Annotated in this window: 54 protein-coding genes, 2 tRNA genes, 2 rRNA genes, 1 pseudogene and 3 riboswitches (1 of these 62 cut by a window edge); of the genes and pseudogenes, 45 read left to right on the top strand and 14 right to left on the bottom strand. The window is 37.9% G+C overall.

The features are described from left to right. The 9 genes from RGU12_RS11895 to tsaD form a co-directional block, all read left to right on the top strand. A 23S ribosomal RNA gene (locus RGU12_RS11895) occupies positions 1 to 1,445 on the top strand (it extends 1,487 nt beyond the left edge of the window). 60 nt (positions 1,446 to 1,505) lie between these two features. After that, positions 1,506 to 1,621, top strand: a 5S ribosomal RNA gene (rrf, locus tag RGU12_RS11890). 16 nt (positions 1,622 to 1,637) lie between these two features. Next, a tRNA-Met gene (locus tag RGU12_RS11885) sits at positions 1,638 to 1,714 on the top strand. A gap of 3 nt (positions 1,715 to 1,717) precedes the next feature. Then, positions 1,718 to 1,793 (top strand) — tRNA-Asp (locus RGU12_RS11880). Positions 1,794 to 2,685: 892 nt separating this feature from the next. Next, the gene (gene thiL, locus RGU12_RS11875) at positions 2,686 to 3,675 is read left to right on the top strand and encodes a thiamine-phosphate kinase (RefSeq protein WP_309536356.1); all 990 of its coding nucleotides are present in this window, start codon (positions 2,686 to 2,688) and stop codon (positions 3,673 to 3,675) included. A gap of 10 nt (positions 3,676 to 3,685) precedes the next feature. Continuing rightward, positions 3,686 to 4,144: a tRNA (adenosine(37)-N6)-threonylcarbamoyltransferase complex ATPase subunit type 1 TsaE gene (gene tsaE, locus RGU12_RS11870; protein ID WP_309536355.1), complete on the top strand. Its 459-nt coding sequence runs from the start codon at positions 3,686 to 3,688 to the stop codon at positions 4,142 to 4,144. Next, entirely contained in the window at positions 4,141 to 4,833 is a 693-nt protein-coding gene (tsaB, locus tag RGU12_RS11865) for a tRNA (adenosine(37)-N6)-threonylcarbamoyltransferase complex dimerization subunit type 1 TsaB (protein WP_309536354.1), read from the top strand. Before tsaE ends, tsaB begins: the two co-directional genes overlap by 4 nt. A 2-nt stretch (positions 4,834 to 4,835) precedes the next feature. Continuing rightward, positions 4,836 to 5,303 (top strand): ribosomal protein S18-alanine N-acetyltransferase, encoded by a 468-nt coding sequence (gene rimI, locus RGU12_RS11860; RefSeq protein WP_396232345.1) that lies wholly within the window; start codon positions 4,836 to 4,838, stop codon positions 5,301 to 5,303. Then, the gene (tsaD, locus tag RGU12_RS11855; protein ID WP_309536353.1) at positions 5,296 to 6,312 is read left to right on the top strand and encodes a tRNA (adenosine(37)-N6)-threonylcarbamoyltransferase complex transferase subunit TsaD; all 1,017 of its coding nucleotides are present in this window, start codon (positions 5,296 to 5,298) and stop codon (positions 6,310 to 6,312) included. The genes rimI and tsaD overlap by 8 nt, the downstream gene beginning before the upstream one ends. Before the next feature lie 381 nt (positions 6,313 to 6,693). On the opposite strand, the gene RGU12_RS11850 is transcribed toward tsaD, so the two are convergent. Continuing rightward, positions 6,694 to 8,628 carry an ABC transporter ATP-binding protein gene (locus RGU12_RS11850; protein WP_309536352.1) on the bottom strand — a complete coding sequence of 645 codons (1,935 nt, stop codon included), beginning with the start codon at positions 8,626 to 8,628 and terminating at the stop codon, positions 6,694 to 6,696. Positions 8,629 to 8,762: 134 nt separating this feature from the next. On the opposite strand from RGU12_RS11850, the gene moaC reads away from it, so the two are divergent. The 4 genes from moaC to tatC are packed head-to-tail and all read left to right on the top strand — an operon-like array spanning position 8,763 to position 10,891. Continuing rightward, positions 8,763 to 9,254 carry a cyclic pyranopterin monophosphate synthase MoaC gene (gene moaC / locus RGU12_RS11845; RefSeq protein WP_116354378.1) on the top strand — a complete coding sequence of 164 codons (492 nt, stop codon included), beginning with the start codon at positions 8,763 to 8,765 and terminating at the stop codon, positions 9,252 to 9,254. Positions 9,255 to 9,256: 2 nt separating this feature from the next. Next, positions 9,257 to 9,898: a redox-sensing transcriptional repressor Rex gene (locus RGU12_RS11840; RefSeq protein ID WP_309536351.1), complete on the top strand. Its 642-nt coding sequence runs from the start codon at positions 9,257 to 9,259 to the stop codon at positions 9,896 to 9,898. Positions 9,899 to 9,933: 35 nt separating this feature from the next. Further along, positions 9,934 to 10,125, top strand: a complete 192-nt coding sequence (locus tag RGU12_RS11835) for a twin-arginine translocase TatA/TatE family subunit (protein WP_116354376.1) — start codon at positions 9,934 to 9,936, stop codon at positions 10,123 to 10,125. A 16-nt stretch (positions 10,126 to 10,141) separates the two neighbouring features. Next, a complete protein-coding gene (gene tatC, locus RGU12_RS11830; RefSeq protein WP_309536350.1) occupies positions 10,142 to 10,891 on the top strand; it encodes a twin-arginine translocase subunit TatC in 750 nt (249 codons plus the stop codon). Positions 10,892 to 11,041: 150 nt separating this feature from the next. On the opposite strand, the gene RGU12_RS11825 is transcribed toward tatC, so the two are convergent. Continuing rightward, on the bottom strand, positions 11,042 to 11,251 hold the full coding sequence (locus tag RGU12_RS11825) for a YdiK family protein (protein WP_116354374.1): 210 nt from the start codon (positions 11,249 to 11,251) through the stop codon (positions 11,042 to 11,044). A gap of 3 nt (positions 11,252 to 11,254) precedes the next feature. Further along, positions 11,255 to 11,992, bottom strand: coding sequence for a CPBP family intramembrane glutamic endopeptidase (locus tag RGU12_RS11820; RefSeq protein WP_309536349.1), 738 nt, complete (start codon positions 11,990 to 11,992; stop codon positions 11,255 to 11,257). A 332-nt stretch (positions 11,993 to 12,324) separates the two neighbouring features. On the opposite strand from RGU12_RS11820, the gene groES reads away from it, so the two are divergent. Both groES and groL read left to right on the top strand, forming a co-directional pair. Continuing rightward, on the top strand, positions 12,325 to 12,609 hold the full coding sequence (groES, locus tag RGU12_RS11815; protein WP_010285540.1) for a co-chaperone GroES: 285 nt from the start codon (positions 12,325 to 12,327) through the stop codon (positions 12,607 to 12,609). Positions 12,610 to 12,666: 57 nt separating this feature from the next. Then, positions 12,667 to 14,295, top strand: a complete 1,629-nt coding sequence (groL, locus tag RGU12_RS11810) for a chaperonin GroEL (RefSeq protein WP_309536348.1) — start codon at positions 12,667 to 12,669, stop codon at positions 14,293 to 14,295. 84 nt (positions 14,296 to 14,379) lie between these two features. Here groL and RGU12_RS11805 read toward each other — a convergent pair whose 3' ends face one another. The 6 genes from RGU12_RS11805 to RGU12_RS11780 all read right to left on the bottom strand — a co-directional run bounded on the left by RGU12_RS11805 (position 14,380) and on the right by RGU12_RS11780 (position 19,408). Then, positions 14,380 to 15,588 (bottom strand): site-specific integrase, encoded by a 1,209-nt coding sequence (locus tag RGU12_RS11805; protein ID WP_309536347.1) that lies wholly within the window; start codon positions 15,586 to 15,588, stop codon positions 14,380 to 14,382. A gap of 119 nt (positions 15,589 to 15,707) precedes the next feature. Continuing rightward, positions 15,708 to 15,947: a helix-turn-helix domain-containing protein gene (locus tag RGU12_RS11800; RefSeq protein WP_309536346.1), complete on the bottom strand. Its 240-nt coding sequence runs from the start codon at positions 15,945 to 15,947 to the stop codon at positions 15,708 to 15,710. Positions 15,948 to 16,165: 218 nt separating this feature from the next. Further along, positions 16,166 to 17,635 (bottom strand): recombinase family protein, encoded by a 1,470-nt coding sequence (locus RGU12_RS11795; protein ID WP_309536345.1) that lies wholly within the window; start codon positions 17,633 to 17,635, stop codon positions 16,166 to 16,168. After that, entirely contained in the window at positions 17,632 to 19,047 is a 1,416-nt protein-coding gene (locus tag RGU12_RS11790) for a recombinase family protein (RefSeq protein WP_309536344.1), read from the bottom strand. The genes RGU12_RS11795 and RGU12_RS11790 overlap by 4 nt, the downstream gene beginning before the upstream one ends. Continuing rightward, the gene (locus RGU12_RS11785) at positions 19,048 to 19,215 is read right to left on the bottom strand and encodes a hypothetical protein (protein ID WP_309536343.1); all 168 of its coding nucleotides are present in this window, start codon (positions 19,213 to 19,215) and stop codon (positions 19,048 to 19,050) included. Positions 19,216 to 19,267: 52 nt separating this feature from the next. Next, the gene (locus RGU12_RS11780) at positions 19,268 to 19,408 is read right to left on the bottom strand and encodes a hypothetical protein (protein WP_309536342.1); all 141 of its coding nucleotides are present in this window, start codon (positions 19,406 to 19,408) and stop codon (positions 19,268 to 19,270) included. A gap of 552 nt (positions 19,409 to 19,960) precedes the next feature. On the opposite strand from RGU12_RS11780, the gene RGU12_RS11775 reads away from it, so the two are divergent. The 9 genes and pseudogenes from RGU12_RS11775 to RGU12_RS11735 all read left to right on the top strand — a co-directional run. After that, a complete protein-coding gene (locus RGU12_RS11775) occupies positions 19,961 to 20,428 on the top strand; it encodes a hypothetical protein (protein WP_309536341.1) in 468 nt (155 codons plus the stop codon). Next, positions 20,418 to 21,041, top strand: coding sequence for a hypothetical protein (locus tag RGU12_RS11770; protein ID WP_309536340.1), 624 nt, complete (start codon positions 20,418 to 20,420; stop codon positions 21,039 to 21,041). The genes RGU12_RS11775 and RGU12_RS11770 overlap by 11 nt, the downstream gene beginning before the upstream one ends. Positions 21,042 to 21,050: 9 nt before the next feature. After that, on the top strand, positions 21,051 to 21,989 hold the full coding sequence (locus tag RGU12_RS11765) for a hypothetical protein (protein WP_309536339.1): 939 nt from the start codon (positions 21,051 to 21,053) through the stop codon (positions 21,987 to 21,989). A 238-nt stretch (positions 21,990 to 22,227) separates the two neighbouring features. Then, complete coding sequence (locus RGU12_RS11760) at positions 22,228 to 22,650, top strand: hypothetical protein (protein ID WP_309536338.1); 423 nt, start codon at positions 22,228 to 22,230, stop codon at positions 22,648 to 22,650. Between the two features lie 952 nt (positions 22,651 to 23,602). Beyond that, entirely contained in the window at positions 23,603 to 23,770 is a 168-nt protein-coding gene (locus RGU12_RS11755; protein WP_309536337.1) for a hypothetical protein, read from the top strand. A gap of 90 nt (positions 23,771 to 23,860) precedes the next feature. Further along, entirely contained in the window at positions 23,861 to 24,748 is an 888-nt protein-coding gene (locus tag RGU12_RS11750) for a helix-turn-helix domain-containing protein (protein WP_309536336.1), read from the top strand. Positions 24,749 to 24,844: 96 nt separating this feature from the next. Next, positions 24,845 to 25,288, top strand: a complete 444-nt coding sequence (locus RGU12_RS11745) for a hypothetical protein (protein ID WP_309536335.1) — start codon at positions 24,845 to 24,847, stop codon at positions 25,286 to 25,288. 15 nt (positions 25,289 to 25,303) lie between these two features. Then, positions 25,304 to 25,588, top strand: coding sequence for a hypothetical protein (locus RGU12_RS11740; protein WP_309536334.1), 285 nt, complete (start codon positions 25,304 to 25,306; stop codon positions 25,586 to 25,588). 668 nt (positions 25,589 to 26,256) lie between these two features. Then, positions 26,257 to 26,451: pseudogene (locus RGU12_RS11735) on the top strand (IS3 family transposase); the annotation flags it as partial. Between the two features lie 140 nt (positions 26,452 to 26,591). Here the strand turns inward: RGU12_RS11735 and RGU12_RS11730 are convergent. Both RGU12_RS11730 and shc read right to left on the bottom strand, forming a co-directional pair. Further along, positions 26,592 to 27,137, bottom strand: a complete 546-nt coding sequence (locus tag RGU12_RS11730) for an HXXEE domain-containing protein (RefSeq protein ID WP_309536333.1) — start codon at positions 27,135 to 27,137, stop codon at positions 26,592 to 26,594. Positions 27,138 to 27,273: 136 nt separating this feature from the next. Beyond that, entirely contained in the window at positions 27,274 to 29,178 is a 1,905-nt protein-coding gene (gene shc, locus RGU12_RS11725) for a squalene--hopene cyclase (protein WP_309536332.1), read from the bottom strand. A gap of 113 nt (positions 29,179 to 29,291) precedes the next feature. On the opposite strand from shc, the gene RGU12_RS11720 reads away from it, so the two are divergent. Both RGU12_RS11720 and RGU12_RS11715 read left to right on the top strand, forming a co-directional pair. Further along, on the top strand, positions 29,292 to 30,428 hold the full coding sequence (locus RGU12_RS11720) for a DUF2515 family protein (protein WP_309536331.1): 1,137 nt from the start codon (positions 29,292 to 29,294) through the stop codon (positions 30,426 to 30,428). Between the two features lie 555 nt (positions 30,429 to 30,983). Then, positions 30,984 to 31,370: a hypothetical protein gene (locus RGU12_RS11715; RefSeq protein WP_309536330.1), complete on the top strand. Its 387-nt coding sequence runs from the start codon at positions 30,984 to 30,986 to the stop codon at positions 31,368 to 31,370. A 28-nt stretch (positions 31,371 to 31,398) separates the two neighbouring features. On the opposite strand, the gene RGU12_RS11710 is transcribed toward RGU12_RS11715, so the two are convergent. Further along, entirely contained in the window at positions 31,399 to 31,914 is a 516-nt protein-coding gene (locus RGU12_RS11710; protein WP_309536329.1) for a hypothetical protein, read from the bottom strand. Positions 31,915 to 32,134: 220 nt separating this feature from the next. Here RGU12_RS11710 and RGU12_RS11705 point away from each other — a divergent pair, with 220 nt between their 5' ends. Continuing rightward, on the top strand, positions 32,135 to 32,335 hold the full coding sequence (locus tag RGU12_RS11705; protein ID WP_309536328.1) for a hypothetical protein: 201 nt from the start codon (positions 32,135 to 32,137) through the stop codon (positions 32,333 to 32,335). A gap of 4 nt (positions 32,336 to 32,339) precedes the next feature. Next, on the top strand, positions 32,340 to 32,627 hold the full coding sequence (locus RGU12_RS11700; RefSeq protein ID WP_309536327.1) for a hypothetical protein: 288 nt from the start codon (positions 32,340 to 32,342) through the stop codon (positions 32,625 to 32,627). Positions 32,628 to 32,681: 54 nt separating this feature from the next. On the opposite strand, the gene RGU12_RS11695 is transcribed toward RGU12_RS11700, so the two are convergent. Then, entirely contained in the window at positions 32,682 to 32,930 is a 249-nt protein-coding gene (locus RGU12_RS11695) for a hypothetical protein (RefSeq protein ID WP_309536326.1), read from the bottom strand. Positions 32,931 to 33,224: 294 nt separating this feature from the next. Between RGU12_RS11695 and RGU12_RS11690 the strand changes: the two genes are divergently transcribed. Next, complete coding sequence (locus RGU12_RS11690; RefSeq protein ID WP_309536325.1) at positions 33,225 to 33,899, top strand: metal-dependent hydrolase; 675 nt, start codon at positions 33,225 to 33,227, stop codon at positions 33,897 to 33,899. A gap of 108 nt (positions 33,900 to 34,007) precedes the next feature. On the opposite strand, the gene RGU12_RS11685 is transcribed toward RGU12_RS11690, so the two are convergent. Further along, positions 34,008 to 34,763: a SurA N-terminal domain-containing protein gene (locus RGU12_RS11685; RefSeq protein ID WP_309536324.1), complete on the bottom strand. Its 756-nt coding sequence runs from the start codon at positions 34,761 to 34,763 to the stop codon at positions 34,008 to 34,010. A gap of 325 nt (positions 34,764 to 35,088) precedes the next feature. Beyond that, a riboswitch (purine riboswitch) is annotated at positions 35,089 to 35,190 on the top strand. A gap of 124 nt (positions 35,191 to 35,314) precedes the next feature. Between RGU12_RS11685 and RGU12_RS11680 the strand changes: the two genes are divergently transcribed. The 16 genes from RGU12_RS11680 to RGU12_RS11605 all read left to right on the top strand — a co-directional run bounded on the left by RGU12_RS11680 (position 35,315) and on the right by RGU12_RS11605 (position 54,727). Next, positions 35,315 to 36,463, top strand: a complete 1,149-nt coding sequence (locus RGU12_RS11680; RefSeq protein WP_309536323.1) for a BMP family lipoprotein — start codon at positions 35,315 to 35,317, stop codon at positions 36,461 to 36,463. 111 nt (positions 36,464 to 36,574) lie between these two features. Beyond that, positions 36,575 to 38,107, top strand: a complete 1,533-nt coding sequence (locus RGU12_RS11675; protein WP_309536322.1) for an ABC transporter ATP-binding protein — start codon at positions 36,575 to 36,577, stop codon at positions 38,105 to 38,107. After that, positions 38,100 to 39,251, top strand: a complete 1,152-nt coding sequence (locus tag RGU12_RS11670) for an ABC transporter permease (RefSeq protein WP_309536321.1) — start codon at positions 38,100 to 38,102, stop codon at positions 39,249 to 39,251. The genes RGU12_RS11675 and RGU12_RS11670 overlap by 8 nt, the downstream gene beginning before the upstream one ends. Further along, a complete protein-coding gene (locus RGU12_RS11665; RefSeq protein ID WP_116354351.1) occupies positions 39,251 to 40,210 on the top strand; it encodes an ABC transporter permease in 960 nt (319 codons plus the stop codon). The genes RGU12_RS11670 and RGU12_RS11665 overlap by 1 nt, the downstream gene beginning before the upstream one ends. Positions 40,211 to 40,459: 249 nt before the next feature. Next, positions 40,460 to 41,059 carry a 50S ribosomal protein L25 gene (locus tag RGU12_RS11660; RefSeq protein ID WP_309536320.1) on the top strand — a complete coding sequence of 200 codons (600 nt, stop codon included), beginning with the start codon at positions 40,460 to 40,462 and terminating at the stop codon, positions 41,057 to 41,059. Between the two features lie 393 nt (positions 41,060 to 41,452). Then, positions 41,453 to 42,097, top strand: coding sequence for a TetR/AcrR family transcriptional regulator (locus RGU12_RS11655; protein WP_309536319.1), 645 nt, complete (start codon positions 41,453 to 41,455; stop codon positions 42,095 to 42,097). A gap of 14 nt (positions 42,098 to 42,111) precedes the next feature. Then, on the top strand, positions 42,112 to 42,243 hold the full coding sequence (locus RGU12_RS11650; RefSeq protein WP_309536318.1) for an anti-repressor SinI family protein: 132 nt from the start codon (positions 42,112 to 42,114) through the stop codon (positions 42,241 to 42,243). 276 nt (positions 42,244 to 42,519) lie between these two features. After that, positions 42,520 to 42,888, top strand: a complete 369-nt coding sequence (locus RGU12_RS11645) for a hypothetical protein (RefSeq protein WP_309536317.1) — start codon at positions 42,520 to 42,522, stop codon at positions 42,886 to 42,888. Positions 42,889 to 43,594: 706 nt separating this feature from the next. Beyond that, on the top strand, positions 43,595 to 44,605 hold the full coding sequence (locus RGU12_RS11640; RefSeq protein WP_309536316.1) for an ABC transporter substrate-binding protein: 1,011 nt from the start codon (positions 43,595 to 43,597) through the stop codon (positions 44,603 to 44,605). A 104-nt stretch (positions 44,606 to 44,709) separates the two neighbouring features. Beyond that, positions 44,710 to 45,570 (top strand): ABC transporter permease, encoded by an 861-nt coding sequence (locus RGU12_RS11635; protein WP_116354345.1) that lies wholly within the window; start codon positions 44,710 to 44,712, stop codon positions 45,568 to 45,570. Next, a complete protein-coding gene (locus RGU12_RS11630; protein WP_309536315.1) occupies positions 45,570 to 46,742 on the top strand; it encodes a quaternary amine ABC transporter ATP-binding protein in 1,173 nt (390 codons plus the stop codon). Before RGU12_RS11635 ends, RGU12_RS11630 begins: the two co-directional genes overlap by 1 nt. Positions 46,743 to 46,936: 194 nt before the next feature. Next, complete coding sequence (locus tag RGU12_RS11625; RefSeq protein ID WP_309536314.1) at positions 46,937 to 47,899, top strand: AAA family ATPase; 963 nt, start codon at positions 46,937 to 46,939, stop codon at positions 47,897 to 47,899. After that, positions 47,899 to 49,122: a DUF58 domain-containing protein gene (locus tag RGU12_RS11620; RefSeq protein WP_309536313.1), complete on the top strand. Its 1,224-nt coding sequence runs from the start codon at positions 47,899 to 47,901 to the stop codon at positions 49,120 to 49,122. The genes RGU12_RS11625 and RGU12_RS11620 overlap by 1 nt, the downstream gene beginning before the upstream one ends. Continuing rightward, entirely contained in the window at positions 49,119 to 51,296 is a 2,178-nt protein-coding gene (locus RGU12_RS11615; RefSeq protein ID WP_309536312.1) for a transglutaminaseTgpA domain-containing protein, read from the top strand. Before RGU12_RS11620 ends, RGU12_RS11615 begins: the two co-directional genes overlap by 4 nt. A 30-nt stretch (positions 51,297 to 51,326) precedes the next feature. Continuing rightward, positions 51,327 to 51,428, top strand: a riboswitch (purine riboswitch). A gap of 117 nt (positions 51,429 to 51,545) precedes the next feature. Then, positions 51,546 to 53,066: a glutamine-hydrolyzing GMP synthase gene (gene guaA / locus RGU12_RS11610; protein ID WP_309536527.1), complete on the top strand. Its 1,521-nt coding sequence runs from the start codon at positions 51,546 to 51,548 to the stop codon at positions 53,064 to 53,066. An 87-nt stretch (positions 53,067 to 53,153) separates the two neighbouring features. Continuing rightward, positions 53,154 to 53,256, top strand: a riboswitch (purine riboswitch). Positions 53,257 to 53,404: 148 nt separating this feature from the next. Then, complete coding sequence (locus RGU12_RS11605; RefSeq protein ID WP_309536311.1) at positions 53,405 to 54,727, top strand: NCS2 family permease; 1,323 nt, start codon at positions 53,405 to 53,407, stop codon at positions 54,725 to 54,727. Positions 54,728 to 55,000: the final 273 nt, after the last annotated feature.

Raw genomic sequence — 55,000 nt, 5'->3', positions numbered from 1 at the left:
AGGGTAAGCGCGCTGTTGGATATGCGCGTCCAAGCAGTTAGACTGGTAAGTAGGCAAATCCGCTTACCGTAAGGTTGAGCTGTGATGGCGAGGGAAATATAGTACCGAAGTTCCTGATTCCACACTGCCAAGAAAAGCTTCTAGCGAGGTAGAAGGTGCCCGTACCGCAAACCGACACAGGTAGGCGAGGAGAGAATCCTAAGGTGATCGAGAGAACTCTCGTTAAGGAACTCGGCAAAATGACCCCGTAACTTCGGGAGAAGGGGTGCTTTTTAGGGTGAATAGCCCTGAAAAGCCGCAGTGAATAGGCCCAGGCGACTGTTTAGCAAAAACACAGGTCTCTGCGAAGCCGCAAGGCGAAGTATAGGGGCTGACACCTGCCCGGTGCTGGAAGGTTAAGAGGAGGGGTTAGCGCAAGCGAAGCTCTGAATCGAAGCCCCAGTAAACGGCGGCCGTAACTATAACGGTCCTAAGGTAGCGAAATTCCTTGTCAGGTAAGTTCTGACCCGCACGAAAGGTGTAACGATCTGGGCACTGTCTCAACGAGAGACTCGGTGAAATTATAGTACCTGTGAAGATGCAGGTTACCCGCGACAGGACGGAAAGACCCCGTGGAGCTTTACTGCAACCTGATATTGAATTTTGGTACAGCTTGTACAGGATAGGTAGGAGCCTTGGAAGCCGGAGCGCCAGCTTCGGTGGAGGCGTCGGTGGGATACTACCCTGGCTGTATTGAAATTCTAACCCGAAGGCCTTATCGGCCTTGGAGACAGTGTCAGGTGGGCAGTTTGACTGGGGCGGTCGCCTCCTAAAGAGTAACGGAGGCGCCCAAAGGTTCCCTCAGAATGGTTGGAAATCATTCGTAGAGTGTAAAGGCACAAGGGAGCTTGACTGCGAGACCTACAAGTCGAGCAGGGACGAAAGTCGGGCTTAGTGATCCGGTGGTTCCGCATGGAAGGGCCATCGCTCAACGGATAAAAGCTACCCCGGGGATAACAGGCTTATCTCCCCCAAGAGTCCACATCGACGGGGAGGTTTGGCACCTCGATGTCGGCTCATCGCATCCTGGGGCTGTAGTCGGTCCCAAGGGTTGGGCTGTTCGCCCATTAAAGCGGTACGCGAGCTGGGTTCAGAACGTCGTGAGACAGTTCGGTCCCTATCCGTCGTGGGCGTAGGAAATTTGAGAGGAGCTGTCCTTAGTACGAGAGGACCGGGATGGACACACCGCTGGTGTACCAGTTGTCCTGCCAAGGGCATAGCTGGGTAGCTATGTGTGGAAGGGATAAGTGCTGAAAGCATCTAAGCATGAAGCCCCCCTCAAGATGAGATTTCCCATAGTGTTAAACTAGTAAGATCCCTCGAAGATGACGAGGTTGATAGGTCAGAGGTGGAAGCATGGTGACATGTGCAGCTGACTGATACTAATCGATCGAGGACTTAACCAAAATCACTTCTAATGAATGTTTTAGTTATCTAGTTTTGAGGGAATGAATCCTTCAACATAGTCTAGTGGCGATAGCGAAGAGGTCACACCCGTTCCCATACCGAACACGGAAGTTAAGCTCTTCAGCGCCGATGGTAGTTGGGACTTTGTCCCTGTGAGAGTAGGACGTCGCTAGGCTATAAATTAATATTATCGCGGGGTGGAGCAGTCTGGTAGCTCGTCGGGCTCATAACCCGAAGGTCGTAGGTTCAAATCCTGCCCCCGCAACCAAATGGTCCCGTGGTGTAGCGGTTAACATGCCTGCCTGTCACGCAGGAGATCGCCGGTTCGATCCCGGTCGGGACCGCCATATTTTACTAACACACGAAACTTTAGGTTTCGTTTTTTATTTTGTTGAAATAGATTAAAATTTAGTATTTACCACAACATTTAATGTTGTGGTTTTTTCTATTTATGGGAAAAATATTTTTTAGTAAGAGTCAACAAGAAGATACCATAAATATTAGAGGGAGATTCAAAGAGTACATTTTAAAATTAAATGAAGATGAAATTGGGAGAAGTGCTCTACCCAAATCCTCTTCATCGGAGTTATGAAGGGGAAAAGAAGTGAAGAGTTTCATCCAAATCCTCTTCATCGAGCTTATAAGTCACAAACGCATCGATCACACCACCGAAAAGGTCATCATCAAGCTAATGAAGACCCAAACGCACCGAGCCCGACATCGAAAAGGTCATCATCAAGCTAATGAAGACCCAAACGCATCGAACCTGACATCGAAAAGGTCATCATCAAGCTAATGAAGACCCAAACGCATCGAACCTGACATCGAAAAGGTCATCATCAAGCTAATGAAGACCCAAACGCATCGCGCCCGACATCGAAAAGGTCATCATCAAGCTAATGAAGACCCAAACGCATCGAACCTGACATCGAAAAGGTCATCATCAAGCTAATGAAGACCCGAACGCAGTCAGCCCCACTGAAAAGTCCTTCATCAACACAATGAAGTCCCGAACGCAGCCACCACCACTTCCAAAGTTTCTTCGTCCACCTTATATGAATCCACCACATCCATCCCATCGCCTTCAAAAACTCATTTATTTTGCATCTTTTTTTGCTGATTTGATTGAAATACGGTAAACTTATAATATTGTATAAAGGTCCTTAGGCGATGTCCTAAGGCTTTTTTTCACTACCGCATGAACATCTTTTTTGACATACATATTGGGAGTGACCTTAGATGGCTTTGCAGGATGAATTTTACTTTATTGATCAAATCAAACCGAAACGTACATCTCAATCTGGCTTAATAGCAGGGATTGGTGATGATGCTGCACTTTTTCGACCAACTTCAAATATGGAACAAATCATATGCATGGATACAATGGTTGAGGGGGTTCATTTCAATTCTCACACAATGAATCCTACCCAAATTGGATATAAAGCATTGGCTGTTAATATTAGTGATATTGCAGCAATGGGTGGAATGCCTACCTATTATTTAGTGTCTATTGCGATTCCAAAGGATTGGAATGAAGCCGATTTGTTATCGATTTACGAAGGGATGGCAATGCTAGCAGATAAGTATGAGATGGATTTAATTGGTGGTGACACTGTTTCGATTGCTGAAAACTTAGTGATAACTGTTACGGTTCTTGGTGAGGTAGAGAAAGGAAAGCACTTTTTACGAAGCCAAGCAAAGCCAGGAGATCTCGTTTTTGTGACTGGAACGGCTGGTGACTCAGCTGCAGGTTTGGATGTATTATTACATAAAGGGAACGACCATTCTTTTTCTAAAGTTGAGGAAACTTTAATCCGTAAACATCAATATCCGTCACCGCGAGTCGAGATTGGAAGACTCTTATCAACCTTTGAACGAGTCTCTTTAAATGATATAAGTGATGGTTTGGCTAGTGAAGCAAATGAGATTGCAAAGGCCAGCGGTGTTATTTTACAAATAGATGAAGATAAGATCCCATTTAGTGAAGCCATATTGATGCAGTATAAGGATCGTGCTTTAGAATATGCATTATACGGTGGAGAGGACTTTGAACTAGTTGGAACAATTGCTCCTTCTGATTGGGACATACTACAGAAAAAGGCAAGTGAAAATGGTTATATTCTATCGAAAATAGGAATTGTTTCGGAAGGTGGTCCAGCTGTATTTTTAAACCGAGAAGGGGAATTACAAAAGCTTGAGATGAAGGGGTATAATCATTTTACTAAATAAGGTGGAGTATATGGAGAAATTTGAGTTTATATCAAATACAGCCGAAGCGACGGAAAATTTTTCAGATAACCTAGCTGAGAAGCTTGAACCAGGTGATGTTATAACGCTTGAAGGTGATTTAGGTGCAGGGAAGACTACTTTTACAAAAGGCTTAGCAAAAGGACTTGGAATTACGAGAACGGTGAATAGTCCGACGTTTACAATTATAAAGGAATACCACGGGCGAATTCCTTTGTATCATATGGATGTGTATCGTTTGGAACATAGTGATGAGGATCTCGGATTCGATGAATATTTTGAGGGCGATGGTGTGACTGTTGTTGAGTGGGCACATCTTATCGAAGATCGGCTCCCAAAAGATCGGCTCACCATCAAAATTGAACATCAAGGAGATACAAAGCGTAAGATTACGGTGATACCAATCGGGGAAAGGTATCAACTTTTATGTGAGGAGTTATTTGGCGAATGAAGGTTTTAGCTATAGATACGTCCAATTATGTATTAGGGGTCGCGATTGTTGATGAAGAGAAAGTGATTGGTGAGGTCATTACAAACCTACCAAAAAACCACTCTGTTAGGGTGATGCCTACTATTGAACAGCTAATGAAGGAATGTGGCATAAAGCCTAAGGAGCTCGATAAAATTGTAGTAGCGATGGGACCTGGTTCATACACAGGGGTAAGAATTGGAGTCACAATTGCAAAAACATTGGCATGGTCTTTACAAATTCCGTTGGTAGGAGTATCAAGTTTAGAAGTGGTAGCAGCCAACGGCAGATATTTTAATGGCTTTATCTCTCCTTTATTTGATGCTAGAAGGGGTCAAGTATATACTGGTCTTTATCAATATGAAGGCAAGGCGTTAACTTGTGTGGAAGAAGATAAAATTATTTTATTATCGGATTGGCTTGAGGAGCTTAAAAAGAAAGAAACACCGGTTCTTTTTATTGGCAATGATTTAGTTATCCACAAGGAACAGATAGAAACAGATTTAGATCAACTTGCATATGTTGCACCATATACAGATTGGAACCCAAGACCAAGTGAGTTAGCAGAGTTAGGGTTGAAGAAAGAGCCAGTGGATGTTCATACATTTGTGCCAAATTATATTCGCTTGGCAGAAGCTGAGGCGAATTGGTTAGGGAAGAGGCAGGGGTAAGCATGGAAGATACCATTAATCAACAGATTTTGTTTCGCTTCATGACGTTAAATGATATTGATGATGTCATGAAGGTCGAGACATTAGCATTTACCGTCCCTTGGAAGAGAGAAGCATTCTATAATGAATTAGTCCATAATCAGTTTGCAAAGTATATTGTGATGACTGATAACGGCAAAGTTATTGGGTACTGTGGGATGTGGCTTATTTTAGATGAATGTCATATTACGAATATCGCAGTACTGCCAGAATATCGAGGGAAAAAGCTTGGGGAAGCTTTGTTGATGCAGGCAAAGCTTTTAGCGATGCAGCATCAGGCAGTTACGATGACGCTTGAGGTAAGAGTGTCCAATCACATTGCCCAAAACCTCTACAAAAAATTAGGCTTTAAACCTGGTGGAATTCGAAAAAATTACTATACAGACAATAATGAAGATGCACTAGTAATGTGGGTGAATTTAAATGAGTGATAATCAATTAATTATGGGAATTGAAACAAGCTGTGATGAAACGGCTGTTTCGATTGTACGAAATGGGCGGGAAATTTTATCAAATGTCGTAGCATCTCAAATTGAAAGCCATAAACGCTTCGGTGGGGTCGTGCCTGAAATTGCGTCAAGACATCATGTTGAGGCAATAACACTTGTAATTGAAGAGGCATTAAAGCAGGCTGATGTTCACTTTGAGGATATTGATGGAATTGCCGTAACAGAAGGACCAGGCTTAGTAGGGGCTTTACTAATTGGGGTGAATGCGGCAAAAGCAGTAGCATTTGCCCACGATATTCCCCTTTTAGGAGTTCATCATATTGCAGGTCATATTTATGCAAATCGCTTAGTGGAGGAGCTCGAGTTTCCATTATTAGCGTTAGTTGTGTCAGGTGGCCATACGGAGCTTGTATACATGGAAGAGCATGCATCCTTTAAGGTCATCGGGGAAACAAGGGATGATGCTGCTGGAGAGGCGTATGACAAGGTGGCAAGAACACTAAGTCTTCCATATCCAGGTGGGCCTCATATTGATCGGCTTGCTCATGAGGGAACCGCGACGATTGATTTACCAAGAGCATGGTTAGAAGAGGATTCATATGATTTTAGTTTTAGTGGGTTAAAATCAGCTGTCATAAATACTCTCCACAATGCGGAGCAGCGTGGGGAAACCATTGAACCAAAGAATTTAGCAGCTAGCTTTCAGGAAAGTGTCATTGATGTGTTAGTGACAAAAACAGTTAAGGCAGCGAAAGAGTATCAAGTTAAACAAGTCCTATTGGCTGGGGGAGTTGCGGCAAATAAAGGATTGCGAGCAGCTTTAGAGGATGCATTTTCGGAAGTGCCGGAAGTGAAGCTTATTATTCCGCCACTTTCGCTTTGTACAGACAATGCGGCAATGATTGCGGCTGTTGGAAGTGTCTTATATGAAAAAGGGAAACGTTCATCATATGCATTAAATGCAAATCCTGGGTTAGACATTGAAATTTAACTTTATTCTACTGAATAAAGTTAAGCCTCTGGCGGATGCCTCAGATTTTAAGAGGAACTTTATCGAACAAGTTCGATGAAAATCTGGGCGGCAAATACGCCAAGGCGTATTTGGTAGGAATAAAGTCCTCTTTAGATAAGAGGCTTTTTTGTTGATAAATAATCCACAGATTCACAGGTGTTGTGGAAAACTAGTATCAAATACTGAAATAACTAATGTGCATTTGTGGACACTTTATGTGGATAACCCTGTTGATGAGTGTGGACAATGTGGATAAGTCAGTGTATAACTCCATAATTGTGGAAAAAGAATTAAAAAATCCCCATCTAAAATCTTAGTTTAGATGGGGATAACCTTTTTATAGATGATAGGTGAAAAGTTCTATCCACTTATTTCGTGTAGAGATTCCCATTCCTCCATTAGGGCTTCAAGCTTAGCTGACAATTTCTTGTTCTCTTCATTAATGCGTTGAACTTCCTCATGGTTTTGATAAACTTCAGGATCACAAAGAAGCTGTTCATTTTCTTCCGTTTTTTCTTCAAGAGAGGATATCTCAAGCTCAATCTCTTCAATTCTCCGTTTACGTTGACGCTCTAGCTTCTTTAATTCCTTTTCTTGTTCATAGGATGTTTTTTCTTGGACTACCACTTTTTTATCAGCTTGTTTCTCTTGCGTTTCAAGCTTTGCTAATTCTTCCATTTCGAATTTCTTTTCAAGGTAATAGTCATAATCACCAAGGTATTCTGTCAGTCCTTGTGGGGATAATTCAAATACCTTCGTTGCAATCCGGTTAATAAAGTATCGGTCATGAGAGACAAAAAGGATGGTCCCAGGATAATCAATTAGCGCATTTTCAAGTACTTCCTTACTATCAAGGTCAAGGTGGTTTGTTGGCTCGTCAAGAATGAGGAAATTTGACTTTTCCATCATCAGCTTTGCAAGAGCAAGTCTCGCTTTTTCGCCACCACTTAGGGTAGAAACGGTTTTTAACACATCATCCCCTGAAAATAGGAAATTTCCAAGAACTGTACGGATTTCTTTTTCAGGTTTAAGTGGATATTCATCCCATAATTCATTTAACACCCGTTTATTTGAAGTGAGGTCTGCTTGTTGTTGGTCATAGTAGCCAATCGTTACATGTGAACCGAAACGAATCGTACCTTTGACATGCTCGAGCTTATCGATAACCGCTTTTAATAGAGTCGATTTCCCGATTCCATTAGGACCTACTAACGCAATACTATCTTCACGATAAATATTGAAATTGATATTTTTGATAATAGGCTTGTCTTTTTCATAGGAAACAGAGATGTCTTTTGCACTTAACACATCATTTCCACTTTGTCTTTCAATTTCGAAACGGAAGGAAGCAGATTTTTCATCACCTGATGGCCTGTCCATCAGCTCCATTCGATCAAGCTGTTTTCGTCTACTTTGAGCGCGTTTCGTTGTTGAAGCTCTGACTAGGTTTTTCGCGATGAAGTCCTTTAGTTTTTCGACTTCTTCCTGTTGTTTTTCATATCTTTTCAAATCAAGCTCATAGTTTTCAGCCTTTAATTTTAAATAGTTGCTGTAGTTTCCAACGTATTTAGTACTTGTGTGTCTTGAAATTTCATAGACCTGGTTAACGACTTTATCCAGGAAGTAACGGTCATGGGACACGATTAAGAGCGCACCAGGATAGCCTTGGAGATATTGCTCAAGCCAGGTGAGCGTGCTAATATCGAGGTGGTTTGTCGGCTCGTCCAGAATTAATAAATCAGGCTTCGAAAGTAATAGTTTACAAAGGGCAAGGCGTGTCTTTTGACCACCGCTCAAGCTAGAAATTTTTGTTTCGTAGTCTTCTTCTGTAAAATGAAAGCCGTGTAGAATGGAACGAATGTCGGCTTCATATTGATAGCCACCCCGTTCTTTAAAATCGACCTGGAGTTGATCGTATTCTTCAAGGAGTTTTTGATAATCAGCTGGATTTTCAAAAACAGAGGGGTCTCCCATTTTTACTTCAAGGTTTCGTAAGTCCTTTTCTAGTTTCTGTAAGGGTGCAAAGACGGTAAGCATCTCTTGCCAAATGGTAAGGGTTGAATCAAGTCCAGTGTCCTGTGCGAGATAATCGATTGTGACACTTTTTGGCTTAATAATTTCACCGCCATCATGGGACATCTGTCCTGCAATGATCTTTAGTAGAGTAGATTTTCCAGCACCATTTCGACCAACAATGGCAATGCGGTCGCGAGTTTGTACTTCTAATTTTATATTCGATAAAATAAGATCAGCAGCAAAATATTTTTTGAGCTGATTTACTTGTAGTAAAATCATACTATTTCACCTCTTGTTTCTAACAACAGTGTATCTTATATTATCTTAATAGAGCAACTGCAATGATAATGTTCACACACGTTTCAAAGACAGATGTGGTAAAATAGTGTATAGTTTATGGGAGGGTTCGATATATGACATCATTTACCCATTTTAATGAGCAGGGGCGAGCGAGAATGGTCGACATTACAGAGAAATCTGATACTGTTCGTACAGCGATTGCAAAATCAAGTATTACTGTAAATAAATTGATTTATGAGCAAATCATAAATAATGAGGTTCGCAAGGGGGACGTACTTGCGGTATCTCAGGTTGCCGGTATTATGGCAGCTAAAAAAACATCCGAGCTAATTCCGATGTGCCATCCGTTGGCATTGAAGGGCGTCGATATCAGTTTTAGTTGGACGACCCAAGATGAATATACTTTACATATTACCGTATCAGTTAAAACAAAGGGTAGTACCGGCGTAGAGATGGAAGCCCTTACGGCTGCATCAGTTTGTGCGTTAACTGTATATGATATGTGTAAAGCAGTTGATAAAGGCATGGTGATTGGACCAACCTATTTAGCTGAAAAAACAGGTGGAAAGAACGGAGATTTTAAAAGGCCAGTAGCGGGGGAATAAACATGAATCTGGAACAGTCAAAAATACCACAAGCAACTGCCAAAAGGCTGCCACTTTATTATCGATTTTTAAAAAACCTGCACGCCTCGGGGAAGCAGAGGGTATCATCTGCAGAACTAAGTGATGCAGTCAAGGTTGATTCAGCCACGATTAGGCGTGATTTTTCCTATTTTGGTGCATTGGGAAAAAAAGGGTATGGCTATAATGTGAATTATTTATTATCCTTTTTTAGTAAGACCCTTGATCAGGATGAATTAACGAAGGTTACGTTAATAGGTGTTGGTAATTTAGGTACCGCATTTTTACATTATAATTTCTCAAAAAATAATAATACAAAAATTGAGCTTGCGTTTGATGTGGATTATAATAAGGTGGGCAGTAGTATTGGTGGAGTCAAAGTGCATCATCTAGATGATCTTGAAAAAGAATTGCCTGATGATGTCACAGTTGCTATTTTAACAGTGCCGGTTGGTGTAGCACAGGCGATTACAGATCGCCTCGTAAATAAAGGGATAAAAGGTATCCTAAATTTTACACCAGCAAGGATCAATGTACCCGAACATATTCGAGTCCACCATATTGATTTAGCTGTTGAGTTACAAGCACTTGTTTACTTTTTAAAGCATTATTCGAATGAAGAATAGAAATATAATTTACACTTGTTGGGAGGTGACTCACTGTGGGAAGTCTTGGATTTGGTAGTATCCTATTGATTGTATTTGCAGCGTTACTAATTTTTGGACCGAAGAAGTTACCTCAATTAGGAAGAGCAGCAGGTAATACATTGCGTGAATTCAAAAACGCAACAAAAGGTTTAGCAGATGATGACGATGATGATGTTAAAAAGAATGAAACTACTGATGTGAAGTAATGATAGGATGAGTCACATGAACGAAAAAGAAATGTCCGTCTACGATCATATTGGTGAGCTACGAAAACGACTGATTTATGTAGTCGTTTTCTTCTTCATTGTTGCATTAGGAAGCTTTTTTCTTGCAGAGCCGGTCATTCTTTACTTGCAAAATGCGGAGGAAGCAAAGGAACTGACAATGAACGCTTTCCGTATGACAGATCCAATTAAAATATATATGAATTTTGCCTTTATTATTGCACTTGTTATCTCCTCTCCTTTTTTACTCTATCAGCTATGGGCGTTCATCAGTCCAGGCCTGTATGAAAAGGAAAGAAAGGTAACCTTGAGTTATATTCCGATTTCAGTAGTCTTGTTTTTAGTAGGGGTGTCATTTTCCTATTTCATTCTATTCCCATTTGTTGTGAATTTTATGACGAGGTTAGCGGACCGCCTTGATATTAATCAGGTCATCGGAATTAATGAGTATTTTCAATTTCTGTTGCAGCTGACCTTACCGTTTGGCTTTTTGTTTCAGTTGCCGGTAGTTGTCATGTTCCTAACCAGACTTGGAATTGTCACACCGATGTTTTTATCGAAAATACGAAAATATGCCTATTTCGTTCTATTAGTAATTGGAGGGCTGATTACGCCTCCTGAAATAATCTCTCATTTAATGGTTACGGTGCCGTTATTCGGATTATATGAAATCAGTATTCTTGTATCAAGAAGTGCCTACAGAAAAGTGCTAAAAGCGGAAATGATGGCAGCGAATAGTATGGAATAATAGAGAAAAGCGGAAGCGCCTTGCTCAGCCCCGACAAGCATAAGAAAAGCCGACGTGAAGGATGCCTTTTATCCTTCTTGCCGGATTGGCTTATGACCTCGAGGGGCTAGGCGCTGAAGCTAGACAATAAAAAATAACCTCGTTTTGAGGTTATTTTTTTTCCTTAGTCACTTTTTTTATTTTGAAGTGAAGGGTAAACATTCTAATTGCCACACCAAAGTCAAATGTTGCGACAACTGCAAGTAAGATTGTGGAAAAGTTCCAGACTGTCTCCGTTGCACTATTAATTGCAATATAAGTAAATAAGATTCCCATTAATGCGTAAATGATGCCCATCGCAAAAGGTGAAGTTCTTCGCATAAATTAAAAGCCCCCAATAAATGTCTGTTGCAGCTTCTCGGCTTGCTTCATGATCCTTTCTATATCATCTGCAAAAACCGTCTGAACCACTACAACAAATGTATTCATCGCTACATGTGCAAAAATCGGTACAATAATTCGTTTTGTTTGTACATAGAGGAATGCAAAGGTAAAGCCCATTGCAGTATAGATGAGGATATGTGTGAAATCCATATGTACAACCGCAAAAATTAATGAACTAATTAAGCCAGAGATGAAAAAGTTAAATTTTTTATATAAAGATCCAAAGATAATTTGGCGAAAAATAATCTCTTCAAGAATTGGACCAATCACCGAAACAACAATGACTAGCAATGGTAAAGATTTTACCAGTGTCAAAATTTCTTGAGTGTTCTCAGAGCCAGGCTCAATTCCAAGTAAATGAATTTCGATATTTGCCGCAACCACCTGGGCTGTCATGGCCATAAACACACCTGCAATCGCCCATCCAATTGCCTCACCTTTGGAGGAACGTCGTAAGTTCTGATGTCTCTCTCTCATATCTTGTCTTAATAAAAATAAAACAATAGGTAGTGCGGCGACAAAGCTAATAACAGTCCAAAGTGCAATAATTGTATTTGTAGCAGTGGCTGGGTCTAAGTTTTTTCCAACACCTAATGATAACAAGAGCGGAATTCCTAAAATCCCAGAGAACTGCATGACGATGTACGTTAAGATGACATACCAATATCTAGCTTTCATGAAAATCTCCTTTTTATAGACGAAATGATTGAAAATTGTCCACCTTTTGTATTGTAACATATATTCATTTCTATCCTTTAGTATAATGCAAATTCAAATTTTCATTGAAAGAAATTAGATTGTTGGTTTATTTTTCCTGTTTGTAACATAGGATAGGTAGGGTGGACAAATTTTGCATGCGAAAATGAATCATTTTTCCAAATTTCTATATTAAATTACTTGCAAAATGGCTAAAGATTATTTAATATAATAATTGTGTTAGCACTCAGGTGGTTTGAGTGCTAATAAGAAAACGAAACTATTATTTAAATTATTTGAGGAGGTCGTTTCACTTGTTAAAGCCATTAGGTGATCGCGTTGTTATTGAACTAGTTGAATCAGAGGAAAAAACTGCAAGCGGAATCGTATTACCAGATTCTGCAAAGGAAAAGCCTCAAGAAGGTAAAGTAGTTGCTGTTGGTACAGGTCGAGTTCTAGACAGTGGTGAAAAGGTAGCTTTAGAGGTTGCGGTTGGTGATCGCATTATCTTCTCAAAATATGCTGGTACTGAAGTGAAATATGAAGGTACTGAATACTTAATTTTACGTGAAAGCGACATTTTAGCTGTTATTGGTTAATAAAAAGCAGCATTTTATATCATAAGATTCATTTAATTTTTTGAGGAGGGCTTAATTATGGCAAAAGAAATTAAATTTAGTGAAGATGCTCGTCGCGCAATGCTACGTGGTGTTGATGCATTAGCAAATGCTGTAAAAGTAACTTTAGGACCAAAAGGTCGTAACGTGGTTCTTGAGAAAAAATTTGGTTCACCACTTATCACAAATGATGGTGTAACAATTGCAAAAGAAATCGAACTAGAAGATGCATTCGAAAACATGGGTGCTAAGCTTGTAGCTGAAGTTGCTAGCAAAACAAATGATGTTGCTGGTGACGGTACAACTACTGCAACTGTTCTTGCTCAAGCGATGATTCGCGAAGGCTTAAAGAACGTTACAGCTGGTGCAAACCCAATGGTAGTTCGTAGAGGTATTGAAAAAGCTGTAACTACAGCTGTTGAAGAATTAAAAGCTATCTCTAAACCAATTGAAGGTAAAGAATCTATCGCACAAGTTGCGGCTATTTCTTCTGATGACAAAGAAGTTGGCCAATTGATCGCTGAAGCTATGGAGCGCGTTGGTAACGACGGTGTTATTACAATTGAAGAATCTAAAGGTTTCTCTACTGAACTAGAAGTAGTAGAAGGTATGCAATTTGACCGTGGATATGCTTCTCCATACATGGTAACTGATTCTGACAAAATGGAAGCAGTTCTTGAAAATCCATATGTGTTAATTACTGATAAAAAGATTTCTAGCATTCAAGAAATCCTACCAGTATTAGAGCAAGTTGTTCAACAAGGTAAGCCATTATTACTAATCGCTGAAGATGTTGAAGGTGAAGCTCTTGCAACTCTAGTTGTGAACAAACTTCGTGGTACATTCAATGCAGTAGCTGTTAAAGCACCTGGATTTGGTGACCGTCGTAAAGCAATGCTAGAAGATATTGCAATCCTAACTGGTGGTCAAGTTATCACTGAAGATTTAGGTTTAGACCTTAAATCTGCTGACATCACTCAATTAGGTCGCGCTTCTAAGATTGTTGTAACAAAAGAAAATACAACAATCGTTGAAGGTGCTGGTGAGTCTGATAAGATTGCATCTCGCGTAAACAATATCCGTGTTCAAATGGAAGAAACTACTTCTGAATTTGACAAAGAAAAATTACAAGAGCGCTTAGCTAAATTAGCAGGTGGAGTTGCAGTAATCAAAGTTGGTGCTGCTACTGAAACTGAGCTTAAAGAACGTAAGCTTCGCATTGAAGATGCTCTTAACGCAACTCGCGCAGCAGTTGAAGAAGGTATCGTTTCAGGTGGTGGTACAGCACTTGTGAACGTATATAACAAAGTAGCTGCTATCGAATTAGCTGGTGACGAAGCAACTGGTGTAAACATCGTTCTTCGTGCATTAGAAGAGCCAGTTCGTCAAATCGCTCACAACGCTGGTCTTGAAGGATCTGTAGTTGTTGAACGCTTGAAAAACGAAGAAATCGGAATTGGCTTCAACGCAGCAACTGGCGAGTGGGTAAACATGATCGACGCTGGTATCGTTGACCCAACTAAGGTAACTCGTTCTGCACTTCAAAACGCAGCATCTGTTTCAGCTATGTTCTTAACAACTGAAGCAGTAATTGCAGACCTACCAGAAAAAGACGCTCCTGCAATGCCTGACATGGGCGGCATGGGTGGAATGGGCAGCATGATGTAAAAACGCCCTCTATCCCTTGATATATAAGGGACTTGTAGAAAGATAACGTGAAATGCTAACAATTTGCTAACATTTCTCGCCTGATCAGAGGCTTCTCATTAATTGTGCAAATTTATGAGAAGCCTCTTTTTTCATTTCTTGGGTTACATGCAGATAAACATTTCTGGTTGTCTCGTCGTCACAATGACCTAATCGCTCCATAATCTCCTCTAAGCCTACTTTTGCTTCCGCTAATAATGATGTATGTGTATGTCGTAGTGAGTGGGGAGTTAGTTCTGAATTTAAACCGGCTAACTTTAGTAATCGAGACATTCTGTTTTCAACGGTCTTAATGAAAATAGGGTAGCCTGGTTGTCTATCTGTCTTTGCGAATATGAAACCTTCATCAAGATAAGCATTACCTAATCTCTTCTGAACTTTCTTTTGTGATAACATATGCTCCTTTAGAACGACTATTACACCTTCATCAACCACTATTTTACGTTTGGATTTTCTAGTTTTGGGTGCCACTAATTGATAATCCAGTGTGTTATTCTTAGGGTTATAGTATGTTTTCGTTATGCTGATGGTATGTTCGTCAAAGTCAATGTCTTTCCACTTAAGAGCTACCAATTCACCAACACGCATTCCTGTGTAAGAAAGAGTAAGAAAGATTAAGTAATCCAAATCCAATCCTTTATTTGCGGATGTTTTCAGTAGTAATGCTAACTCTTCCTTTTCCATATATTTAGGGATTTCTTGTTCCTCTAATTCCTCAATAGATTTTCTATTCTTCTTCAGGTAAGCGAATTCTGTTGGATTCTTTTTAATGATGCTCATCTCAATGGCTTTCTTGAAAATCATTCTTCCAGTACGATGTACACCATCCAAAGTGTTGTCGGCATAACCTTTTTCTTTTAAATCATTTAAAGCATTCTGATATCTTTTGGCTGTGATATCTTTAAGTTTTAATTGAGAGAAGTAAGGTAATAATTTATTGATTTCATGCTGTCTGATACGGATAGTGCCAGGTTTTACGCTATTCTTTTCACTATATATGTGGAGCCATTCGCTTGCGAAATCTTTAAAGATAACGTTCTTCTCTTGTAAATACATGCCTTGATTGAGTTCATATATAAGTTCAGCAGCGGCTGTTTCAGCTTCCTGTCTTGTTCGAAATCCTCCTTTTGTCTTTTGTTTTCTTTTCCCTGTAGCAGGGTCTCTACCAATGTCTATCACGAGGCTCCAAGTAGATCCACAAGTGCATCGTTTCTTTTTGCAAGTGCAGCCCCTTCGGTAAAAATGTCCTTTCATGCCCAATAACCTCATTTCTTGGTGAATTGTATTGCAATTATTTATTATTTCCTACGCTAAATAAACGGATACGTTTTGTTCATTGATTAATCCAAGGAGAGGAATTGATTGTTCTTCGCCTAACCTGCAGGGGCCGCATCTTTTTTAAGTTTTTGGTTGGCTACCCACATTTTTAAATCGGCCTTTTCCACACGCTTTGAAGTCCCGATTTCAAAATTAGGGATACCACCGTGCTCTATTTTAAGTTTGAATAATTCATAGACTGTCTTTCTTGAGATGCCAAGGAATTGTCCGATGTGTGTAGCAGTTAATGTATCGGGTAAAGATTCCCAAATTGTATATTGTTTTGTTTTATTCATAAGTAACCCCCTCCAAATTGTCTTTTGTATATATTTCGGTTCTTTGTCCATACTACTAATATAATTCTGTAATGCATCCAGATTGGTATACCAATTCGGATGGACTACCGAACATTACTTAAAGGAAAGCCCTGTAGACAGGGCACTTAAGAAATGTCGGTATCATGTACTCCCGTGGGTGAAATATGATTCGGTAGTTTGTACATTTGAATCCCACTTTATTTCTGGAGTTTATCCAGTGTAAGTAATTGTTGAAAGAAGTTCTCGCAAAAGATAAGCTTTGGGGGCTTTTCCGGCGATATTAAAATTTCATCAACAAAGTAAAGAATGATTAGCCTTTTCTCTGAAGTGGCAAGAGAATCATCTAGAAGATGATTGAAGCGCTGGAAAAAGAAATCCGAATTTAGCGTTCCTTTCAATTCGTCTACTGACTTTGAATAGGATCCAAGGGCATCAATTGAGGCCTGGTACTTTAACTGCAAGAAGGCAGCGGCATCTTCCAGCTCCTTGTCTCCTTGTTCTTTTGCAATACAACCCTTTGAATGAGCTTTGTCAATAGAGTTTTTTAAATCAGCAATATTTTTTTTGATTGTTTGTTGGAATCGTGTAAGGTATACTGCTAGAGTTGTTTCCATTGTATTTTCAGCTACAAAAGATTGGACATGTTTGAAAGTCTCAGGTAGCAGCTTTTCATGTAGCTCATCAATTACTATTTTGTAATTGCAGTTCCGGCATACGTAATATTGGTAGAGATATGAAATGCCATTCCTTTTGGTTGAACCGTTTTGGTTCGATAGATTATTACCGCAATCAGTGCAGGTAAGTTTATTTAAAAAGAGGAAGGGAGTATCCAGGCGACCGTATTTCTTTTGAAGCTCAATGTTAATATCACTGATTAGTTTAAGAGATCTTTCAATTAACGGTTCATGAAAATCCTGGAATTCATATTTCCTTTCAGACTTTGATTTTTGGATATCCCATAGTAGCGTGCCAGTATAAACAGGGTTCTTTAAAATGTTTTCTATGGTACTAGACCGCCAAACTTTGCCGGATGGTGAAGGAATTTCAGCTTCGTTAAGAATAGAGGCTATCTTTCCCATCGAAACTCCCCAGCTATGAAGGTAATAGATAAAACTGACAATCTCAGCATCTTCATTAGGAGTAAGCATTTTATTAACCTGCTTATATCCGAAGGGGACTTTCGAGCCTGGCCTTGTCTTCTCCTCTGCTTCTAAATGAGCAATCAAGTTTCCAACAGCACGTCTTGATTTAATTTCTGATTCTTGGCGGTACAGTAAAAGAGCAATTTTGTTTTGTTCATTATCTGGATTGAAGGGATTTTCGGAATTGGTTGTATATACTAATATGTCTGGGATAACTTCTTTCAAAGGACGATAGAAGTCCAATACAAAAGTATAAGCTGTCCTGTCCATCCGGGATTCTTCATAAAAGATTACGGTAGGAATCTTTGTTTCTACCATCATTTCCTTGAGTCGCATAAGCTCTTTTCGTTGATTAGCTCGTTTGTTATAAGCGCTCGTAACATCCTCGATAATGATAAAATCTTCAGGTACACTCAGTCCTTTCTTACTGGCATACTCCAGTATGTGGGCTTTCTGTATTTCTACACTATTGTTTTCTTGCTGTTTATAAGAGGAACGGCGGATATAACCGAATGCTAATGTCATGCTGTATCTTCTCCTTCGAAAATAATTTCCTTCTCCATTTCCTGCAGGTAATCAAAATAGAAAACATCTATCTGAATGTTATCCCCATAAATCCAAATTCCATTTATAATCATGTCACATAGCATAGAGGGATTCATATTAGACTGGTTTATTAGTGCCCCTTCAATCATCTTTATTACTGATTTGTTTTTCTGGAGTGCGTTTTGATTTTCTTCGATTTGTTCCAGACACTTATAATACTCCTGGTTTAAAAGCTGTTTTCGTTTATATATAGGGTCTTGCTTCCAGTCAGCAGAATAATCATCAGATCCCAGGACTATGTCCTCTATGATTCCATTAAGGTTTTGGTTAATGCTATCCATTTCCGCTTCTAGGTGCTTTTTAATTGTCCTATAACAATAGACAGAGTGATTAATTAGTTTTTCTGAATTGAAGTTTTGAATAATCTCACTCAAAGCGCCCCTAATTATTTTAGAGAGGTCTGAAAATAATACAGTGACTTTGGGATGCAGTTTTGAAGAACAAGAATAATATGCGCTGTCGGAATACTCTTCAATCTTGTAAATTAAAGGTTTCTGGCAGTAACCGCAACAGGGAGTGTAAACGTTTTGACTCTTAAGCAACTTTTTTCGTTCGAGAAATGCTTTAAAAAGTTCTCCATTCGCTCTCTGCATTTGTAAAAATTCCTCAATAGAAATATACGGGGTAACATGCTGGAGCTTATTTGTCCCCTGTTCCAGGTCGTATCCTGCATAAAATGGATCCGTAGCCATGGAAATTAATTGTTCGTCAGTCTTCTTGAATTTTTTTCGATATTCCTTCGTGACCTTATACAAATCATCAAGGGAACGGATTTCCTTAAGAGCTGCAAAGTATTGCTGTACGCCTTCCTTCTTAGCAGAGTCATGTAAAAAACGCTTTGTCTCTTTTTGTTTTTGGTAACCAAATTTTTTAGCTGGAAATCTTAATCTTGCGTCCCGGCTTCTTCGAGCTATGTTTTTCCCCTCGATGTCACTGAACATGCTCAGTAATCCTTCCACAAAAACATCATCACTCGCTGGCATGTTTCCGTTTCCCACAGATGTGTATATCACATGGACATCATGTTTGGCGCGTAAGTCATTAAATTCCATGCCTTCGTAAAAATCACGGAACAAGCGGCTGCGGTCAAAGGCATAGATACTATGGACCTTATTATCCTTTACCAATGAAATGAGCCTTTGCATCTCTGGCCTTTCTTTAATCGCCTTTTTGTTTGCTGAGGTGGCTATTTCATTAATAATCAAGATTTCGTCATCCGACAGTTTTTCTCGGAAGGGCAGGTCTGCGGCTTCCTGTGTTATGATATCTTGTCCTGCTGTACTCACTCGGCGGAAGAAAACATGCTTTTTCTGGCTGTTTATAGTATTCATCTAATTTACATCCTTTCTTTCTTTGGATAATTCATATAGTAATTTTGCTTGCAGTCTGTGTGGGATATTTAGCTCCCCAATTAGAAGTCTGCCTATCAAGTGTTCAATCCACACATTTGAAACCGGACTTGATTCCGGTATTGAATGCAATTGCACGCGCCTTCTCATTAAAGTCACCTCCACCCATTATCTTTCTCAGGCAGAGGTGGAAATTATTCTCTTATTTCTTTGACGGAGCCTTATTGGAAAGATCAAATGCGAGCTGGACATAACCTTGCTGACCAGCCTTTTTTGTCAAAATCGTAATATATCCATGATTTCGGCCAGGGAAATTACTAATGGCAATTTGCTGGAGTTTCATTCCTATCCCTCCTTTGACTCTGGTAATCTTTAAAGCGATCATAAAGAAACGGTGATAAAGTTCCATTTTCCAGAGGTTTTTTTAGTTTGTTTGTAAAAGGGGAGTAATTAGCACTCATGGAAGCATCCCTCTATCCCTTAGGCGCTGCATTGCAGTTTGTGTATTGTTTCGAATTTTTTTTTCAGCGGTATTTCTCTGTGTTTTTTTCATGGCGTTCCTCCATTTAGAAATTTATTCGGTAGTTCATTCACCGGCAAATGGAACATAACCATTTCATATTAAATGTCAATAGAAAAAATAATTTTCTGAATTAAATTAAGTATCCGTGACCAAAAAGAAATCCTCCTATAACATTGGGAGGATTTCTTAAGGAGCATCTTAAAATCTTATTCAACAATTAGGCCATATTGTAGAGGAAAAGAAAGATTTTCAGAAATTGGTAAAATAGGGAGGAAGTTCATAATATAGCTGGTGTGAATTTGCTGAAAGTAGTATAATTGAACTAAAAAATACATCATTCATTATAGAATGACCTTAACAATGGGGGAAATCATGAACAGTTATGGAAAATTGTTCAAGGGACGCAATAAAATAAATCTTCGGTCATATGATCCTGAAAAAGAAAGATACTTTAAGGTAATAAAAGAAGCACGACGTGAAGGATTGAAACAGGTTATTATTAATTCCGAAATTATGACAGATATTTTGTATGCTACTTTACAGTCAGATGGAGTGATTTTAAAAGTAAATATGTCAGATACCACTGACAAAGATGTTAAAGTTAATGTAAAGGCAATTATTTCAAAATTGAAAAGTGATAAATTATTTTTTGTTAAATTGAAAGAGGAATTGGAATGGGCAGCAGATAGTGGATCTATTGATATAAACAGTATCGACGTTTATTTTTCTAACAAAAGGTACGAAATTTATTCTAATGGTATTATACATGGCGATGACTTAGATTTATTATTTAATGAAATAATGAAACCAGTATTAGAAAAGTATTTCGATGGCAGATAAAAAAGGGATAAAAAGTGAAATAAAAAGAAATCTCAGAACTATCGCCATTCTGATAATCGTTATAATACTTATTTATTTTGATATATCCATAACAAAACTTCTAAATTTTACTCAAGATAAAAAAATTATATGGACACTTGATTTTGGTATTTATAACATTTTAGTAAGTATGCTTTTTTCTGTAATTTATTACTTTTACAAAGGTGCAAAGTTACATATAAAAATAGATATTTTAAATAAAAAAGAAGACACAAATGAAATAACGATACGGGATAACCCTGAAGAAATTTACATGAAACTTAATGTTGAAGGAAAATACAAAAAGTTCTCCTCTAAGATAGAAATTTACTTTCCTCACTGGATTGATGTTCAAACCAAGCCAAGGCCATTTTTATCATTTGATGAGGATAATAATACATACCTTATTGATTTAGAAAGTTTGATCTTAAATAAAGAGAATATATCTCTAACAGAATCTATAACCTTTGATGTACTTAAAAATACAGATGAGAAGAATAAAGATTTAATAGAAGCTAAACTAAAGTTAGGTTTATTCACTAAATTTTTCAAAGTGGCCTTGGAAAATAAAGGTATAAAAATAAAAAGCAAATGAGGTATCTGTATGACACTTTCAAGATGGACAGATAATTCAGGGAGCAGCATGGAGGAAATTTTAGAGAACATGCTGAATTACGAGAGTTGGCTAACTCCTGAAGTAGATCCATTAACAGATGATTATTTAAGATATCGTGTTAGTAAGTTATTTGAAGAGAATCAGATGATTACCTTAAACAATCAGGAATTTTCTTATAACTACATAGAATATGAGTATGAAAGAGTGCGCCCAGGTGAAGAAACTAATGAAATGCGTTCTTCAAGAATTTATTCTATATCGGGCTATATTATAATTTACACCGATGGTATTAATACTCAGTGTATCACCGATCGTTCAGGTGGCGATTATACAAAGACTATATTAAGGAAACTTAATAATTATAGCAAAAGGTTAGAGCTAACACCGAATCCATTCACCATAAGTGAGGATATGTTTATATGGATGATTTACAGGGTTTTAAACTATGGTGAAATATCTTTAGATGAGGATGCACATTTGTTATTACAAAAAATTATAGGTTTTAAGGGATCTACAAATGATAGATTAGCAGAAGTTAAGGGTACTGGAAATAAGATTATGAATCTTTTAAGTACTTTAGCGTTTTTATTTGAAAATGAACAAGTTTCTTTTATTAAGCCAAGAATTGAATATGAAAAAGAAACAGTTGAAATATCTTTAGACTTAAACGGTACAATTGACATCGATTTTGAGACCTATATAGGAAATCATATAATGAGTCAAGATTATGAAAAAAAATCTATAGTATCCTTAATTACTTTTTTAGAAATAATACCTAAAATTTTAACTAGCTATCATAATGATAAAGAAAAAGAAGATGCACCTTGGTCTATAGATGAAAAAGTGCGCTTTTTTACTAGTATAGGCGAATCCATACAAGAAAAAATAATTGAAAAAATAAAATTAGCAAGTTCGGAAGCTGTCTAAATGGTTTATAGTTACACCAAACGATCTTAGATCGCTAATGCAGGACCATTAATTAAAGCTTGGAGATCTTCTACAATAGGGTGCTTTCCTTAAAGAAGGAGAAGTGCCCTTTTTTTGTAGAAGTTATTGCACTAACGGGGCAGTTTAGTGAAAGAATTGAGTTGAGAAATGTATATTGTAATTAATGAAATAAATCGATTTTTCCATACCTTAAATAATAGAGATAGGAGGTCCCATTTTGAAGAAATATGGACTAATTACTGCACTAATCCTACTTGTTGTTATCTTTTTTACCTTTTATAAATACCGTGTGCAAGACTTAGGTGATGTACTTAATATTGAACAAGTTGACCGCATTCTTTTGACAACAGAAGAGAGAGAACTTAACGCCGTTGAAATTCCAAAGGTAAGCCAAGAACAAATAAATCAACTTGCGAATTTTTTAAGGCAATATCAAGTAAGATTAACGATGAAAGAGGGATGGTCTTCTGATTATCCAAGAGAACAGTTTACCCTTCGCATAGTATATAAAAACGGAGATTATGAGATTTATACCTTCGAACGAGATGTCGTTGCAACAACACGAATTTATGAAGTCGTAAATGCTCCATTGGATTATAAATGGATACAGGAGTTTGTGCGTGAAATTAACTCAAATTAAAAAGAATGTCATAAAGGATTACTAATCTCCTTATTCAACTAACGGGTGCTTTTGTTGAAGAATAGAACCAACTTTTTTAGGGGTTAATATTTATGCATGGACGTAACCTTGTTACATTGGGTCTCCGAAGCAATGTTACCCATTGCTTAATGAGACACCAGCTTCGGAAGATTCAATGATTGTAAAGACGCAGTTGTTGAAAACTATAAGTATGTAATTGCTAATGTATTATAAACATCGCTCAAAAGAAGCCGTTGGTCAATTCGTGTGGAATATATGCTTTAGGTAATGCGGGTTACAGACTACGATAAATACCCACCCCTGTCTCTAGAATAACAGAATTCTAGGACAGAGGAGTGGTATTTTACAAGTATATTCTTTAGTACAAAGCTGGGAACCTGATGACGCTGCTGTTTAATACCTGAATTTCTTCAACTTGCCCTAGCTTTATAAGCATACGCAGTTTCGCCCACGTACATCGTGACAAGCACCATTGGCCATGACCAATCGAAACACCACCCGAACCGTTACTGCAAGAAGCCGTTCCCACTCCTCTAAGTCTAGCAATCCGGTCTGAAAAACAGCAGAAAAGACCTTGTCTAATGATTGCTACGCTGATTTTCTGCATCGGCTCAGCTCACCTCCTCTTATTTAACGTGATTTAAGGGCAAAATCCCACGATCAATATAATTTTTTCCGGTTGTTATTGTCGCACCGGCAAATGACAGCGTTTTGACAGAGGTGGCGGCTCTGACCCTTTTGGGGATTTTACCTTTGTGAAACTAATAAAACCATTTCAAAAAAAGAATGCAACCTTTACTTGACCCTTTTTTGTACAAGAAGTTCATTAGCAGGATGATATTTTTGAAAGAAATAGATTTTCAATTCGTCTTTCCCAATCGAGAACATATAATTTACTTATACATGATAAAAATTTTTGGGGGGAAATATGGTGAATAGATTAACGACATCAAAAGTAAAAATTGGGGAAGACAGTATTTTAACAACTTTTAACAACGAATTACTTGCAGTTCCATATCAAGTTAAGGTAACCACAACAAAATGGAAAAATCATACCTTCGGCAACTACTTGGATTATTCCGTGGTTGTGTCACGATAGATGAAGGCTATAAAATAGATGTCAGAGGAAATGAAGTTGCTGATATGGGCCGTTGGGGTATAGCTGGATAATAAGAGGAAGGAGGCAGTTATGGCAGAAATAAATTGTCAGTTTGGAAAAAACATTAGATACTTAAGAACCGCCTACGGGGAAACTCAATTAGAACTTGCAATAGCCGTTGGCCTGGAATCACCCAATACAATCGCTAACTATGAAAAAGGAGAACGTAGTCCAAAACCAGATATACGAAAAAAGATAGCATTACATTACCGTATCACTGAGGACGAACTGAGTCATTCAGATTTCTCGGCTTTTCATGTTTCCTCATCTCAATTGGGAGATAAGGAAAAAATGATGGAAATGACGCTGCTGATGTTTCCAATTATCTGTACAGAAAAAGCAATGAAAGATTCATTGTTTCAAAAAGGACATGAAGCCCATATGCGAGCCCTTGATGCAATGAAAGAAGGCCGTGCGTTTGCAGAATCTGACTACGATACATGTGTTAACGCGTATTCAGATTCATATGATACTTCTGAAACACCAGAATCAGTAGCAAATCTTTTATGGTGGTTTCTGATTTCAGAAATGAGTGTAAAAAATCGGTGGATGATTGAAGGTGCCAAAGCATTAAATGATAAACGTGTTAGCAATGAAGCTTTCTTTAAAAGCTTTTATTTAAAGGACTACTCAATTAATGAAGAAGAAGACTGCCTAGAAGATGTTGAACAGAATGATTTAGAAGAATTAGATCAGGCAATAATTGAATTGTTAAAGGAACTGAAGAAAGATGTGCAATATTCTTCACTTGCAGATTACTATACAGCTCTTAGATATGTATTAGGTTGTGTTAATAATGAACTAACGGAAGCTATGAATATGGCTGTTGGAGCGGAAATGATGTGGGCCTTTACGCAGCTTGGAAATGAATATGCAATGAAGTTTATTTTGCAAGGAATTGAGAATTCGAGAAAATAAAATATGAACCTCACAGAGCGTGAGCGACTAAATCTTCTGAACTTGTATAATGGATACAGAAGCACATCCAAGTATATTGTAAGGAGGATTTTTTATATGGAAGAACAGAAAAATGGATTTATTCAATGGGTTAAAGCTAATAAGAAGGAGCTTATAATTGCAGGTGTAAGCATTTCAGCGATAATTAGCATCATTGTTGGAATTAAAAACAAAGATAGAATTATGGCTTTATGGGAGTCTTTAATAAAGAGCATAGAAAACTCGCCGGTTAAGGTGCAGACATCATCCCGTGAAGTCGTTGAGAGCATTACACACGAGCCTGCACAAGTTGTTGAGGTTGTTTCCGCTACGGAAATAATCAGATTTCCATCAAACGATAAGACGCAGGTTCCGTTTGATGTATGCGACCATATACGAAATTTACCTGATGGTTGGCATGCTTCAGCTAAAAAAATAACAACTGCAGCAGAATATGGGTATAATCTTAAACCGGGACAAACATGGGTTGATACATACACTAAAGGTGTATCAATTGCGTAAAAGGAGGAAGTAGTTATGGGATTGTTTGATATATTTAAAGGGGAAAAAAGCTGGGAAGAAGAAAATGCCTATACAGGAGAGACCCCTGACTGCCCACGATGTGGACATTCTCTAACAAAAAAATATGTTTTCAGCGAAATGTATTGTGAAAATTGTAGGTGCGGATTAGATGATGATGAAGACGATGATGACAGCGAATCCTTAAGTGTTTATGAAGCTGCAGAAATCTGGGCTTCACACGGAAAAGATGAAGATTATATGTTTGGATACTCCGAAGAAGAATTAGAAGATGCTCTTTAAAAGAAAGCCCTCCTGGCCATCATGGCTTAGGAGGGTATCTTTATAGGACTATTCAATTATATTAATGATTTGTAGTCACGGAATCTATAATCAATAAAAGTTGTTTATTGCAATTGAATAACTAAAAACCTCAAAAAAATTTCTATTGGGGATAGGCTTGATGAAAAGCCTTGATATGATGATTTATTAAAAATGAATAATCAGATAAGATGAGATCCACTGCTCAATAATCTTATTAGTCATAGATAGCACTCTACACATATCAATTGTGTAGCCACTTAAAAAGCGATGAATATAGAATTTGCATCGCTTTTGTTATCGCGCTAATATCATGCTAACATTTTGCTAACGAAGTCCAATAAAACGCAGTAAATCAAGGTTAAAGATATTACACTCGAAGCCCGTAAAATGCTGATTCTAAGGGTCTTTCTTCTACCGTCGTTAAAAATGTTACAGCTTAAAACCATATGGGCGGCATGATGTAAGGCTTTTAAGCCCAAACATCTGAGAAATAGTAAAAGCTATTTTCGGCCGTGAAGCAGTTATGTAAATAATTAATTTCAATAGCAATAACCACTTCCTAAAAAAATAAGGGAGTGGTTTTTTATGTTGTTAAAATTTGCATTTCAAGGTTTTTTGGATGACAGACGGTTTAAAAAAACGACTGAAGATGTATAGATAATGGACCAATGGAATCCTTTTGGGGAACACTCAAGTGTGAGAATTACTATTTATGTAAATATGAGACATTTGAAGAATTGTCTAAAGCTATAAATGAGTAAATACATTTATAGAATCATGAAAGATATCAAAAACGACTAAATAGTCTCAGCCCTGTGGAATATAGAGCTAAAGCCGTTTAAGTACCTTTTCGTTATTTCCAATGTCTACTTGACAAGGGGCAGTACACTCATCAGTCCTTGAGTCAATACTTTCCGAAAAATCATCCTTTCACAAGCATTATGAAAAGGTCAAGAGACTTTATAAAAGAGTCTGGGGCCAGTTATCGAATAAAATAACGGCCTAAAAGATTGCCAACCAGAAAAACCAGGATCAAGATCAGACTAACCGGGAGACTTGTGAATAACAAATGCCAGTCCATCTGTCCATATTCGACTAAAAAATAATATGTAACGAAGCAGTAAGGTGTAAGGAGGAACAGTGAAGTAATGATGCCAGGCGTGTAAGCCCTGAACATGATGGTTTGAACAATATGCATGAATGCCTGCAAAACAAATAAATTAAGAATGGCTATAAATAAAAGAAAATCCCCTCTGGTAGATGAAAAATGAGCGGTCATCACCGCAGTGAATGAAATAATCAGTAAAATCCATGTAGCCGAAACAGCAAGCTGGGCAGCAGTCGAACCTAGTTTCTTCCTCATTCTGAATGTTAGTTCGACGAAGTTAGTTTTCGGATAGTTGTCTTTGTTTGCAGCCATGGAAGATTCAATGGTTATAATCTCTTCTAAGTCATGGAAAATAAAAATAATGGGAAACAACCAAATTAATGTTTTAAGATCCAAAAATTGATGGAGAGCCCCTAGCATCTTTTGTCTGCCTCCTTTTAATTGGTAAGATTTTGTATTTCTCAGACTGCCGTCTTTTGTGGTTTGTTCATTTTATGGGAAAGGTTATAAAAGTATGCCAAAGGTCACTCAATTGATTTTATGAATAGGCAAATCCTTAATTGGAATTTTCGTGTGACAACCCCGTTAGGAGCTGCCCACCAGCTAATTTTTGATAATGGGCAAGGGCAATCAATGGAAAAACATATTCATAACAATGATAATTGAGATAAAAGGACCCTGCCATACCTCTTCCTTTTGGGTAGGTCGTCGTCCAATCTTTTTCTTTCTTATCCACTAGAAACGCTACACCATTTTCAATTTCAGGCGTAACTCCAGTTGCGGTCGAGATGAGCGTGTCAAGGGCCCAAGCAGTATGAGTGCGGGTACTTTCCCCCAACGGCACATAACAATTTTTAATATCACTTTTACAGGATTCTCCCCAACCCCCGTCGGGATTCTGAATTTTCCGTAACCAATTTAGAGCCTTTTGAATAGCTGGATGATTCGGGGAAACCCCAACTGCAACCATTCCCGTTACGGCCGCCCATGTGCCATAAATATACACGCCCCATCGCCCCACCCAGGAACCATCGGAATTTTGATGCCGCAACAGCCAACGAATCCCACGTTTCACCATGGGATGGTGAAGATCCAAATGGGTATTGTTTCCGAAGAACTCTAAAGTCCTTCCCGTTAAATCAACAGTCGATGGATCAATCAACAAATCTTTTCCACCCTCTATTGGTAACAATTTTAACACTTTCTTGTCCACATTCTTTTCGAATGCCGCCCAACCTCCGTCCTTGTTTTGCATGGAAATGAGCCAGTTTATTCCACGATCCCATGCCTGCCGGCAATCCACTTGCTCTTTGGCCAAATTACGTATCGCCCTCAGTGCTGCTGTTGTGACGTCAATATCAGGGTGGATCGTGTTCATGTCCGCGAACCCCCAACCACCCGGTAACAGGTTTGGTTCATGAATGACCCAATCCCCGAATTTGAGATGCTGACGGGAGAGAATGTAATGATTTGCCTTTTGAATCGTGGTGGATGAATAGGGAACTCCGGATTCTTGGAGAGCATAATTAATTAAAGTCGTATTCCAGACAGAAGCCGTCGTGTACTGGCAGTGAAGTTCTCCGTCAATTCGGCAGGTCATCGCTTTTAAACCTTGCACTGCACGAGTAATCACCGGATGTGTATTCGGATACCCTCTCGCCAGTAAGGCAAAAATCATTAGAGAAGTCGAGCTGAAATAATTTAAATAGGTGCCGTCCGGTTCGATTCGGTCCAGCATATATTTTTCGGCACGATATAATGCCAATTCGCGAAGATTTACATGGGATTTCAGACCTTTAACCCCGTGTTTAATCAATTTAATCACCGGGCGGGCCTCTTCAGCTTGATCCTCTGTAAAAAAGCGAACATCTTTTTTGTGAAACAAATCGGAGAGATTGGGCGATCGAGGCGTTCTCTTACGAAAATTCGTATTGGCGAGAATCAAAAAAGGGATAATGTTCGCTCTTCCGTACACGGAGAGGTCAAAGAGATTGATTGGGAAGGAGTCTGGTAAAAGCATCACTTCAATATTAATGGGGAAATGCGGCCACTCACATTGTCCTGTTATGGCCAACATGATTTTCAAAAACATATGGACCTCCGTGGCTCCTCCGTTGGCCATAATAAACCTACTTGCAGCCTGGATTTCCTGGTCTTTTAGATCCCGGTAACCAGAATAAAGAAGAGCATAATAAGCTTCCACGGTGGATGTCAGATTTCCTTTTTCCTCATCATGAAACAGCTTCCAAGATCCATCTTCCTGCTGTTTTCCGGCGATACGTTTCACTAATTCTTTTATGAACTCCTCATCATTTATCTCCAATGTTCGTAATAAGATAATCATACTGCAGTCTGTTGCGGTTCCGGTCTCGAAAGGATAACGCCAGGCACCATCCTCTGATTGGTCCTGGACTAACTGATTGGCGATTCTGTTAATTTCATTAGGTACCCGATGCCTCATATTACCCATCCTCTCCCAAATATTTATCTTTGTATTCATATTCCGTGAGCAATATGAATATGCATTCCTTTGATGGGATGACCGATACATTCAATGAACTTTGATAAAGGATGATGCCGTTGTTGCTGAACTCATTCTTAGATGTAAAAAAAGAATTAAAAAAAAAGACGAAAAAGAAATCTTCCGGCCTTCTGCCCAGTTTATCAGAAAATGATAAACAATATATTCACCTTATAAAAGAACAGACGAAACAACTTAACCAAAACAATGTAACACGGACGCAGGCATATTTTCAGTTTTACCTTCAGCACCCTGAAATACATTGGGCCCTACTCGGACATATGGTATCGCGAAACGTCGGATGGAACATGACTGATTTAAAAGGGCAATTGCTGACAAAACTTTTACCTGAAAGAGATCAGAAAGCTTTTTTTTCCTTTTTGGAACGTGGCAGTTGGTTGATTTTTCAAGATGCGTTTCCTCAATTTTTAGTTTATGACCTTAGTGCGAGGGTTAACAAAGAAATGTTCCATCTTTTACCTTTTTTTCACATTTCGACCTTCATGGAAACGATGTGGCGATATTTTTGGCAAAGTGGGGATACCTCTACATTGGCGATTGCGATGGTGATAAATGAACAAAGCTATTTGGAAAAAAGATTGATTCAAAATAATCATTTCAAAAAAACCGTAACAGGTACGGTCAGCTTTAAAATGTATGATTTTTTGCGACTCAATAACATTCTTTTTCCATACAGTGCAGGGGAAAAAAGGGAGAAAACGTCACTTGTCGGCGCCACCTCACGGTATTTCACTTCGCTCCACGAAAGAATTTTATTCGGAAAAAAATTGTATTCCCTTCTTTTTCAGCGTGAAAAGATTCTAGCGGGGGTCTTGAAATGGGTGCATGAACACCCTCACACGGGCTCGCGGAAAGATTATTGGCCTAATTTGTTTAATGATGTAAATGAAACTTTTCCCCGATCCCTTTATAAGCCCCGGGTCAAGAAATGCGTGTTGAGAAAAGGTGCCGAGCGGCTGTACAGCCCGCCTTTAAAATACGCCTGGCCGAATACCCCTCATGAAGATGAGAAGAGCGAAGATTGGTTTGAGGATTTGCATGTTCTGGATTATATTCATAAAGAAGTCAGTTTCAATGGAGAGATTTTAAATAATTATTGCAAAACCCTTGAAACAATTGAACTCGCGGTTATGGCGAAGGAAGCCCTTCTGTTACGAGAAGAAGAATAATTATTAAAGAGCGAGTGATTCTGACACTGTTCAAATGATGGAGTGTAATGTGGAATGATTAATGTATAAATTGCCATAAAAAATTTACCTAATATCGATTATAAGTATTGTTGCCACTCTGGTTTGTCCTTGTAATTAGGATTACAGGTTTGAAATAAGTTTTTGAAATACCATAATATTTGGAAATCTAGATATTCGTACTTTTAACACACATCGTTAAAGATATTACACACTCTCACTTTACGAGCAGTATGATGTAATAGAAACTCTAAACTCCTGAAGTATCAAGAGTAGAGCGACTTTCATCAAACCGTAGTTTATTGGTCATAAGGCTTCAGTAAAATCACTCTTAATTAAGAAGGCCATTCATCAATTCACTGAGTTGATGAATGGCTCTTTTTCCAATTATAAAAGATAATTGGAACTTATCCCTTGGATTTATATACTAACTGCAAATGTATTCGCATAAAGTTTGTATAAATATAATAACATTGCTTAAGGCAAGTTATAGATGTCATTATCGTCAAATCCATTTAGGTATAGGGGGGGGGATTTATGTTTAAATACTTTTCTTTTATAAAAAAACAAAAAGAAAAACAAATAAACCCTCTGTTATTAACAAAATTAGATCGAATTATTGAGTTATTAGAACAGAAAGAACAGAAAGAAAAGGGAAGTGAAGCAAAATCAATTCAGATCGATCATGTTCAAATTGACCATTTGGAAAACCTTACCTTTCAGTTAGATAATCTTGATATTGACGAGTTAAGCGGAAAGTTGATGATTGGAAACAATATTATGAGTAAGGGGGATTTGTCAGAATCTCTAAATCTAAAAGTGAATAGTAATTTGATGAAAAAAGAATCCTTATCAGAAACATCCGCTCCCAAAGAAGAAATTGTGAAAACATCTAAAGGTTATCGCTTCCGAAACGATCTTTAGAAGAAAGATTTGCAAACTTCAATAATCGTCACATAGGTTCGTCATGTTCAATGTTTGTAATTTTAATGTCTCTGTCATCGATAATTCCATCCACTCCATCCTGGTCATCTACGTAATTTACATTATGTCTTATCTGATTTTCATGCCCATATAGATTACCTATCGAATAATTATATTTGTTGTTAGCATCTATTCCATTTACATATCCCTTCCCAATGCTCAAGGAGTTATTATTCGTCATTGCATTAACGTTTACACTTTTTAGGGTAAGATTTGTTATGTGATTATCATTTGGCTGTTCTACGTGCAAATTTATGTCACGGTCATCAATGGGGGTATCTACAAAATCAGGGTCATTTAAAATTAACGTATTGTGAAGGAGCAGATTAGACTGACCACTAATATTTCCAATTACCCGATTCTCTTTTCCATGGGCACTCCAGCCGATGGCTGAGTTCCGTTCTCCAATAAATATACCTGACTGCCTTTGCATCGTTTGCACATGTATATCTCCGGTAAAGTTAAAATGTTTGGAGTTTATCATCTAAGGTTCACCACGTTTAAGCAATTTTCTAATTCGTTTATTGTACTGTATGTTTAAGGAATTACAATGTTGATATGGTTCGAAGAAAAAGTGAGTGACATTCCACTAGAAATTTGAATATCTTACATAAGAAAAGTGGGCAATAGCCCCTATAACGATTCCAATGGCTACATTGCAATAAATATCAAATAACAATTAAGTAAAAGGAGAAACGGATAAAATGCTCAAATTACAGATGGGGGACATTACAATAACAAGTCTCGGTGATTCTTCAGGTTTTTTTATAGGTGAAGAGAATACACATAAAAAATTTCGTTCAAATAAAGTGATTACTGAAATCGTTGGAGACTTATCCGGAAAGGAAAATACAGTGATAAACAATGAATGGGTTAAGGATAATGTAGAATGGGAGGAGGAATAAAGTAATGGAATCAGCTATTTTATCTCCAACCTTCAAGATTGGAACGATTAAAATTGGGGTAATTGAAAGTGCTTCGTGCTTCAGCATCGGTAACAATTTTATTGAAGACTTTCAAAATAGTAAACAGCATAACCAGGGACTTGGAAATATTCATGGCGATAAAAATAACCTGGCTCATATGAAAGCATCGCTATCAAAATACGAGCAAAGTCCGGCACCAAAAAAACAACAGGAACATGAGGGAAACCAAACCCCTCATAACCATACAAAAAAACAACAAACCCTTGGTTAATAAAAGGGTTTGTTGTTTTTTAGATTCGATCAATAAATCTATATGTTAAACAGCTTAGACATTTCCTCCAAAATTAGGTTTAATATCCTGATCAAAGATTACTCCGTCCATTCCTTCAAAGCTATCTGCAATACTATTAAGATTTCCAATGTTGGCATTGCCAATACCATACATACCAGCAAGGTTTAGATTTTGTTTTCTGTTGGCATCCATACCATTAACAACTAATTCACCAACTTGCACGACTGAGCTTGGCTGGGGAGAATTGACATTGAATATTCCTAAATTGATGACTGAAGGCACATTTTTTTCCTCCCATTCTGTTCTACTTATAAGCCATCTTATGTAAGGATAAAGACTTTGTGACGGCCCTAGTATCAGAGATCACGTAATAAGAATCCATATCATGAAAAGCTCTGGTGTAAGTGGCGTCAATTGTCTTGTCTTCTATATATCTCCGGATTTTAGCTTGATTTTCCGAATGAGGTGCCAACAAACTTAATAACCATAAAAGTAGGGAAGGTTTTTTTGTGTTATAATTTGATTTTTGGATAACTTCTGATAGAAAAATAGACAAAACAACAAAGAGGTGGCAGCATGAAAGGTCGAACTCATTTAACAATAGGGTTGGGTATAGGAGCGGTGGCGTCTGTTAGCCAATCACTTGAAACAATACCTGTCATTTTAGTTGCATCAGGATTGGCTTCGCTTGCTCCTGATTTAGACGGAAATAATCTATTAAACAAACGAGTAACAAAGACAGCTAAACTAATTAAAAAAGTCGGGGCATTTGTCGGTGTGGCATTAATGGTCCTGGCATTGGTTACATACTTGTTAGAAGTAAATGACTTGTCTTTTCTAGATGAAAAATGGTTTACAGAGCAAAATAAACTTCTACTCTTTGGATGGGGAGCAGTCATTATAGGTCTTTCGCTGAAGAGTCAGGAAACGTTAAAAAACATTCTAATGAGCCTCTTAAGTTTATTTCTTCTATACTATGCATTTACAAATGAGTTGTGGTGGTTGGTTATGTTTGCCTTATACTTAGGGGGCGCAGGTTGGTTTCCACACCGAGGACTAACGCATACGATTTGGGCACTGGCCTATTGGTGGTATATGTCCTATCTGTTACAAGTTAGCACTGGGGTGGACAGTTTGGCTCTTATTTCCACGATAGCTTATCTTTCACATATTGTAGGGGATATGCTAACGAAAAAAGGGGTTAAATTTCTATATCCACTTACCAATAAAGTATTCAGAATGCGTTTTTAATGCAAAAAGAAGATGAATCTTACATTTTGTAGAGAGTCATCTTCTTTTTTATTGCCAAGGGGCATTTGTCAGTAACCCCTTGAGCTGTTTGTTTTTGTGTGTAACGCCTTAAATCTTAATATCAATCTTTGCGTTTTTCTTTAACTCTTCAACCTGTTGAGCGAGTTTTTCTTGCTGTTTTTGTTGTTGAAGAGATTGTTCGATTTGTGGTTTTACGTCTTCGAGTTTTGGAACTTCTTGTCCAGTACTCTTTCCTTGTTCTGCAAATTGATCATACATTTTTTGAATTTCTTCATCGGTTATTTCACCAGCTGGCACTTCTTTTTCCACGTACTGTTTAAGTTTAATACCGTCAGCTATTTGAGTTTCAAATGTTTTCATATCCATGCCGGACTTTTTAAGAGCGGCTTCGAATTCTTCTTCTGTTTTAAACTGTTTTTTTATTTCTTCTAGCTGCTTATTAATTTCTTCCTCTGTAACTTTATAGTTTTTTTTATCAGCTTCCTGAAGAAGAAGAGTTTGTCCGATTAAGCTGTCAATTGTTTGGTTTTTAGCTTGTTCTGCAGCTTCCTTAGAAGTTGGATCTTGTCCCATTTGCTGCATGAATCCTTGAACAGATGCTAATGCGCTATTATAGTCACTTCCTAAGATTTTTTGATCATTCACGATGGCAACTGTTTTCTTTTCATCTATTTGCTGTGCTTCTAATTTCTTTTGCATTTCTTCTATTTGCTTTTGTTGTTCCTCCTGCTGAACGGTTTCCGCTGTTTTTGCATTCGTTTCTTTACTTTCATCATTTCCTCCGCACGCTGCTAAAACAACGGCCATTAGACCGGTTACTAATGTAAACATCATTTTTTTCATAATCGATCTCCTTCCTTAAGCTAGAAGTATAATTTTTTCCGAAAAAATTACCTAGTGTGCATTATAAAGTTAATCTCATGAAAAATAAACAGTACGCGGTCTTTTTTTATATTTATTACAGGATTGAAACATTTCATTCTGATAGCAACACGGCATTCGCTCCTTTGACGAACACTAGTGTTACACAAGAATTTCGCCTTTATTTTCCAAGTTATTATCGTTGTTATTCGATGAAAACCCTCTCAATTCCGAACGTTAATTATTAATTTGGGGAAAATATCCGCTTTTTGTTGACAGGTATAATTATCGATGTTACTATGAGTGAGTAAAAATTAAATATTATTCTCGTATAATATTGGGGATATGGCCCGAAAGTTTCTACCAAGCTACCATAAATAGCTTGACTACGAGGTTGCGTATATATAAATGGAAATAAGCGAATGCTTTATTTCTGTTATTTACCTTCCTACAAGTCAAGCACCGGTATATCTCGGTGCTTTTTAATTTTTACAGAAATCATACAACATGACTTACAGAGGAGGATCATTTCGATGAAAAATACAAAGAAAATCGTAATGATATTATTTATTGCTTTAATGACTGCGGTTATGGCAGCATGCGGAAGTGACTCAGCTAATGAAAATGGGGCTAAGTCTGAAAATAGTGAAGAAGGATTGAAAATTGCCATTGTAACAAGCCCTTCAGGCGTGGATGATGGTAGTTTTAATGAAGATAACTATAACGGAATTTTAAGTTTTATTGATAAACATCCAACAGCAACGGTAAAAGCTGTTAAAGAAGAAACTGGTGACCCAGCTGCGGCTGTACAAGCTGTTGCTGATATTGTGGCAGATTATGATGTGATTGTAACACCTGGGTTTCAATTTGCTGGTGTTTCAAGTATTGCTGTTGAAAACCCTGATAAAATTTTTATTTTAAATGACTCTGAGCCGACACCTGTAGGTGACCAAACAGACTTCGATAATATCTATGCAATGAACTTCGCTGAACAAGAAAGTGGCTTTTTTGCAGGAATGGCTGCAGCACTTGAAACAAAAACAAATAAAGTAGCGGTTGTAAATGGTATAGCATATCCGTCAAATGTAAATTATCAATTTGGCTTTGAATCAGGTGTAAATTATGTGAATAAGGTTTATGGAAAAAATGTTGAAATGGTTGAACTTTCAGGCTATGCAGGAACGGATGTAACAGGTGCCGATGTGGGTGGTAACTATGCAGGATCTTTTGCAGATGAAGCAACTGGTAAAGTGATCGGAAATGCGTTAATTAAACAAGGTGTAGATATCATCTTTGTTGCTGCAGGTGGTACAGGTAATGGTGTATTCACAGCAGTTAAGGAAGCTGCAGGCGATGTAAAAGTAATTGGTGTGGATGTTGACCAATTTGATGATGGTGTAAATGGTTCTGAAAACATCGTATTAACATCTGCTGTAAAATTCATGGCTATGAATATTGAAAAAACATTAAATACTGTTGAAGATGGAACTTTTAAAGGTGGAAATGCCGTTCTTTATGCAGATACAGAATCGACTGGTTTTATTAAAGAAGAAGGCCGTCACCAATTATCAGAGGATACACTAAGCAAAATGAATGAAGCTTACGAATTGGTAAAAGAAGGTACAATCGTACCTGCATCTAATTTCAATGATCATACTCCAGAAGAGTTTCCAGGGCTATAAGATTAAAAAAAGCACAATAACGAAGTGAATCATGAGAAGTTTATCATTTCCTCATCATAGGCAATGATGAACTTCTTTTATTTCCTATTGTTGTGATAAAGGAGAAGAACGATGTCTGATTATATTGTAGAAATGAAACATATAACCAAACGATTTCCTGGAATAGTAGCGAATGATGATGTATCCATTGGTATTAAAAAAGGAGAAATTTTTGCTTTACTTGGAGAAAATGGTGCAGGTAAATCAACATTGATGAGTATTTTAGGTGGTATGTACGAGCCTGATGAGGGAGAAATCTTTATTCGTGGAGAAAAAGTGCAAATTAGCTCACCTAACCATGCGGCAAAGCTTAACATCGGTATGGTCCATCAGCATTTTAAGTTGGTCTCTGATTATACGATTACCGAGAATATTATCCTTGGGGTTGAGCCAATTAAAAAATTTGCAGGGCTCTTTCCATACGTAGATATTCGAAATGCCAATCGTAAAATTGAAGAACTGTCTAAAAACTTTGGTTTAGAAGTGGATCCGACGAAAAAGATTGCCGATCTTACTGTCTCCATGCAGCAACGGGTTGAAATTCTAAAGGTCCTTTATCGTGAAGCGGAAATCCTTATTTTTGATGAACCAACTGCAGTCTTAACGCCACAAGAAATTGAATTCCTACTCGGTATTATCGAAGGTCTTCGAAATGCTGGAAAAACGATTATCTTAATCACTCATAAATTAGATGAAATTAAAAAAGTGGCCGATCGATGTGCGGTATTGAACAAAGGAAAGTTAATTGATGTGTTGGATGTAAAGACAACATCGGTTAATCTTATGGCTCAATTAATGGTCGGTAGAGAGGTAAGCTTTGAATCTGACAAAGCACCTGCTCAGTTTAAAGAAGAAGTATTAAAGGTCGAGCATCTAACCATTAAAAATGGAGATGGATTTGAAGTCGTGAAAGATGTTTCCTTTACCATACACGGTGGCGAAATCTTTGCTATTGCCGGTGTCGCAGATAATGGACAGGTTGAAATCGCGGACGCCATTGCTGGATTAACAAAGGTTAGCAACGGGAAAATATTCCTCGAAGGTAAGGACATTACAAACGAAACGATAAGAAATAGAACAGAAGCTGGAATCTCTTATATACCTGAAGATAGACAAAGCTTTGGACTCGTGTTGGACTTTGAATTATCAACCAATCTAGCATTAAAGCAGTACTATAGGGAGCCTTTTGCTAGTAAAGGAATCTTGAAAACAGAGGAATTTGAGCAATTTGGTAGTCAGTTGATTGATAAATTTGATATTCGAAGTGGTCAAGGTAATAAGACGCAAGTTCGTTCGATGAGTGGTGGTAATCAGCAAAAAGCAATTATTGCTCGTGAAATCGAATTACAATCGCCACTCATGATTTTCGTTCAGCCAACTCGAGGAGTAGATATTGGAGCGATTGAGAACATCCATAAAATGATCATTCAACAACGCGATCAAGGAAAAGCGATCTTACTTGTTTCATTAGAGTTAGATGAAATTATGAATGTAGCGGATACCATAGGAGTTATATATAATGGCCAACTTCAAAAGATTGCTAGTAGTGAATCATTAACGACTAATGAAGTCGGCGAATATATGATGGGGGCAAAGCATGAGTAAAGATAAAAAGAAAAACAACTTAAGTTATCGTCTTTTACGACCTATAAGTAATGAGAAATGGCAACCTATCTCAATTCCTTTAGTCTCCATACTAATAAGCTTCATTGCTGCGGCGATTGTTATCCTGTTAATTGGTAAAAATCCATTACAGGCATTTTACAACCTACTTCAAGGGGCAGGAATCATGCCAAAGCCTTCCTATGCAGGCTATAAGAGCATGTTAACTGATTTTTTAAGTTTGCTAAACGCGATGACGCCACTTGTGTTTGCCAGCTTAGCGGTTGCAGTTGCTTTTAGAGCGGGGCTATTTAATATTGGGGTTTCCGGTCAAATGCTTGTCTCTGGTTTTCTAGCGACAATTATCGTTGGTTACAGTGGTTTAGATGCAATCATTGCAAAGCCGCTTGTGTTAGTAATCGGGATTGTTGCTGGAGGATTAATGGGAGGATTAGTAGGGTGGCTAAAATATAGGTTTAATATAAATGAAGTTGTAACTACGATTATGTTAAATTATATTGCTCAGTATGTCATAAGCTTTTTTATTCAAATGTATTATGTCGATCCTATTTCAAGACAATCCAAATATATTTCAGATGAAGCAAGACTGACATTAGTTAATGTTGATATAGCTAACTTAAAAATGGATATTCCACTAGGCTTTCTGTTAGCCATTATTATCGCTATTTTTATAAAGTTTTTCTTGGATAAGACAGTGGTCGGTTTTGAAATTAAAGCAGTAGGGTCTAACCGAAATGCTGCAAAATATGCAGGCATTAATGTTGGAAGAAATACAGTCTTAGCTATGATGATTTCGGGAGGTTTGGCTGGTCTAGCAGGTGTCACGTATTATTTAGGTTATTTTGCTTCCATCCAGCCAAAAGTATTATCAAGTATCGGTTTTGATTCCATTGCTGTATCACTATTAGGAAACTCTCATCCAATTGGTATTATCTTTTCTTCATTTTTAGTATCTATCATTGATCAGGGAAGCACGTATATGAGCTCACAGGCGGGTATCAGACAAGAAATTTCTTCTGTTATCATCGGGTTAATCCTATTGTTTAGTGCATGTGGTGCATACATGAAATATAAAGTAAGCCGTTTGAAGGAAAAAGAAGTGGAACGAAAGGAGATTGAATCATAATGGATACAATAATTATTGATGGATTATCCTTTGCTCTACCTCTTTTTATCATAGCAATAGGCGGTATATATAGTGAAAAGAGTGGTATCACTAATCTAGCACTTGAAGGTTTTCAAGGGTTCGGGGCATTCATCGGGGCGCTATCAGCTGTTTTAATCGCAAATGCTTCTGGTACAGATATTCAAAATCTATTTTACGTGGCGTTGCTATTTTCAATGATAGGCGGAATGGCATTTTCTATTATTCACGCGGTCCTAAGTATTAAGTTTAAGGCTGACCAAGTCATTAGTGGTGTTGTGATTAATATTTTAGCGTTAGCTTTAACGACTTTCTTAACAACCCAAATAAATGCACTCGTATTTGGTTCTGCTTCGGACAAGTTTCGATTAGGTGTATCAGAACGTTTTACGATCGAAGGATTGGCTAATATACCAGTGCTTGGTGCGGTCTTTACGAATGTGTATCCGTTCGAAGTAATTATCATCGTGATTGCCATTTTTGCTTGGTATCTTTTATATAAAACAAAATTTGGTATGCGTCTAAGAGCGAGCGGAGAAAATCCTCATTCGGTCGATGCAGCAGGTGTAGATGTAGCAAAAGTTCGGTTTTCTGCGGTTCTCATATCTGGGCTATTGTCTGGCCTAGGGGGCATGTGTTTTGCCTATTCCATTTCAGCTAACTTTTCCTCAAATATTTATATGGGATATGGATTCTTAGCCATTGCTGCATTAATCTTTGGGAACTGGCGGATTTTGCCTACTTTAGCTGCTTGTCTTTTATTTGGTTTTGCAAAATCTGGGGGATCGTTTATTGCGCAGTCAATGGCATTACCAAGTAGTTTCACGGATTTATTCATGATTTTACCGTATGTATTAACGTTATTGTTGCTAATCTTTTTCTCTAAATCCAATCGTGCTCCTAGAGCATTAGGTGAAATTTATGACAAAGGAAAAAGGTAGATAATTTTATAAAGTTATATTGGCTTCTCATAAGTTAATCAACTTGTGAGAGGTCTTTTTTCTTTTAATAGTTGAATGTAAACTTATAGATAAATGATCAACGAACTCGTTTCTTAACTCAGCAAGCCAATTATGTGAAATAAAATGAGAGATTCGATATACTAGAGATATAACTAATTCTAATGTTTTTTAGAATATAGTTTCTATAAAAACTAATGTCTCAGAAAAAATCAGAAGGGTGGAAATAAAATGAATACGCTAGTTGCAGAAAAAAGAAATAGTACTAAAAAGTCTAGTTTGAAAAAATTGAGAAGTGATGGGAAAATCCCTGCTGTTGTTTATGGAAGTGATATTCAAACAGAATCCATTGCGGTTAACAACGTGGATTTAAGAAGGGTAATAAAGGGTGCAGGAAGAAATGGCATTTTCTCACTAAATGTTGATGGAAAATCGAAGAATGTTATTTTAAGAGATTACCAACATAACCCCGTAACGAAGGACGTTCTTCATGTCGATTTTCTTCATGTTGATAAGGATACTGAAATCGATACAAAAGTGAATGTCATTTTAAAAGGAACTTCAAATGGAGAGAAATCTGGAGGAGTTGCGAAACAATTTCTTTACGAATTGGATATCACAGCAAAAGCGAATGATCTCCCTGACTATATTGAAATTGACATCACTGAATTTGAAATTGGCCATTCCGTTCGAGTAGCAGATATTAAAAAGGAATATAGTAACTGTACGATCAAACATGAAGATGATGAAACGATCGTGACAATTGATTATATAAAAGCACAAACAAATGATGAGGATGAATTGAGTGAAGTTGAAGCTTCGGGTGTCTAATCCTAGGAATCTAACCTGGTAAGTTGATAATAGGACGATAAGACAGACCCAAAACTACAACCCAAAACACTTGTTGCGACCAAGTGTTTTGCCGTTTATAAGTGTAAACAAAGCTAATAATGATATCAATACTTTTGTAGAAAAAAATTACTTTTTTTATGAGTCTATAGGAGAAGCCTTTCCTTTTCTTCTATAGACTTTTTTGTGAAATGTTTTGCAGCAAAACTAGATAGCGCAATATGGAAATCTACCAAAGCGGATAAAGAGGTCTAACATACAGGGCTGCTTCCTAAATACAAGGAGGCAGTTTTTTCGTGTAATTTGTCAGTTTTTGTAGGTTAAAAATGGTAATAGACCACTTGACCGGGTGATACTTTGTAAGAGATAATACTCATGAGTAATATAATTTTAATTAAGACAAAAGGCGGCATTATAATGGGACAACGTGGGAGACAGAAGGGGTCAGTTGGGATCAAAAGCAAAGAGGCAATCCTTATGGTTGCAGCAGAAGAATTCGCAGAACACGGATTTCATGAAACGAAGGTCAGTACGATTGTCAAAAAGGCTGGACTCACACAGCCCAGTTTTTATCTATATTTCTCGAGTAAAGAAGCTATCTTTCAAGAGCTCGTCCATACATTTCGCAACAAATTAATTATGTTAACCCAGAGTAGCAGACTTGAATCTAATTTGGATAAAAACATACTTTCTTCCAAAATAGCTCGAGGTCTAAATGGAATCTTTGAATTCTTTGACGACCATCGAAATTTGACAAAGATAGGATTTTTTATCGCAAGCGAATCGGAGGAAATTAAGCGAGTAATTGTAAATCATATCACTGAGAATCTTCTAGCAGAACAACAGGATAACTACTTTCGACAAGATTTAGATATGCAAACCGTTGCAGAGTGCTTAATGGGGACTATTGAAAGACTTACCATCACGAAATTATTCACAGATGTAAAAAATCCACAACAACTTGCAAATGAAATAGTGGATATCTATTTGTATGGCTTACAAAATCACGAAACCAACTAACATTGTATTGGGGGATGAGTAAGATTAAAACGGCAAATAAGGGCGATCTAGTGGAACTTGACGAGGAATGGGTAGAATTAATCATCGAAGCTAAAAACATGGGGATGAAACTAGAAGATGTGTTGGATTTTTTTAAAAAAGGATAGAGATGGAACCCAAGAAATAGTCAACGATCGACCTAAGCCGTAATGTATAGCAGATAGGACGTCCAGCTTATCACTTACAGCCGGTACATACACTAAAAGATTACACCCTCTCATCTTAAACAAGCCTCCGCTACCTTCTTCGATGAAGAAGAAGGTAGCGGAGGTTTTTCCGTTGTTAAATCCTCTTTATTAGTTGATGTGTTACAATGAGGGTAGGTAATCAAATCTCTTGGGCTTGAAAATGATAAGGAAAATGAGGGCGAGGGATTAGCAAACATGCAAACTATATTTACATATTTTGTTACCCTTATTGCAATAGGGATTTCAGTGTTTATTACACTTTTTTTTAAGCTTGAACTAGAGCGAATGTTTCGTGAAAAAACGAGTGTGATTGCTTTTCATATATGTAATGTACTTATTGTATTAATGGTGTCATATGCGTTTTACGCAGTATTTACGATTTATATATTTGAGAGGGATTTAAACCTATTGCTTCAAATGTTAATTAACTTGGTTATCATCCTACCCATATATATCATTGGAAATATCTTGTTTGAAAAAAATAAATTTAAGTTTCGTAAATACAGACCGGCTGAGGACGGAAAAGTGCTTGTGATTAATGAAAAATATTTAAAAAAGAAATAGCGGCGTTGTCCAAAGTTAGACTACTTTCAAATTCCCAGAAGGTAGTCTTTTTATGTTATAAAATTCGTGGGGAAAATAATTCATTTTTCAGATGCTCCTTATCTGGTTTTTGCTATTGTTCGGAAAGGATTTACCTTCCATTATAGGTCCGGAAGCAATCATTCCTGAACCAAATACGGTACCAAGGTACTATTTTAATACTACATATAGCGTATTTTAGTAAATAACAGAAAATTACATCATAACTTGAGGATATGAGAGGATATGGGAGGATCTTTGAAGGATAAAACATATTTCACATCTGAGGTGTTGATATCATGAAATATACTAGTTTATCCCCAGATATGCTAAATTATCAGATTTGTTCTCATTTTATTATTCCTCTATACTTTTAATGTAACCCTAATGTTCACCACTGTTATACAGTCAAATATCGATCCCCTCCAAGCTCAATAGTTCAAAAGAAGTATCCTCGAATTCGAGAAAAATGTAGCCATTCTATTCTCCTACATTTTTCATATGACTGATTAAGTTAGTGTCACCTTTCTATTAAAAATTAATCAAATCGTGCACTCATGTTAAATGTTAGGTAGAAATTCGCATAATTAAAAAATGAATGATTATTCATTCTGGTGTGGTGTTTTTTCTATTAAACTCTGTAAGCCAATCGGTTTGCTGATTAAACAAAAAAGGAGAGAAATAAAGAATGAAACGAAAATTATTTACACTACTAGCCGTTTTGCTACTCGCATTAGTTGGGTGTAGTAGTGGAGGGTCATCAGGCAATGGAGAACCAGAAAAATTAGATAAAATTGTGCTTGCTGATGCTGGATGGGATAGTATTCGTGTCCATAACAGTATTGCACAAAGAATCCTTGAGGAAGGGTATGGCTATCAAACAGATGTTACAACGGGATCAACTGCTGCAACATTAGAAGGCTTACGTCAAGGTGACATCAATGTGTATATGGAAGTTTGGACTGACAATGTCAAGGAGCTTTATCAAGAAATGACAGATGCTGGGGATATTGAAACAGTCTCTACTAACTTTGATGACAATAGCCAAGGGCTCTATGTTCCGACTTATGTGATTGAAGGGGATGAAGAAAGAGGAATTGAGCCGTTAGCACCAGATTTAAAAACGGTTGAGGACTTAAAGAAATACCCTGAAGTCTTCCCTGATCCCGAGGATTCAAGTAAAGGACTAATCGTTGGTGCGCCTACTGGATGGGCTGTTGGGGAAACAATGTCAGTTAAGGTAGAGACATATGGCTTAGGAGATACATTTAACTATATTAGTCCTGGTTCAGATTCAAGTGCAGTTGCAACTTTAGTAAATGCATATGAGAAGGGCAAAGGTTGGGTCGGATATTACTGGTCCCCAACATGGGTAACGGCAAAATATGATCTTACTCTTTTAGAAGAACCAGAATATAACGAAGAACAATGGAATAAAGATTTTGGTACTGCATTCCCACCAAATGATGTAGTCGTAGCTGTCCACAAGGACATGCCTAAACAAGCACCAGAGGTTGTGGAGTTTCTAAAAAACTATAAAACGAGTAACGATTTAACAGAAGAAGCTCTTAAATACATGAATGAAAATGATGCATCTGCCGAAGAGGCTGCACAGTGGTGGATGAAGCAGCATGAAGATGTTTGGACTTCTTGGGTTTCAGAAGATGTTGCTGAAAAAGTAAAAAAATCATTAGAGTAATTTTGTTGTTGTAGTAGTTGGTGTTCACCAGCTACTACAAATTTATTAATATAAGAGATTTTGTGAAAAAAGTGAGGTGAATGGTTACATTATGTAACCTGCTTATGGGTAGTTTTCCAGAAATACGATGGGAATTTATTGGTGAGTATGTAGAAAAATTTATTAAATGGATTGATACAACGTTCGAAGGGTTTTTTGATTTCATACATCTAATTTCCTCTCAAACTATCAATGGAATAAGTGGATTTCTTAATTTCATTCCATGGTGGCTCTTCTTAATTATTATTTTCCTTTTAGGATGGCGTTTTAAATCTGTTCTTTCTGGCGTGTTATATGCCTTTTTTATATTTTTAATTGGAACGTTTGGATTATGGGATGTATTGATGATAACGATTGCGATTGTCTTAACATCGGTTCTCATATCCCTCATTATTGGGATTCCACTGGGTGTGTGGATGGCATTTAGTAAAGGATTTTCCATTGTCATGAGGCCGATTTTGGATGCGATGCAGACCATGCCTAGTTTCGTTTATTTAATTCCTGCGATTTTCTTCTTCAGTCTAGGAAATGTTTCAGCAGTATTTGCAACGTTAATTTATGCGTTGCCACCTGTTATCCGATTGACGGAGTTAGCGCTTCGCAATGTGGATAAAGATGTGATTGAATCTGCCCAATCATTCGGTTCATCAAGATGGCAGATGCTCACGAAGGTTCAATTGCCACAAGCACTTCCAACGATTATGGCAGGGGTAAACCAAACAACCATGATGGCACTGGCGATGGTCGTTATTGCATCAATGGTTGGTGCGAAGGGACTTGGTGAACAGGTTCTGATCGCAATTAACCGTATTGATATGGCACTTGGATTTGAAGCGGGTATCAGTATCGTGTTTCTAGCCATCATTATTGACCGTGTGACATCAGGAGTAGCAAGCTCATTCCAGAAACACAGGGGGTCGGAGTAATGGAAACGAAAATTAAAATAGAGAAAGTCTCTAAAATATTTGGTCCAAAACCAAAGTCAGTCATTCCAATGGTTGAAAAAGGAATGAGTAAAAAAGAAATCTTAGAAAAAACCAATCATACCGTTGGTGTGTACAATGCTTCAATGGAAATCAAGAAAGGTGAAATCTTTGTCATCATGGGACTATCCGGAAGTGGTAAGTCGACATTGATTCGCTGTTTTAACCTTTTAAATAAGCCAACGTCCGGGTCTATCTATGTAGATGGGGAGGATGTTGTGCGTTATAACTCTTCCCAGCTGAAGAAGTTCAGACAGGATAAAATTGCCATGGTGTTTCAGCACTTCGGGTTATTCAGTCACCGAACGGTTTTAGCGAATGTGGAATATGGTTTAGAGATTAAAAATGTCTCAAAGGGAGAACGCAGAGAAATTGCGTTAAAAAATATAGAAAGTGTCGGGCTAAAAGGATACGAGGATAAATATCCAGGAGAGCTATCAGGTGGGATGCAGCAGCGCGTTGGACTTGCACGCGCACTTACAAATGACCCTGATATTCTCCTAATGGATGAACCTTTTAGTGCACTAGACCCACTCATTCGTCGAGAAATGCAGCTTGAGTTGTTAGAACTGCAGGACAAACTTCAAAAAACGATTATTTTTATTACACACGATATTAACGAAGCTTTTAAACTAGGAGACCGTGTTGCGGTGATGAAGGACGGGGTAGTCGAGCAAATCGGTACACCGGAGGAAATTATCGAGACTCCTGCGAATGATTATATATCCGAGTTTATAAAAGATATCGACCGCTCTAAGGTTTTGCAGGCAGAGCATGTTATGATTCAATCGAATGCGTTGGTTTCGCTAAAGGACAGTTTACAAGTAGCGGTAAAAGAAATGCAGAAGAACGGAATCTCAAGTGTATTCGTCGTGAACAAGCATAGACGCTTAGAGGGAATTGTGACCATTGACGATTGCATTGATGGGATCAAGGAAAAAAAGACACTGCCCGATGTGATTCGAGACGATATTTTCACAGTTTCGAAGGATGAATATATCCAAGACATCATTCCAAAGGCGTTGGAAACAAAGTTTCCGTTAGCTGTTGTCGATGAAGACCAACGCCTAGTAGGAATCATCCTGCGGGTCCATGTACTTTCAAGTCTTGTTTAATAGAATAGCAAACTCTGGCTCAGATTGTTTTGATAATCTGGGTCTTTTTCTGATTAGCCGAAGGAACAATCAGAACTTATCGAACGATGCTTATTGAATTTAGGAATCGTCTATATTCACTTTTATAATTAGTGTGTGAATAGTATAATAGTTACATATATTGTAAGAGATTCGAGTTTTTAGGGGGACGGAAAATGGCGCAGCTTGACACGTTACATCCAGTTTTAGGAAGAGTTATCGAAAATATCGAAAAAGTTATGATCGGAAAAAGAGATGTGGCCACGCTAAGCTTGGTTGCATTATTAGCGGAAGGACATGTTTTGCTAGAAGACGTGCCAGGTGTAGGGAAGACGATGATGGTGCGTTCCCTCGCGAAATCAGTGAGTGCGGAATTTAAACGAATTCAGTTTACGCCCGACCTATTACCATCGGATGTAACTGGAACGTCTATTTATAATCCAAAAGAACTCCAGTTTGAATTCAGACCAGGACCAATTATAGGTCATATTGTATTAGCAGACGAAATCAACCGAACATCTCCGAAGACTCAATCAGCTTTACTAGAAGGTATGGAAGAAAGTAGCATCACAGTTGATGGAGTTACAAGACCTTTACCAAAGCCATTCTTTGTTATGGCCACACAAAACCCGATTGAATATGAAGGAACTTATCCACTTCCAGAAGCGCAGCTTGACCGTTTTCTTTTAAAAATGAAAATGGGATATCCGTCCGTTAAAGAAGAAATCGAGGTTTTAAATAGAGCGGAAAAGTCTAAGCCCATTGAGCAGCTTGAAGCAGTTATTACGCTTGAAGAGTTAATAGACCTACAAAAGGAAGTAAGAGAGGTCTATGTTGACCAAACCATTAAAGAATATATCGTAGATTTAGTAAGCCGAACGAGAGAGCATAGTTCGATTTATCTAGGAGCTAGTCCACGTGGCTCAATCGCATTAATGAAGGCAGCTCAGGCGTATGCCTTGATTCACGGCAGGGATTTTGTGATCCCAGACGATATCCAATACCTTGCACCATATGTTCTACCACATCGACTCATTTTAAAATCAGAAGCAAGATTTGAAGGAATGACAACCGAGAAGGTAGTAACGAAGATTATTGAAAGAACACCGATTCCTGTGCAAAGGTCGTTGAATCGTTGATGAGGAAACTATTTCGGAAGCTAAAAGAAACGGGTAAGCTCGTTAATATCTTCCTTCTCATTGTTGCAACTTTTGTATATGCGATGTTTCAAGGTGGGTTTGTAAGCTGGTTTCTATTTTATAGCTTCATCCCGTTCGGGTTATATTCTTTTGCTCTCTCTATCTATTCTCTTAAGGATTTTAAACTAGTTCGTCAAATCAACCAAACAGAATATGTAGCGGGGGAAAAATTTGAAGCAACCATTGTGATTAATCGAAAGATCCCTTTTCCATTAATGTACCTAATTATTGAGGAGCTTCTTCCGCCGCAATTAAAAAAATTTGAGCAATCCAAGCAGTCAAAGTCAAAGGTCATTCTTTTTCCTTGGTTTAAGAGGGAATTGACCTTTAAATACGAATTCGATTCAATCCTAAGGGGAGAACATGTACTAGAGGGAATCCGTATTAAGACGGGAGATTTGTTTGGACTGATAGAAAAAGAAACCATTGCACCGGTTCGTGACCAGTTTCTAGTATATCCACAGTACGTAGATTTGGTATACCGCCAGCTTGAGAGCCGATTTGAACAAGGGATGACCTCTTCGAATGTAAGATTACAGCGGGATACAGCCATTGCGGTTGGTGTAAGAGAGTATGCACCCGGGGACCGTTTTTCATGGATTGATTGGAAGGCATCAGCAAGGCGAAATAATATTATGACGAAGGAATTCGAGCAGCAGCAAAGTCATGACGTTGTTTTATTCATGGATCGAACAAATTCCAATCATTTTGAACAGATTGTTACCTTTACAGCCTCCCTTACAAAGGCCATTTTGAGAAAAGGTGCCCAAGTTTCATTTATCTCAATTGGGGAGGACCAAGCTGTTTTTCCTTTAAAAGATGGCGAATCCCAGCAACAAGTGATCTATTACCACTTAGCAAAGGTAAAAGACGATAGTCCAATTCCTTTCTCGCAAATTGTGGAGTCGGAGATAAAAAAAATCTATCAGCCTGTAACCTTCATTCTTGTCACAAGTGAACTAAGCGAGGATATGATTCATTTAGTTGGTAGATTTTCGATGCGAAATGCAGATCTGCAGATCTTCGTAATAAAAGAAAAAGGAACACAACTAACACACGATGAAGTTCGCGTCCTTGGAGCCATTCGAAAGCATAATTTATTTGCGAAAGTCGTATATGAAGGGCATTTTGCAGATACATTCCATGAGGTGAGAAAATCATGAAGCCTAAAATTCCAGCACAACGTGATATTCGTAACCTATTATTAAATGTACTTGGCTTTCTTTTATTGTGGGAATGGCTGCGACCTCTTAAAACCGTGACAGATACACAGGAGACATCAGGGTTTGTCATTTTTATCGGGGCGTGCTTTCTGCTGTTATTTTTACGAGTGCCATTTTTACTTGGTGCCCTCATTAAGATTTTTCTAATCGTGTATATGATTCATTCGCTCTATTTTAAGCAAGACTTTTTAGATATCGAATGGATAGGTGAACTTGTTGCCGATCTTATAAAAAATATCGGGCTCATGTTCCAAGCAAATTGGTGGGGAATGACACCGATTTTTCGGACGCTTCTCTTTAGTATTTTGCTTTGGTTAATGAGTTATTTACTTCATTATTGGTTTACTCATCAAAAAAGAATTCTTTTGTTTTTCGTATTGACTATCATTTATATCACGGTGATTGATACTTTCAGCCCATATAATGCCCAAATGGCGATTGTTCGGACCGTGTTAATCGGATTCTTCATGCTCGGGATTTTGCAATTTGAGCGTTTAAAGGATAAGGAGCTTTCTAAGCATATAAGCATTGGTAAAAAATGGGCAGTTCCTTTAGCTGTTTTTATTCTGTTTTCAACCTTTATAGGCTATGTCTCACCAAAGGCATCGCCTCAATGGCCAGACCCGGTTCCATTTTTAAAAGGGTATGGGCAGGAGAATGCGAATGGTTCGATTAACGGGGTAAAGAAAATAGGCTATGGTACGAATGACCAAAATCTAGGTGGACCCTTTATCGCCGATGATACGGTTGTCTTTACAGCAAAGGCCGAAAAGCGACATTATTGGCGAGTTGAAACCAAGGATACCTACACCGGAAAGGGCTGGAAATTATCAGGGCAACCGGAAAAAGACATTTTTTATGATGAGAATACAGCATTAAAATGGTATGAGGCAAAAACAGAAGTAGAGGAATTCGAATCTGAAATTCAAATGGATCTAAAATATTCGCATATTGTATATCCATTAGGATTAACATCTATAGAGGCTGATCCTGACATCCATTTTAGTGCCAACACATTATCTGAAAAAATCTCGACTTACAGAGGCAATGATGTAGTTAAATTGGACCGCTATTCGCTTCGTTATGAGTATCCGAAATTCTATATTAACCACCTAAAAGAGGTTAAGGAACCAGGTAGGATTGAACAGATTGACCTTTTTAGAGAAAGGTACATGCAATTACCTGATAACCTCCCGGAACGTGTGAAAGAACTGGCAGTAGAAATCACAAGTTCACATACAAACCGGTACGATAAAGTAAAGGCTGTCGAAAATTACTTTCAATTAAATGGATTTGCATATGATACTCAAGAGGTCGCCGTCCCAGGCCCTGAAGAAGATTATGTCGACCAATTCTTGTTTGATACAAGAATGGGATATTGTGATAATTTTTCAACTTCAATGGTCGTTTTATTGCGAGCGGTTGATATTCCTGCCCGGTGGGTAAAAGGCTATACAGAGGGTGAGCGAGTCGAGGTAAACACATATGAAATTACCAACAATAACGCGCACTCTTGGGTTGAAGTTTATTTTCCGGAGTTCGGTTGGGTGCCATTTGAACCAACAAATGGATTTAGTAACGCTAATCTATTTTCCTATGATTTAACGGCTACTGGAAACGAGAATAGTCAGACACCACAAACAACACCAGTGGAAATCCCTAAGGAAAAAGAGGCGGAAGAAACGGTGGCAAAACCTGTTTCTGAAGACACGGACAACAGCATCTTTGAAAAACTCAGCGATGCCTTCTCGTGGAAATATGTGCTGATTTTCTTATTGAGCCTTTTCTTGATCATATATGCCTTATTTAAAACACGAAAAAAGTGGATTCCTTACCTATATATTTGGATGTACAAAAACGCTAAAGATGAAGAGGTGTATTTTAAAGCCTATCATGCATTGCTAAAGCAATTAGAGCGTGTCGGCTTCCCGAGAAAAGACGGGCAAACTTTGAGGGAATATTCGATCCAAGTCGATCGTTTTTACAAAGGGCATGAAATGGAACAATTAACACGAAGCTACGAACGAGCTTTATATCGTAAAGACAATGCCTATAAGGAATGGTCAATGTCCGTCGAATTATGGGAAAATTTAATTAAAAAGATATCATCTTGACCAATAGATACCTGGTTGATAAAATTATCACAAATTCAATAGAAGTACCTTCGTATATCCTCGATAATATGGTTCGAAAGTTTCTACCAGACCACCGTAAATGGTTTGACTATGAAGGCAGCTATTCTATTTGTGTACGTGAACTAGAATTCTGCCTTTTATTAAGGTAGGATTCTATTTTTTTTGAATAATATCAGATGGATATATTACAAAATATAACGAGGTGATTTTGTGAATAACGTTCAAGAAATGGTCGTTGTTTTAGATTTCGGAAGCCAATACAATCAATTAATCACAAGAAGAATCCGTGAGTTTGGTGTTTATAGTGAACTACACCCACATACTTTAACAGTCGAAGAAATTAAGGCAATGCAGCCTAAAGGAATCATTTTATCTGGTGGTCCGAATAGTGTCTATGATGAAAACTCATTTAGATGTGATGAGAAAATTTTCGATTTAGGCGTGCCTGTATTAGGTATTTGCTACGGAATGCAATTGATGACACAACACTTTGGTGGCAGAGTAGAAAAAGCTCATAATCGTGAATACGGAAAAGCAACCATTAATGTTCAAAATGAATCTGCTCTTTTTTCAAATATCCCTAGTGAACAAGTGGTATGGATGAGTCATGGTGATTTAGTTGTCAAAACACCAGAAGGTTTTACTATCGATGCAGTAAGCCCATCTTGTCCAATTTCAGCTATGAGTGATGCAGAGCGTAATTTATACGGGGTTCAGTTCCATCCAGAGGTACGTCATTCTGTCTATGGAAATGATCTTTTGAAAAACTTTGTGTTCGGAGTTTGTGGTTGTACAGAAAGCTGGTCGATGGAAAACTTCATAGAAATCGAAATGGAAAAAATCCGTCAAACCGTTGGTGATAAAAAAGTTCTTTGCGCACTTAGCGGGGGCGTAGATTCTTCTGTTGTTGCTGTATTGATTCATAAAGCAATCGGCGATCAATTAACATGTATGTTCGTTGATCACGGTCTTCTTCGTAAGGGAGAAGCTGAAAGTGTGATGAAGACCTTTAGTGAAGGTTTCCATATGAATGTCATTAAAATCGATGCGAAGGACCGCTTCTTATCTAAGCTAAAGGGCGTAAGTGATCCAGAGCAAAAACGTAAAATCATTGGTAATGAGTTTATCTATGTGTTTGATGATGAAGCTGCTAAGCTAGAGGGAATTGATTATCTTGCACAAGGAACTCTTTATACAGATATTATTGAAAGTGGAACAGCAACTGCGCAGACCATCAAATCACATCACAATGTTGGTGGACTACCAGAAGATATGCAGTTTCAATTAATCGAACCACTTAATACTTTATTTAAGGACGAGGTTCGCGCATTAGGTACGGAGTTAGGCATTCCTGATGAAATCGTATGGCGTCAACCATTCCCAGGACCTGGGCTGGGAATTCGAGTGTTAGGTGAAATAACAGAGGATAAACTGGAGATTGTTCGTGAATCAGATTACATCCTACGAGAAGAAATTAGAAAAGCCGGTCTTGAACGCGAAATTTGGCAGTACTTTACCGTCCTTCCAGATATCCGTAGTGTTGGAGTAATGGGAGATGCAAGAACATATGATCACACAATTGGTATCCGTGCTGTTACCTCAATTGATGGAATGACATCAGACTGGGCTCGCATCCCTTGGGACGTTCTAGAAGTCATTTCAACAAGAATAGTGAATGAAGTTAGTCACGTAAATAGAGTTGTGTATGATATTACAAGTAAACCGCCAGCAACAATTGAGTGGGAATAATTTACGAACGATAAAAATTAAAAATGAAATAATGTTCGTTTATTCTGTTGACTCTCTAGGTACATTGTCATATAATAAAATCGAAATAAAGATTTTGTTGAAATACGTCGTATAATCTTGGGGATATGGCCCAAAAGTTTCTACCAGGCTACCGTAAATTAGCTTGACTACGAGGTATAACAGATAATGAAGAGAGTCTATAAACTATGATTCTTCTTTTCTATCGTTATCCTTAACGTCAAGCGCTTCAGAGCATTCTCTGGAGCGCTTTTGTGCACTTGTTTTATAAATTACTCAGTTCTTTTACGACGATACGGATCAAAGGGAGAGGGAATCATATGAAAAAGTATTTTCAATTCGATGAGCTTGGAACCACTTATAGACGAGAAATTATTGGTGGAATCACAACATTCTTATCGATGGCTTATATTTTATTTGTTAACCCATCGATTTTATCATTAAGCGATGTAGCAGATTTTCCTGAAGCATTAAGAATGGATGCAAATGCAGTGTTCGTTGCTACAGCTCTTGCGGCAGCTCTTGGTACATTAATCATGGGTGTCGTTGCGAAATACCCTGTAGCCTTAGCTCCAGGAATGGGACTTAATGCATTCTTCGCTTATTCAGTTGTGCTAGGAATGGGTATTGCGTGGCAAACCGCGTTATCAGGCGTTTTAGTGTCAGGTATCGTATTAGTTCTTCTAACATTAACTCGTATTCGTGAAAAAATTATCGATGCCATCCCACAAAACTTAAAGTTAGCAGTTGGCGCAGGGATTGGATTGTTTATTACATTTATTGGTCTTAAAAATGCAAACATTGTAATTGCTGATCCGGCTACTTTGGTAGCATTAGGCGATTTATCAAAAGGAGACACATTATTAGCTGTCTTTGGTGTTGTAATTACAGTCATTTTAATGGTTCGGAAAGTTAATGGTGCAGTATTTATCGGTATGGTAATAACAGCAATCGTTGGGATGCTTTTCAATTTAATTGATGCCCCTGACAAGGTTGTAAGCTCAGTACCAAGTTTAGCACCAACATTCGGAGCAGCATTTACTCACTTCGGTGAAATCTTCAATATAGATATGTTGGTTGTTATCCTTACATTTATGTTCGTAGACTTCTTTGATACAGCGGGAACATTAGTTGGGGTAGCAAACCAAGCGGGAATTATGAAAAACAATAAACTTCCACGTGCGGGAAGAGCGTTAGTTTCAGATTCAACTGGTACAGTAATCGGAGCCATCTTAGGAACATCTTCAACTACATCTTACGTTGAATCAACAGCAGGTGTTGCTGCAGGTGCGAGATCAGGATTTGCTTCAGTTGTAACAGCAGTATTATTCTTATTAGCTTTATTCTTTTCTCCGCTTTTAGGGGTTGTAACACCAGCCGTTACTTCACCAGCATTAATCATCGTTGGTGTTCTAATGGTTGCCAGCTTAGGTGATATTGAATGGAAGAAATTCGAGATTGCGGTTCCGGCGTTCTTAACAATCGTGACAATGCCATTAACATCTAGTATTGCAACAGGTATTGCGATTGGCTTCATCTTTTATCCAATTACAATGTTGGTAAAAGGAAAAGCAAAAGAAATTCACCCTATCATGTACGCTTTGTTCTTCATCTTTATTTTATATTTCATTTTCTTAGTCTAAAAAAACGTGGACACTAGATGAAAAATCTGGTGTCTTTTTTTATTTTGATTGAACTTTGTATGGAACGTCTAACGATATTTGTCGGGTTGTAGGATAGTAGGGAGGAATTGGTCGAAAATCCCAGAATAATTTAGGTTGACGGTGAATTATAAACTTGGTATATTAATTAAGTCGCTGCAACGGCGCCTTGAAAAATGATTCACCATTTTAAAGGTGTTGACATAGACTTTTAAAGATGTTATATTATAAAAGTCGCTGATGAACAGCGGGTTA

Origin of the sequence: Ferdinandcohnia sp. QZ13 (genome assembly GCF_031324165.1) — a bacterium.
Taxonomy (GTDB): domain Bacteria; phylum Bacillota; class Bacilli; order Bacillales; family Bacillaceae_L; genus Ferdinandcohnia.
This window is presented reverse-complemented; position numbering and strand designations above follow the sequence as displayed.

What these genes read in the sequence shown, in the direction of transcription:
- tsaD (WP_309536353.1), top strand. Translation starts at nt 5,296, where the DNA reads ATGAGTGATAATCAATTAATTATGGGAATTGAAACAAGCTGTGATGAA.
- RGU12_RS11700 (WP_309536327.1), top strand. Translation starts at nt 32,340, where the DNA reads ATGGAATCAGCTATTTTATCTCCAACCTTCAAGATTGGAACGATTAAA.
- RGU12_RS11670 (WP_309536321.1), top strand. Translation starts at nt 38,100, where the DNA reads ATGAGTAAAGATAAAAAGAAAAACAACTTAAGTTATCGTCTTTTACGA.
- RGU12_RS11740 (WP_309536334.1), top strand. Translation starts at nt 25,304, where the DNA reads ATGGGATTGTTTGATATATTTAAAGGGGAAAAAAGCTGGGAAGAAGAA.
- guaA (WP_309536527.1), top strand. Translation starts at nt 51,546, where the DNA reads ATGGTCGTTGTTTTAGATTTCGGAAGCCAATACAATCAATTAATCACA.
- RGU12_RS11690 (WP_309536325.1), top strand. Translation starts at nt 33,225, where the DNA reads ATGAAAGGTCGAACTCATTTAACAATAGGGTTGGGTATAGGAGCGGTG.
- RGU12_RS11780 (WP_309536342.1), bottom strand. Translation starts at nt 19,408, where the DNA reads ATGAAACTCCAGCAAATTGCCATTAGTAATTTCCCTGGCCGAAATCAT.
- RGU12_RS11720 (WP_309536331.1), top strand. Translation starts at nt 29,292, where the DNA reads ATGCCGTTGTTGCTGAACTCATTCTTAGATGTAAAAAAAGAATTAAAA.
- RGU12_RS11730 (WP_309536333.1), bottom strand. Translation starts at nt 27,137, where the DNA reads ATGCTAGGGGCTCTCCATCAATTTTTGGATCTTAAAACATTAATTTGG.
- RGU12_RS11650 (WP_309536318.1), top strand. Translation starts at nt 42,112, where the DNA reads ATGAGTAAGATTAAAACGGCAAATAAGGGCGATCTAGTGGAACTTGAC.
- RGU12_RS11795 (WP_309536345.1), bottom strand. Translation starts at nt 17,635, where the DNA reads ATGACATTAGCATTCGGTTATATCCGCCGTTCCTCTTATAAACAGCAA.
- RGU12_RS11635 (WP_116354345.1), top strand. Translation starts at nt 44,710, where the DNA reads ATGGGTAGTTTTCCAGAAATACGATGGGAATTTATTGGTGAGTATGTA.
- RGU12_RS11680 (WP_309536323.1), top strand. Translation starts at nt 35,315, where the DNA reads ATGAAAAATACAAAGAAAATCGTAATGATATTATTTATTGCTTTAATG.
- RGU12_RS11805 (WP_309536347.1), bottom strand. Translation starts at nt 15,588, where the DNA reads ATGAAAGGACATTTTTACCGAAGGGGCTGCACTTGCAAAAAGAAACGA.
- RGU12_RS11645 (WP_309536317.1), top strand. Translation starts at nt 42,520, where the DNA reads ATGCAAACTATATTTACATATTTTGTTACCCTTATTGCAATAGGGATT.
- RGU12_RS11705 (WP_309536328.1), top strand. Translation starts at nt 32,135, where the DNA reads ATGCTCAAATTACAGATGGGGGACATTACAATAACAAGTCTCGGTGAT.
- moaC (WP_116354378.1), top strand. Translation starts at nt 8,763, where the DNA reads ATGACATCATTTACCCATTTTAATGAGCAGGGGCGAGCGAGAATGGTC.
- tatC (WP_309536350.1), top strand. Translation starts at nt 10,142, where the DNA reads ATGAACGAAAAAGAAATGTCCGTCTACGATCATATTGGTGAGCTACGA.
- groL (WP_309536348.1), top strand. Translation starts at nt 12,667, where the DNA reads ATGGCAAAAGAAATTAAATTTAGTGAAGATGCTCGTCGCGCAATGCTA.
- RGU12_RS11685 (WP_309536324.1), bottom strand. Translation starts at nt 34,763, where the DNA reads ATGAAAAAAATGATGTTTACATTAGTAACCGGTCTAATGGCCGTTGTT.
- RGU12_RS11775 (WP_309536341.1), top strand. Translation starts at nt 19,961, where the DNA reads ATGAACAGTTATGGAAAATTGTTCAAGGGACGCAATAAAATAAATCTT.
- RGU12_RS11765 (WP_309536339.1), top strand. Translation starts at nt 21,051, where the DNA reads ATGACACTTTCAAGATGGACAGATAATTCAGGGAGCAGCATGGAGGAA.
- RGU12_RS11710 (WP_309536329.1), bottom strand. Translation starts at nt 31,914, where the DNA reads ATGATAAACTCCAAACATTTTAACTTTACCGGAGATATACATGTGCAA.
- RGU12_RS11800 (WP_309536346.1), bottom strand. Translation starts at nt 15,947, where the DNA reads ATGAATAAAACAAAACAATATACAATTTGGGAATCTTTACCCGATACA.
- RGU12_RS11660 (WP_309536320.1), top strand. Translation starts at nt 40,460, where the DNA reads ATGAATACGCTAGTTGCAGAAAAAAGAAATAGTACTAAAAAGTCTAGT.
- rimI (WP_396232345.1), top strand. Translation starts at nt 4,836, where the DNA reads ATGGAAGATACCATTAATCAACAGATTTTGTTTCGCTTCATGACGTTA.
- RGU12_RS11620 (WP_309536313.1), top strand. Translation starts at nt 47,899, where the DNA reads ATGAGGAAACTATTTCGGAAGCTAAAAGAAACGGGTAAGCTCGTTAAT.
- thiL (WP_309536356.1), top strand. Translation starts at nt 2,686, where the DNA reads ATGGCTTTGCAGGATGAATTTTACTTTATTGATCAAATCAAACCGAAA.
- RGU12_RS11675 (WP_309536322.1), top strand. Translation starts at nt 36,575, where the DNA reads ATGTCTGATTATATTGTAGAAATGAAACATATAACCAAACGATTTCCT.
- tsaB (WP_309536354.1), top strand. Translation starts at nt 4,141, where the DNA reads ATGAAGGTTTTAGCTATAGATACGTCCAATTATGTATTAGGGGTCGCG.
- RGU12_RS11625 (WP_309536314.1), top strand. Translation starts at nt 46,937, where the DNA reads ATGGCGCAGCTTGACACGTTACATCCAGTTTTAGGAAGAGTTATCGAA.
- RGU12_RS11820 (WP_309536349.1), bottom strand. Translation starts at nt 11,992, where the DNA reads ATGAAAGCTAGATATTGGTATGTCATCTTAACGTACATCGTCATGCAG.
- RGU12_RS11630 (WP_309536315.1), top strand. Translation starts at nt 45,570, where the DNA reads ATGGAAACGAAAATTAAAATAGAGAAAGTCTCTAAAATATTTGGTCCA.
- tsaE (WP_309536355.1), top strand. Translation starts at nt 3,686, where the DNA reads ATGGAGAAATTTGAGTTTATATCAAATACAGCCGAAGCGACGGAAAAT.
- RGU12_RS11790 (WP_309536344.1), bottom strand. Translation starts at nt 19,047, where the DNA reads ATGAATACTATAAACAGCCAGAAAAAGCATGTTTTCTTCCGCCGAGTG.
- RGU12_RS11745 (WP_309536335.1), top strand. Translation starts at nt 24,845, where the DNA reads ATGGAAGAACAGAAAAATGGATTTATTCAATGGGTTAAAGCTAATAAG.
- RGU12_RS11850 (WP_309536352.1), bottom strand. Translation starts at nt 8,628, where the DNA reads ATGATTTTACTACAAGTAAATCAGCTCAAAAAATATTTTGCTGCTGAT.
- RGU12_RS11840 (WP_309536351.1), top strand. Translation starts at nt 9,257, where the DNA reads ATGAATCTGGAACAGTCAAAAATACCACAAGCAACTGCCAAAAGGCTG.
- RGU12_RS11825 (WP_116354374.1), bottom strand. Translation starts at nt 11,251, where the DNA reads ATGCGAAGAACTTCACCTTTTGCGATGGGCATCATTTACGCATTAATG.
- RGU12_RS11665 (WP_116354351.1), top strand. Translation starts at nt 39,251, where the DNA reads ATGGATACAATAATTATTGATGGATTATCCTTTGCTCTACCTCTTTTT.
- RGU12_RS11770 (WP_309536340.1), top strand. Translation starts at nt 20,418, where the DNA reads ATGGCAGATAAAAAAGGGATAAAAAGTGAAATAAAAAGAAATCTCAGA.
- RGU12_RS11785 (WP_309536343.1), bottom strand. Translation starts at nt 19,215, where the DNA reads ATGAGAAGGCGCGTGCAATTGCATTCAATACCGGAATCAAGTCCGGTT.
- RGU12_RS11750 (WP_309536336.1), top strand. Translation starts at nt 23,861, where the DNA reads ATGGCAGAAATAAATTGTCAGTTTGGAAAAAACATTAGATACTTAAGA.
- RGU12_RS11640 (WP_309536316.1), top strand. Translation starts at nt 43,595, where the DNA reads ATGAAACGAAAATTATTTACACTACTAGCCGTTTTGCTACTCGCATTA.
- RGU12_RS11715 (WP_309536330.1), top strand. Translation starts at nt 30,984, where the DNA reads ATGTTTAAATACTTTTCTTTTATAAAAAAACAAAAAGAAAAACAAATA.
- RGU12_RS11615 (WP_309536312.1), top strand. Translation starts at nt 49,119, where the DNA reads ATGAAGCCTAAAATTCCAGCACAACGTGATATTCGTAACCTATTATTA.
- RGU12_RS11605 (WP_309536311.1), top strand. Translation starts at nt 53,405, where the DNA reads ATGAAAAAGTATTTTCAATTCGATGAGCTTGGAACCACTTATAGACGA.
- RGU12_RS11655 (WP_309536319.1), top strand. Translation starts at nt 41,453, where the DNA reads ATGAGTAATATAATTTTAATTAAGACAAAAGGCGGCATTATAATGGGA.
- shc (WP_309536332.1), bottom strand. Translation starts at nt 29,178, where the DNA reads ATGAGGCATCGGGTACCTAATGAAATTAACAGAATCGCCAATCAGTTA.